Genomic DNA, 57,671 nt, shown 5'->3' with positions numbered 1-57,671 from the left:
CTTACCGTCGATGTTTCTTATTCTTCGCTGAACTACAAAGACGCCATGGCAATTGCCGGCGATCGTGGCGTCATGCGCACCAGCCCACTGGTTCCGGGCATCGACGTGGTCGGCACCGTTGCCGAGTCCAACGTGGAACGACTCCCGGTTGGCACCCTGGTAGCGTCTTTCGGCGATGGCCTCGGTGAATTCCGCCACGGCGGCTACACCCCGAAGCAGCGGGTGAATTCCCAGGCAACCGTTGCGTTGCCAGCAGACTTCACAGCAGAGCAGGCGGCCGCCGTGGGAACCGCAGGTTACACTGCCGCCCTGTGCGTTAATTCGTTGCGCGGGCTTCCCGATGGCCCCGTCTTGGTCACCGGCGCCACCGGTGGCGTAGGCTCCATCGCCGTGAATCTACTGTCCAATGCCGGTTACGAGGTCCACGCCATGACCGGCCGCCCAGATGACTATTCCCAGTACCTCCACGAGCTCGGTGCCCATACCATTGTGGACCGCGCCGAATTTGCTGAGGCCGGAAAGCCCCTGCAGAAGGCAACGTATGCCGGTGCGATTGATACCTCCGGCTCCAATATCTTGGCTAACGTATTGGCCCGCACTGTGTGGGGCGGCACCGTCGCCTCCACCGGCATGGCCGCCGGCCCAGACCTGCCCACCACCGTCTTGCCGTTCATTCTGCGCAATGTGCACCTCGCCGGCGTTAACTCTGTCGACGCCCCGCTGCACTACCGCCAGAACGCATGGCAACTGCTCGCGCGCAAGCTGGACCGGTCCATCCTTGAGTCCCTGACCAATACGATTCCGCTGTCGGATGTTGTCGAGGAATCCAAGTCCCTCCTCGAGGGAACCCACCACGGACGCACCGTCCTCAAAATTTCCTAGGCTACTCCTAGACACTCTTTCGCGGCACCCGCCTTCTTGGCGGGTGCTTTTTGTATACCCGTTTGTAGGAAAGGTCACCCCGCGACGCGCTAGCTTTCCGACGTCCCCTCTTTAACTACCCCGCGTAGCAACGTGCGGGAAATCCTGCCCAAGGTTTGTAGGTCTTCATCACTAAGGGTACCCACCACGATTTCCTCGACTGCGGCGGTATGTCGCGCGATCGCCGCGTTGAAAGCACTACTTCCCTGTTCCGTCACAGTGACTTCAACCGCGCGGGTTCCTAACTCCGGCGCCTCGCGCCTGGAAACCAATTTTCGGCGTTCCATGCGCACCAGCTGACGGTGCAATCGCGATTTCTCCCACCGGAGCTCGGCCGCTAATTCATGCGGGCGTGTAGGAATCTGGCGGCGACGATACAGAACGGCCAAAACCGCGTAGTCTGCCTCACTCAAACTAGAGCCACTCTGCAGCTCTCCAGAAAGCCGCGCGTGGAGCGCCTCTTGCATGGCAACAAAGTCAGCCCACGCCGCACTCTGCTCCACACGCATCGCATTCCTCCTTTGGTTCTCCTTCTTTCACCAGTCTATACTGCGCAGTTGATCTAGCAACTCATCGGCTTGTCGAGAGTTGATACACCAACTCCCACTACTGAATAAGGATGTAGGTCTAAGAGAGCCACAATTTCACAAACCCATACCTTTGCTAGCGAAAACACCTTAATTTTCCTTTTGAATACCTATCTGCTGGTACTCACTATTGTTTGAGTAGGTATGTTCTTGACCTGACAATTAAATAATGAAGCAAATACCCGCGACAAAAATGCGGCTGTGAAGGCAATGACTGCTCCGGCAGAGGAGACCGCAGCGTTTAGAATGGCAAGCATGGATAAGCTATTTAGCACGTGCGGTTTCGACTTCGTGGATATGGAAGAACTCATTGGGGAGCTGCCCACCGACCACGACATGTGGGATGCGCCCGGATTTGATCGAGTACTATTCCACGCCGACCCGTCCGACATGGCGGTCACCGCTATGGAGTACGAAGGGGAGTGGGCCGCAGTTCCTTCCTACCGGGGCGGGGAAGAGGCACCGGGCACGATATATCGCGCAACGCCTTATATCGGCATTGTGGAAACGGGGGATTTACAGTTCGCAGCGTTGGCGGATGCGCCCTTTGCCCTGCCGGCAGGCAACCCAGTCGGAGGAGAAAAGCTCCAGGGACAGGTGCGGCCAGCGGTTGTGGCATTGAAGTACGAGGTAGGGGAGCCGGAAGAGTTTTCCTTGACTTCGCCTGCTACCGAGCGCTTCTACCGAAACTTCAAGCCCAGCATGCTCAACCCGCAGGTGGAAGTGGCGGGGACTATCGGGGGCGTCGCCAAGCACAGCAATGAGCTGGGCATGGGGGAGTTTTGGGTATGCGACCTCGACGGCCTCCCGCTCATTGTGAACGAGAAGCTGGAGGTCGGCCAGGGGATCCGGGCGCACGGCATTGCGCTGTGCGCCACGGAATTTTGGGACGAGTAACTACTTGACCACGAGGTTGACCATGCGGCCCGGAACGTAGATCTTTTTCACCACGTTCTTGCCGTTGGTCAGATCGGCAATCTTTGCGTCGGCGAGGGCAACGTCAAAGACCGCGTCCTGGTCCGCATCAGCGGCCACGTTAATCCGGGCCTTGACCTTGCCGTTGATCTGAACCGGCACCTCAATCTCGTCGTCTACCAGGTATTTTTCCTCAAAGGTGGGGAAGGGCTGGTAGGTGATGGTCTCGTCATGGCCGAAGCGCTGCCACAGTTCCTCCGCGATATGCGGGGCAATGGGGGAGACCAACTGTGCGATCGGCTCCACGGCGGCGCGCGGGGCCTCGGTGCGGTAGGTCTTAGTCAGGTAGTTGACGTACTCGATGAGCTTGGCCACCACGGTATTAAGCCGCAAGTTCTCGTAATCATCGCGCACGCCTGCGATGGTGCGGTGGAGCTGCTTGAGGTCATCCTCGCTCAAGGCGGCGTCGGTAGTGGCCAGCTCGCCGGTGTCCTCATTGATGGCTAGGCGCCACAGGCGCTGCAAGAAGCGCTGGGAGCCTACGACGTCCTTGGTAGCCCACGGGCGAGACGTATCCAGCGGACCCATGGACATCTCATAAACACGCAGGGTATCGGCACCGAAGTCGCGGCAAATATCGTCCGGAGCCACGGCATTCTTGAGGGACTTGCCCATCTTGCCGTACTCCTGATTGACCTCTTCGCCGTTGTAGTAGAACTTGCCGTCCTTTTCCTCTACTTCCGCGGCCGGAACGTACACGCCGCGGGAATCCGTGTAGGCATAGGCCTGGATATAACCCTGGTTGTACAGGCGGCGGTAGGGTTCTTGGGAGCTAACAAAGCCCAGGTCAAAGAGCACCTTATGCCAGAAGCGGGAGTAGAGCAGATGCAGCACGGCGTGCTCGACGCCGCCGACGTAGAGGTCCACGCCGCCCGGGTCCTGCGGGCCATGCTGCTCCGGACGCGGGCCGGTCCAGTAGCGCTCGTTTTCGATATCGCAGAATGCCTCATCATTGCGGGGATCGATATAGCGCAGCTGGTACCAGGAAGAACCCGCCCACTGCGGCATAACGTTGGTATCGCGGAAATAGGTCTGTGGACCGTCGCCCAGATCCAGCTCTACCTCGACCCAATCGCGCACCTTTGCCAGCGGTGGTTGTGGCTCGGAATCCTTGTCCTCGGGATCAAAGGAAACGGGTTTATAATCTTCTACCTCTGGCAGCTCTACCGGCAGCATGGATTCCGGCAGGGCGTGGGCAAAGCCGTCCTTGTCGTAGACGATGGGGAAGGGCTCGCCCCAGTAACGCTGGCGGGCGAAGAGCCAATCGCGCAGCTTGTACTGCACCTTTTCGCGGCCAGAGCCGTCCTTTTCCAGCCATTCAATGGCCGCGGCAATGGCCTCGGCCTTATTCAGGCCGTTAAGATCCAGGCCTTTGTCGTTGGAGGAATTAACCAGCGCGCCGTCCTCGGTCCAGGCTTCTTCCTCCACGTTTCCGCCAGAGACAACCTCCGTAATAGGTAGGCCGAAGGCCTGGGCAAACTCGTAGTCACGGGTGTCATGCGCCGGAACTGCCATGATGGCGCCGGTGCCGTAGCCGGTCAGGACATAGTCCGCGATGAAGATCGGGACCTTCTTGCCAGAAACCGGGTTGGTGGCATAAGTACCCAGGAAGACGCCAGTCTTTTCCTTGTTCTCCTGGCGCTCCAGGTCGGACTTGGCGGCAATATCGGTGCGGTAGGACTCCACGGCCTCCTTCGGATCATCGTGGCCATAGGTCCAACGCTCATCCACGTCATCGTCATAAGGGATGGGGGAGAGGAGGGCGTCGACAAGCTCGTGCTCTGGGGCCAGCACCACGTACTCGGCACCGAAGAGGGTATCCGGGCGGGTGGTAAAGACCTCAATCTCGTAGCCCTCGGCAGGGAAGGAGACCTCTGCGCCGCGGGAACGGCCGATCCAATTGCGCTGCATGGACTTGACCTTGTCCGGCCAATCCAAAAGCTCCAGATCATCCAGCAAGCGATCGGAGTAGGCGGTAATGCGCATCATCCACTGCGAAAGGTTCTTGCGGAAGACCGGGAAATTGCCGCGCTCGGACTTGCCCTCAGCGGTGACCTCCTCATTTGCCAGCACGGTACCCAAGCCCGGGCACCAATTCACCGTGGAATTAGACAGGTAGACCAGGCGGAATTCATCGATGGCCGCGGCCTTTTCCTCTTCGGTGAGGTCCTCGTAGTAGCGGCCATCCTTAGTGGTGCGCTTATTGGCCTCCAGCTCCTTGATGAGCTCTGCAATCGGGCGCGCCTTCTGCTGCTCCTCATCGAACCAAGAGTTATAAATTTGCAGGAAGATCCACTGCGTCCACTTGAAGAACTCCGGATCGGTTGATTCCACGGAGCGGCGCGGATCGTGGCCCAGGCCCAACATGCCCAGCTGGCGGCGCATGTTTTCAATATTCGCCTCGGTGGTGGTGCGCGGGTGGGTACCGGTCTGGATGGCGTACTGCTCGGCCGGCAGGCCGAAGGCATCGTAGCCCAAGGTGTGCAACACGTTCTTGCCCAGCATGCGGTTATAGCGGGCGTACGTATCGGTGGCGATATATCCCAGTGGGTGTCCCACGTGCAGGCCCGCACCGGAAGGGTAGGGGAACATATCCTGCACATTGAGCTTTTCCTTAGGCAACTCGCCCGCATCGGTGGCGAGCTCGCCTACCGGGTTCGGGGCATTAAAGGTGCCATTGTCTTTCCAGTACTGCTGCCAGGTCTTCTCGATCTGGTTCGCCAGCTCCGGGGTATAGCGGTACGAAGTGGAATCGCTCTGGGTAGTCATAATCACACAGTGTAATAGCCGCATCCCGGCGCGGGGTAGTTCGCTATGCTTTCCGCGTTCTGCTTGGCACGCACATCCAAAATCCCCGCCGTAATCGCCCCCGGTTTTCGCGCCATTTCCGCCGCTCGCAGCCAAAATGCAGATCTGCATGAAAATGATCTAGGCTGGGGTAAATGAGCCAGGAGAAGTTTCGCAGCCAGCTATCATCTTTTGCAGACGCAGCGGTATTTCAGGGGATCCCGCACCTGCGCCTCTCCCCAGCTACCAACACATTGGAGCTGTACCTACCGGCCGTAACCGCAGGTTATGAGCCAGAAGATCCCCAGTGGACCGTGACCGCACAGCTGCTCGACGGCAGCGAGGACACCCGCAAGTTCTACTACGTGGAGGGCGAGGAGCCCGGCTTGTGGATCAGCATGCCGCGTGCCTTTAGCCACCTCAGCGTTTCCTTTGAGGAGCACACCTTGGAGTTTGCCGGCGTGGCCAATGGCGGATTGCTGCTCGATTCCACCCATCGCCCAATCGATACCACCACAGCGGTAGCCAAGGGTTCTTATACCTTCATCGCCCCCACCGGCACGGAGCTTGCTAAGGCCAAGGTCGGCGAGGCCCGTCCCCACGGTGCATGGGAGGGCTGGACCATCGCCCCGGTCGAGGTCAGCCAGTCTTTCACCGTGGAGGTTCCGCGCCAAGAATCCGCGACCATCAAGGTGTCCGGCAGCCCTGATTTTGCCTGGGACATGGCCGTGAAGACGCTACCTAATGCCCATGGCCTAGATGGTGAACTGGTCTATACCCAGTCCCCGCGGGTCATCGCCAATACGGAACTCAGCATGGAGCTGGCCTATGTCCCCATTGGTGGGGAAGAGGAGGCCGTGCTGGAGGATGAACTACCGGAGGGCATTCACGAGGTACTTCCCGCAGACGCCTTCGAGGATCCCTGGGTGGGCCGCTACCGCTTCACCCTGTACAAGGACGAGGAACTGGTGGATATCCAGTACCTCAATTTTGCGGAGTCGCTGCACATGCGTGCCAAGAACGAGGGCCCGCGCGGCACCAACTTTCGCTTTATCGATGCCCTGGGCAACCTTTCGCCGTTTAGCTATGCCTTGGCTTCTGCGCCGGGCAAGGCTATCCAAATGGAAAAGGGCCAGCGCGTCTTTGGCGAGGACGAAAGCGTGCGCGAGGAGACCGTCGGCAGTGAGGCCGGCTATGAGCTGACCTTCCAGGTGGAGCCGGCGACGATTCGTACTCGAGTCAAACGCACCGCGGCCGAGCCCGTGGATTACCTGGATAAGCAGGTCATCCTGGCGGACCAGCTCGATGCGGATGCACTTTTTACCATTCATTCTCCGGAGCCACTGCCGCTGGCAAAGTTCGTGGTTATTGATAAGAACCAGAAGATTAGGGACCTGGTCACCGCCAATGGCTCAACGGAAGCGGCCACCAGCCTATCCGTACCCAACCGCGCGCTGAAGTCGGCACTGACGAAGAAGACCTCGCTGGAGCTTTACCTCCTGTGGTCCACGTTGTCCTATGAGGAGTACCTCGAAGGACTGCCGGAAAAGGAGCGCGCAGCGCACCAAAAGCGCAGCTTTGAGCGGCGCGTCATGGAATATGAGGCCACCGCGGCCAGCGACCTCATTTATGCCGCCATCGCCACCGTGCGCAAGGCACCGTTGGTCGCCCGCGCAACCATTGAGGACGGCATCCTCGTCCCCGAGCAGGCGCACGAGGAGGAGGTAGAGCTATTGGCTTGGGCGTGGCCGCTGGGCAATCCCGCGGGCGAGCCGCTACCGCTGGAGCCCACTGAGGAAGGCTTTGAGCTGCCCGAGGAGCTGCTGGACGCCGGCCACCTCATCGTGGACTTCCGCGAGGATGAGCCGGCCAGCGACTTGGCCGCGCCGCAGTACCCGCCGGCTAGCGCTCTTATCATCTTCCACGACGGTGAAACCGAAAACACCGAGGGTATGTGGCCTGCCTACGCGGCCATGCGCCGCCTCGCACCCAAGGCCAAGGAAACCTTCGAGGGAATCATCAAGGAGATTGAGGCCGATCCGCGCGCCAGCATGGATGCACTTATGGCCGCGGAATTTGAGCCGGGGCAGCGCATGCGCGCCTTTGTCCGCACCGGCTTGGTCTCCCGCACCTTCCGCCGCGAGGAGCCGGCCACCGAGCCTTCCTCACTCTTGGCCGCGCTTGCCGACGCCGCCCATGACTACGTCGAAGCCCACGGCTCCGCCTCCCTCGCGCGCGTGCCGTCCACCGGCGTCGACGATGTCACCCGCCCCATGCTGCTGATGAGTGCAACGGGCGAGGCACCTACGCCAGCAACGGACAGCGACCAGCTCTGCGATGATGCCCACCGCATCGCCGCACTGCGCGAGTGCTTTGCCAATGACCTTGCGCTCACCCGCTTGGGCACCATTTCTAACCTGCGTAACACCGCAATGCAGCTGCGGGTGACGCTGCAACAGCTGGGCGTCGATAAGTCCGTCCTGCATACCCTGCTCGCGCTGGACGCCTTTGGCGATGGCAATTCGGAGCTCGGCGATTCCGCCTGGATGCCGTTTATTTCCTATGTCTTTGCCATCACGGCGCGCGGCGTGGCCAATGGCCAGCTGGCGGACCCTGCTTTCGCCGCCACGCTTGACGACGCCCTCCCACAGCTCGCCGAGGCCGTCTCCCTCGCCCCGCAGCTGTTCTACCGCGATATTCTCACCGCGGAGGCCCTCACGCTGAGCTAGGGTGGCAGGCATGCAGGTCATCTCTACCAATGTCGCCGTCCGCCGGCCGGACCCGAGCGGGCGGCATGAGTTCTCGGGCATCGATAAGCAACCGCAGGACTTTATCGATCTGGCAGCGCCCGGACCCCATTACGGCGATGGGTCCGGCGTGCGCGGCGATATAATTGGTGACACCCAACATCACGGCGGCAACGATAAGGCCGTCTACGCTTACTCCCGCGAGGAACTGGATTACTGGCAATCTGAACTTTCCCGCCCGCTGGCCTCCGGCGGCTTTGGCGAAAATCTCACCACGCAGGGCATCGATCTGTCTGCTCTGCTCATCAATCAGCGCGTGTGCATCGGCACCGCCGTGCTTGAGGTATCCGTGCCCCGACAACCATGTGCCACCTTCGCCGGCTGGCTAGGGGAGCGCGGCTGGCTCAAGCGCTGGACCGCGCGTGGTGACTGCGGCACCTACCTGCGCATCATTTCCCCCGGCCGCATTCGCCCCGGCGACGCCATCGAGCTGGATACCCCACCCAGCCACGGCATCACCATGCGCATGGCCTTTGCCGCCAAGATGGGCGACCGCGCCCTGGCCCGGCGCGTTATCGATGCTGGCTGCCTGCCCACTCACCAACAGAACTCGCTTCGCACCTAGTTACACAAGCACTTATAGTCCGCCATCAAGGTGCGCATAAGCGTCGATGTCCGCCGGCCCAATCCACCTAGAGCGTTGCCCATCAATATCGGTACTGCTCGAAAGATATCCGCCCGTCCCGCGTCCTCATATCGGGCTCGTCATTGCCCCGCCCTAGGCCTGCAGGCCAGGCACCCGTGGCTTGTACTCGGCGCTATGGGAAGCCGCAGAGGCCCACAGTAGGGACCGGGACCGTTAGTCGGCACATCCCTGCACAGCGAGTCTAGACGCATACTCTACTTCCGGAACCGCAGGCCACGTCACGACGTTTAGCTTGCCAAGAGTCCAGCACAGTCTTCTCGCCCGGAGTGCGCGCATAACAAAAACACGCCAGCACTAAGTGCTGGCGTGTTTTACATGCTAAGTGCGAAGTAGGGGAGTGTAACTGTGTTACTCGCCCTTTTCAAAGCTCAGATGGTGCCCCTTCGCCTTAGGGAAGCGGCCGTGCACAAAGAAGTAGTAGATAGCGGCGATGACCACGAGGCCCGCGAGAATGAGATACATCGTGTCGAAGCCCGTTGCCGCAACGATGGGGCCCAGGCCGAATGGAGCCAGGCCAATGCCGAGGTCCATGAGCAGGAACATGGTGGAGATGCCCGCGCCCATTTGCGCGGCAGGCACCGAGCGCACGGAGATGGCTTGGCAGGCGGGGCTGAGGGTGCCGAAGCCCAAACCGGTGCAGGCGCCCGCGACCACCAGCATGACGTCATTGGTGGGGAAGCCCATGAGCAGCAGCGCCACGACAAAGGCGGCCAAGCCGAGGTACATCACGGCATTATCACCCTTATGGTCCTGGATGCGCCCCAAGACGAAGCGCATGATGAGCATCGTGACCGCATAGCCAATGAAGAACAGCCCTGCGCCGGTGGCCAGGTCTTCCTTGCGTGCGTAGGCGTTGAGATAGGTAACCACGCCGGAGTAGGCGATGCCGACTAGGAGCATGAATAGACCGATGGGAACCACGTTGGGGTGTACGGCATTGCGCAGCCTAAAGGCCGGCTTTTCGGAGGAAACCTCGGCCGGATAGCGCAGCACCAAGGCCAGGATCAGGGAAACGATATTTGCGCCAAGGGCGACTGCAAATAGCGTAGTGTAGCCGATGTTATTGGCCAAGAACAGGCCGATAGCTGGACCGAACGCGGTTGCCAGGGTAGTGCCCAAGGCGAAGTATCCGGTGCCTTCCGCACGGCGCTCGTGCGGGATAACGGACTGCGCTACCGCCATGAGTGCGGTAGAGGTCAAGGCATAGCCCGCGCCGTGCACCATTCGCACGATAATCAAGACCGCAACATTATGCGCAAAAAAGTACGCCACAGCTACAACTGTGACGAAGACCAGTGAAGTCAAGGCCGCCTTCTTGTGGCCCACGCGGTCTACGATCCAGCCGGAGAACACGCGCATGCACGTCGCGCCCAGAACAAAGGCACTGGAGGCGAAACCACCCACGGTATCCGATGCCCCGAAACTCTCTACCGCGTAGAGGGCCATGGTGGTTACGGACAGGTAGAAGACCAAGAACTGACAAAAATTAGCCACCCACGCGAGGACAAACGTAGGCGTAATCAGCGGCGGCTTAGCCGCTGCAGATTCTGTAGACGTCATATACTCACTCCAAATAACAAAAAGAAAATTCCCTCTCCACGCGCTGGCCATAAGGCCACGCATCGCAGATGAAGGAAATAGAAATTAAATTTTACGGAGAGGAACTATACGCCCCGCAGGCTGCAAAGGTTAATTGAAAAGCTTTCCAGGCCCTTACCGACGCCGCCCGTACACGGGCGGCTACCGACAATCGCTCCACTTTGAACTGGAAAATGCTACGCACTGGGTAGGTAGCGTTGACTTATTCGCGCTTAAGAAAAGTTCTTGAATCCTAGGCGCCGGCATAAGGATCACGGATACCCAAGTACTGCACCGAGGTATATTCTTCAATACCTTCGGCGCCGCCTTCGCGTCCTAAACCAGAGTGCTTGACGCCGCCGAATGGGGCAGCGGCATTGGAGATGACACCGGCATTGAATCCCATCAGCCCAAACTCGAGGCCGTCGGCAACGCGCCAGAGGCGATCGGAATCCTCCGTATATACATAGGAGGCAAGTCCGTACTCCGTATCGTTCGCAATCTCTAGCGCTTCCGATTCATCCTTGAAGGTGAGGATGGGCGCGACCGGGCCAAAAATTTCTTCCTGAGCGACGCGAGTTTCACGTGAAACATTGCTCAGGATAGTGGGCGCATAGAAGTGACCCGCGCCCTCGCCGCGGGTGCCGCCGGTGACAACGGTCGCACCCTTGTCCACCGCATCCTCAACCAAGGATGCAACATTGTCGAGTGCCTTAGCCTCAATCAGCGGACCACACGTCACACCTTCGTCCATGCCATTACCGACGACGAGTTTCTCAAACTCTGCTGCCAGCTTTTGCGTAAACTCCTCCGCCACGGACTCGTGCACCAAGAAGCGGTTGGCCGCAGTGCAGGCCTCGCCAATATTGCGCATCTTCGCGCCCATGGCTCCCGCAACCGCCTGGTCAATATCCGCATCCTCGAAAACAATGAACGGTGCATTACCGCCAAGCTCCATAGAGGTGCGCAAGACATTATCCGCGGCACCCTTAAGGAGGGTTTTGCCCACTGGGGTAGAACCGGTGAAGGAGAGCTTGCGCAAGCGGGCGTCGGCAAGCAAGGGCTCCGAAATGGCCGAAGCGGAGCTGCCGGAGACCACATTGAGCACGCCCTGTGGCAGGCCGGCATCGAGCATGGTTTGCGCGAAGTACTGCGTGGTGAGCGGCGTCAGCTTGGCCGGCTTCAGGACCATGGTGCAGCCCGCTGCAACGGCCGGAGCAACCTTTCGGGTGGCCATGGCGAGGGGGAAGTTCCACGGAGTAATCAATAGACACGGACCCACAGGCTTGCGGCGGGTAACCATGCGCAAGGTACCTTCCGGGACGGGGGAGTAGCGGCCATAATCGCGCGTGGCTTCCTCACTAAACCACCGCAAGTATTCCGCACCATAGGTAACCTCACCTTGCGACTCGGCAAAGGGCTTTCCCATCTCAAGAGTCATCAGGGTGGCGAACTCATCGGCGCGCTCGTGTACCAATTCAAAGGCGCGGCGTAAAATATCAGCGCGCTCGCGCGGGGTGGTGCGCACCCACTCATCTTGGGCCACACAGGCAGCGTCGAGGGCAGCCACCGCATCATCAGAATTCGCCGACGACAGCGTGGCGATGGTCGCGCCCGTCGCCGGATTTTCTACGTCAAAGGTCTCGCCGGAAGACGCGTCGCGCCACTGTCCGCCTATCAAAAGCTGAGTGGGGACCTTCGCTAGTAGTTCCTTCTGGTCGATGCTCATATTCATCACCTTTCTCCATTGCGTGAATGCACTCCACAGTACCGCGATTCGTTAGCTGGCTTTCTTGGTCCGGCGCCAAGCACAAGCGCATAGTGGGAGAGGATGAATATTTTTATCGATTACCTGACAGGCTATAGAAATCTAGGTTAGTATGACCGTTATGAAGAAGATGACTACTGCTTGGTGGTGGCGCGCGTAACCCGCGGGCCTTATTCCACATCCCATTTTTAGGCTCGCATTCTGCGGGCCTTTTGGCGTTTTAGTGCCTCTGCTCGCGGAAGCTTCCTATCCGTTTCCCCGTTCCCCACACCCATCGAAAGGGCACTGCAATGCCATACACCGCCACTCGCGACATCTCCTACGGCAGCGATGCGGCCGCAATCTTTGACGCCCTCGCACAACCGCACGACTCCCTACTTCTCGAAAGCGCGGACATTGAGACAAAGAAGAATCTCAATTGCCTCGCGGTCCTCAGGGCCGCCCTGAAAGTAACATGCCACGGCCAGAGGGTAGAGGTACGCGCCCTCACGGAGGCAGGGGAGACGCTCCTTCCTTCCCTCGAGGACCGGTTCCACCATCGCCTAGTTTCACGTGAAACTACCGCGGCAGTTTTCGAGTTCTCGCAGTCCACCCATCCAGACGAGCGGGAGCGGCTCCTTGCCGAATCTACCGCTGATATTTTGCGGTTCTTGCAATTAGAAGCCAACTATTCCTCTCCTTTATTGCCGTTCCTTGGGGGCGGATTCGCTTATGACTACCTCGCTACTTTTGAGGAACTGCCTGAGGTTGAGCCCGGGGCCAACACCTACCCGGACTTTGAATTCTTGGTAGCCCAAACGGTCCTCGCAGTGGACCACCTACAAGGAACTGCACACCTAGAAGGCTGGGACATCGACGACAAACGCCTGCGGGAAGAGTTGGATTCTCTTGCCTCACTGCCGGTGGCTGCTCGTCCCACGGCGCCGCAAAAGGAAAGGATCCGGGCGGTGGCCGATGTGGATGATGCAGGGTTTAGGGCGGACGTCGACAAGCTTAAAGGCAATATTCACGCCGGTGATATCTACCAAGTAGTGCCCGCGCGCGCCTTCACCGTGGAATGCCCCAACGCCCTGGCTGCCTACCGGGCACTGCGCGAGACCAACCCCTCGCCCTATATGTTCTACGTCCGTGGTGCCTCCTATGAGCTCTTCGGCGCCTCGCCGGAATCAAACCTCAAATTCACGCCAGAAGATAGGCAGGTCCAGCTCTATCCCATCGCGGGAACCCGGCCGCGCGGGCTCAACCCGGATGGCAGCATCAACCATGAACTGGATATCCGCAACGAGCTGGACATGCGTACAGACCAAAAAGAGGTTGCGGAACACACGATGCTGGTCGATCTTGCACGCAATGACCTCGCTCGCGTGGCCGTGCCCCGCGGCCGGCAGGTAGAAGAACTCCTGCACGTTGACCGCTACTCACGGGTCATGCACTTGGTCTCCCGTGTCACGGCGACGCTCCACCCGGACTTCGATGCGCTCGATGCCTACCGTGCGTGCATGAATATGGGGACGCTTACGGGAGCACCCAAACTTCGCGCCACCGAACTGGTGCGCCGCACGGAGGGGAAGCGCCGCGGATCCTATGGCGGGGCGGTGGGGTACCTGCGCGGCGATGGAGCCATGGATAACTGCATCGTCATCCGCTCGGCCTACGTCCAGGACGGAACCGCAGTGGTGCAAGCCGGCGCCGGAGTGGTCAAGGATTCCGTGCCGCAAGCCGAGGCCGATGAAACGGTGCATAAGGCCTACGCCGTACTCCATGCCATCGCCATTGCACACGGAGCCGAGTTGGAGGTACAGCGATGAGCTCGCCGCATATTGTCCTGCTAGATAACCACGATTCTTTTGTCTACAACCTCGTCGATGCCCTTGCTGGGTTCGATACCACCGTGTTTCGCAATACCGTAGCGGTGCACGACGTGCTGCGCGCACAACCCGACATTATTGTGCTTTCCCCGGGCCCCGGTCATCCACGGGACGCCGGCTGCATGATGGAACTTATCGACGCCACCCTAGGCACCACCCCGATCCTTGGCGTATGCCTCGGCTTCCAAGCACTACTCGAGCACCACGGCGGTTCGGTCGAACCGTGCGGCCCCGTGCACGGGAAGTCCATCCCGATGACCCTGACCGAGGCCGGCGTTATGCACCCCGTCTTTCAGGGCCTTGCCACCGATACTGAGCCGGACCAACCGGGTCACCTTGGTACGCAAGTTCCGGTGGCGCGCTATCACTCGCTTGGATGTACGGACCTACCTCGGGGGATGCGTTGTCTCGCGCGTACGTCCACGGACATCGGAGAGGTAGCCATGGCGGCCGAAACGGACGACGGTAGGGCCTTCGGCGTGCAGTTCCACCCTGAGTCCATCCTCACTCCCCGCGGCCCCCTCATGCTTGAGCGTTGCGTTAATCAACTATTTATGCACACCACTATGGATATGGAGCACTAAAAATGAATCACGCACCCCTGCGTACCTTGCAAGCCTTCCTGAATAACTCTCAGCCCACCATGGAAGAAGCCATGGAGGTATTTACCCCCTTGGCTGTGGGCGACTACGACGATATTCATATCGCGGCGCTGCTTACCCATATTCGCACCCGCGGCGAGACCTTCGCAGACATTGCCGGCGCGGCCAAAGCTTTCTTGAAAGTGGGCTATCCATTCCCCATCACTGGAAAAGGACTCATGGATTCGGCCGGCACTGGTGGCGATGGCGCGAATACCATCAATATCACTACGGGCGCCTCCCTCGTTGCCGCCGCCGGGGGAGTGAGGATGATCAAACATGGCAACCGCTCGGTCTCTTCCAAATCCGGATCGGCCGATGTCCTCGAAGCCCTGAATATCCCACTGGACCTAGACGCCGCCCGAGCAGTACGCCAATTTGAAGCTTCCAACTTCACGTTCCTATTCGCTCCGGCGTACAACCCAGCGGTCGCCCACGTACAACCGGTCCGCAAGGCGCTAGGTATCCCCACCATCTTCAATACGCTGGGACCGCTCCTGTCCCCAGGACGCCCGTCACTGCAAATCATGGGCATCGCCAACCCAGCCCAAGGCCAACTCATCGCGGAAGTCTTTCGAGAGCTCGGCCGAGAGCGCGCCTTAGTCGTCCATGGTGCTGGCACGGATGAGATCGCTACCCACGGCACGACACAGGTCTGGGAGCTCAAGGACGGCGAGATTGCCACTTATGAGCTCACTCCGGAAGACCTCGGCATCAAGCGCCACGAGCTGACGGACCTTGCAGGCGGCGACGGCGCCGCGAATGCCCAAGCCCTCCGTGCGGTTTTTGCCGGCCGTGGCGAGCCCGCCCATTGTGACACCATTGCCGCCACCGCCGGCGCGATGTTTTACCTCAACGGGACCACGGAGACTATCGCAGCGGGAGTCACTCACGCCAAGGAACTGATCAGCAGCGGCACTGTTGAAGAATGGCTCATGCTCCACGAGAGCGCCAACTATGCAATAGGGGAGGAGAGCTAATGTCGGTGAATACTTTGCCTACGGTGCTCGAGGAGATCGTCACCCAGCGTCGCACTCACCTGCCTGCACTCCGGGAGCGCCTGTCCCACGTGGACCTGGCTAGCGTGCCACGCTCGGAGCGTTCGCTTGCCGACGCCCTCCGTGGCACCAACCGCTTCATCATGGAGTGCAAGTCTGCCTCGCCGTCCCTTGGCAAAATTCGCGAGGACTATCGCCCGGGCGATATTGCCCGGATCTACTCTCGCTATGCCTCCGCCATCTCGGTGTTGTGCGAGCCCGATCGTTTTGGCGGCGACTACGACCACTTGCAGACCGTCGCGCTATCCACCCATGTGCCGGTGCTGTGCAAGGACTTTATTGTCGATCCCATCCAGGTATATGCCGCGCGCTATTACGGCGCCGATGCCATCTTGCTCATGATGTCTATCGTGGACGATGACACCTACGGTGAGCTCAAAGCACTGGCGGACGAACTCTGCCTAGACGTCTTGACTGAAGCCATCACCGAGGACGAAGTGGTTCGCGCAGTGAAATTTGGCGTCGATATCATCGGCATTAACAACCGCAACCTCCACGATCTCAGCATCGACCTGGGCCGCACCGAACGCCTAGCCCGCCATGTTCCAGACGGAAAGGTGATCGTTTCCGAATCTGGAATCCGCGATAATGCCACCGTCCGCCGCTTAGGAGCCCACGCACATGCTTTCCTTGTGGGCTCCCAGCTGACCTCCCGGGAGGACATCGATCGGGCGGCGCGCGACCTCGTCTTTGGCGCCAATAAAGTATGCGGCCTTACCACCGCCTCCTCCGCACAAGCAGCCCGCGCTGCTGGAGCTCGTTACGGGGGACTCATCTTCGCACCGGATTCGCCCCGCAGTGTTTCACGTGAAACCGCACAAAGCATCATTTCCGCGGAACCAGAGTTGGAGTACGTAGCCGTGACGCGGTCTACGGAGTTGGAGACGCTAGGAAGCCTTGCCAAGATCCCCGGCCTCAAGGTTCTTCAGCTTCACGCCCCATTCCAAGGGAGTAGGGAAGCAGAGCTGGAATTCCTTCGAGATGTACGCGGCGTCGCTGACGGTCTTCACCTTTGGCGAGGCATCGACATGAATAACTCTGACTTCGCTGCCTTGACGCCGGACCTAGTACCAGAAGTAGAGGCCCTCGTCCTCGACTCCGGCAATGGTGGGACGGGAACCACTTTTGAATGGCGGACGATTCCCCCTGAAGTGAAGGAGAAATCCCTGCTCGCCGGCGGGCTCCGGCTAGACAACCTCGAAGAGGCACTGTCGATCGGCACGGCGGGACTCGACCTCAATTCCGGTCTGGAATATGCGCCTGGGCACAAGGACGCTTCGTTAATCGCCCAAGCCTTTAGCACCATCCGAAACTACACACACCCATAGAAAGAAGAGAACGATGACAGTTTCACGTGAAACGCTCCTTCCGGCATACTTTGGCGAATTCGGCGGACAGTTCGTCCCCGAATCCCTCATCCCGGCGCTCGACCAACTTGAGAAGGCCTTTGTCGACGCACGAAACGACCCCGCATTTCGCAAAGAGCTAAGCACACTTTTGCGTGACTATCTCGGCCGGCCCACGCCAATTACAGAGGCGAGGAACCTCGGGGGCAAGGCGCGCATCTTCCTCAAGCGGGAAGATCTCGTACACGGTGGAGCACATAAGACGAACCAGGTCCTCGGCCAAGCACTGCTAGCAAAGCGGATGGGGAAGACACGCATTATTGCGGAGACCGGAGCGGGCCAGCACGGCACCGCTACTGCACTTGCTTGCGCATTGCTGGATCTCGAGTGTGTGATCTATATGGGCGCGAAAGATGTGGCCCGACAGCAGCCAAACGTATTCCGTATGGAGCTGATGGGTGCGAAGGTCGTCGCCGTCGACACCGGATCCGGAACTCTTAAAGACGCGGTGAACGAAGCCCTCCGTGATTGGACCGCCACTTTCCATGAATCCCACTATCTCCTCGGTACCGCGGCCGGACCTCATCCATTCCCAACCATCGTCCGAGAGTTCCACAAGGTCATCTCTGAAGAGGCTAAGACCCAGATGCTTGAGCGCACCGGTGGGCTACCGGATGTAGTCGTGGCTTGCGTCGGCGGCGGTTCTAATGCAATCGGTATGTTCGCAGATTTTATTGAAGAAGAGGAAGTGGAACTCGTCGGCGCCGAACCTGGCGGCGAAGGCCTAGACTCCGGCAAGCACGGTGCCACCATCAACAACGGTACGGTCGGCATCCTCCACGGCGCGCGCAGCTACCTCATGCGCAACGCGGACGGCCAAGTGGAGGAATCCTATTCTATTTCCGCCGGGCTCGACTACCCGGGTGTAGGACCGCAGCACGCGCACCTTCACGCCAGCGGCCGCGCACAATATGTCGGCATTACTGACGCCGAAGCACTCGAAGCATTCCAGCTTCTTTCCACTAAGGAAGGCATCATTCCCGCTCTCGAATCCTCTCACGCGTTGGCCTACGCCCTGAAACGCAAGGACGAGGACATCACCATCTTGGTCTCCCTGTCCGGCCGCGGAGACAAGGATATCGACCACGTTCGCCACACCCTTGAGGCCCACCCAGAATTCAAACTGCAGGAGAAGAACTAATGAGCACCCGATACGAAGACCTATTCCGCTCACTGCGCAACAGGGGAGAGGGCGCTTTCGTCCCATTCCTTATGTTGGGCGATCCCACGCCGGAGCACACGCTGGCCATCGTGCGAACGGTCGTCGCGGCCGGAGCCGATGCATTGGAGCTAGGTGTTCCATTTTCTGACCCAGTGGCCGACGGCCCCACCATTCAGGCCTCCCACCTTCGCGCGCTCGACGGCGGCGCCACCGTAGAGTCCGCCTTGGAACAGGTGCGAACAATCCGCGTGGAATTTCCCGAGCTTCCCATCGGCATGCTCATCTACGGCAATGTGGCGTTCACTCGGGGTTTCGACCGCTTCTACGCCGAGTTTGCGGAAGCAGGCGCGGATAGCATTTTGCTTCCCGACGTCCCCGTGCGCGAAGGCGCTCCATTCATCACCGCAGCAGAGAAAGCCGGCATTGATCCAATCTTTATCGCCCCGGCCCGCGCGACTGCGCACACCCTCGAGGGCGTCGCTCAAAGCTCACGCGGCTATATCTACGCAGTATCGAGAGATGGAGTTACCGGCGCCGAAAAGGAATCCGAGACTATTGGGCTCGAAGAAGTCGTCGCCAACATCAAAAGATTCGACGGACCTCCGGTGCTGCTAGGATTCGGCATTTCCGAGCCGCAACACGTGCGCGATGCCGTGACCGCTGGGGCAGCGGGGGCCATTACTGGCTCCGCAATCACCAAGATTATCGATCGCCACGTTTCACGTGAAACAGACGCGGAAGGCAGGCTAGTGGAAGGAACCCCAGGACGCATTTCCGATGCGAAAGCCTTGCATAAAGAACTCGCCGAATACGTAACTCGCATGAAGGCGGCAACTAGGAAGTAGTCCTGAAGACGCGAAGAACCCTCCTCAGCTCTCGGCAGCTGAGGAGGGTTCGCTATAAAAAGCCTCTACGCGGTTGCTTCTGCAGATTCCTCTTCAGTGTGGTCCTTTTTGGAGCCCGCGAACTTGTCCACGATCATCGCAATGGCGCCGTCGCCAGTAACGTTGGCAGCAGTGCCGACCGAGTCAATGGCGATGTAGGCCGCGATCATTAGCGCCACCATGCCATCGTCAAAGCCCATCATGTCCGCCAGTAGTCCAGCTGCGACCATGACTGCGCCGCCAGGCACGCCTGGTGCCGCGATCATCATAATTCCCAATAGGAAGATGAAACCAAGGCCGGTGCTCGTACTAATATCCAGGTTCGCCATGTACACAATCGCAAAGGCATAGAGCGTCAGCTTAATCATGGAACCAGAGAGGTGAATGGTCGCACACAGCGGGATAACGAAGCTTGCCACCGGCTTCGAAATGCCGTTCTTCAAGGTGGACTCCATAGACACCGGGATGGTGGCGGCAGAAGAAGAGGTTCCCAGTGCGGTGAAATATGCCGGAAACATATTGCGCAGTGCTTTGAAAGGATTCTTGCCAGTAATTGCACCCGCGATAATGTACTGGAGCACCAGATAGACCAGAGTCATAACAACCGCCAGGATCAGCACTTTGGCGAAGGCCGAGAGCACTGAGCCCAAATTGCCATTCATGCCCAAGCCCAAGAACATGCCGAAGATATAGAAGGGCAGAATTGGCACTACAAAGCCCCAAATGACCTTGACTACTACGCTCTCCAATTCCTTTGTCACCGCATACAAGGTATCGGACTTCACTGTAGTCATCGCTACACCGATGCAGAATGACAACAAGAGAGCCGTCATAACCTCAAAAGGCGGCGCCATTTCCACCTCGAAGTACGGAGTAAGTGCGCCCTCATCAATATCGGAGACATTTGTAATCAGATCCTGACCGCTGAGCATGGTGGGGTAGAGCCAGTGCGCAAGTACGTAGGCAAGAAGACCCGCAACAATCGTTGAGCCGTAGGCAATGCCTGCAGTAACACCCAGCCATTTTCCGGCTCCCCGCCCCAGAGCAGCAATCGACGGGGCGATAAGCGCGAAGATGAGGACCGGAATAAAGAAATTGAGGAAGTTACTAAAGAGTCCATTGAAGGTGGCGAATACGCGGCCAAACCATTCGGGCGCGAATTGGCTCACCACCACGCCAAGGATGATGGCGACGATGATGCGGAATAATAGGGATTCCGAGAGTTTCTTGAGATTCATGTACTTACATTCAAATTGGGTGTTTCGCCCCTTGGTAAAGGTTCCAGGGTGAAACAGCGCGGTATAGAGGCAATAGTCGATTCAATATCTATCGATCGACCTTAAAGGCATACTACCCGACAGAAGACTTAGCCAGAACACTCACCCCAGCCACGATTTTTATCCTGGCGCTACAAGGTTAAACTGAATACATGATCGCTGTGGGAATCATCTTTTTAATCCTCGCCGTCTTCCTCATCATCGTGGGAGCCTTGGCCTCGACCAAGCGCCTGCCTGGAAATAGTTATATCGGTTTACGCCTGCAGGAAATCCGCAAATCCCGCGAAGCATGGGACAATGCCCATCGCGTCGCCGGGCCATTCTGGATCCTTAGCGGTGTCTGTCTAGTTTTTGGCGGCATCGTCGCGCTCCGCTCTCAAGGCTGGATGTGGCTCATCCCGGTTCTTACCTTTGTGGCCGCTGTTCTAGCCCTCTCCATCGGTTCTAATCTCGGCTCACGTGCCGCGTTCCTCTACGAACAAGCACACGCGGATGAGGAGGGTTGTGGAGAATCCTGTAATTGTGGTTCCGACGGTTGCGGTGGGGAAGAGGCCTCCGCAGCATCCGCCCCCCAGGTTGATGTCGACGCACTCCGTCACGCCGCTCGCGAATCCGACAAGTAACCACGCACCGCTGCGCAATCTACCCCTTCTGGAGAAAGATTCATCTTCCGTCCAGAAGGGGAATTTTTGTAGCTATACCTTTCGTAGTGAGTTATCGCTACACACTTCCGGTTAGTCACAGTGACTTTATTAATTAGGACAGCTGTTTGCCCGTTTTTAGTAACTGTCAATATTTTAATCCAAACCACGGTCTGGAATTAACCCATACTTGAATAACTCTATAGTTGATTCACTGCACCATTGCGATTCCTGCGAGAGAGGGTAGAGGTTACGTAAAGCTGCCATGAAACCCTGACAGGCAAGAGCACAACCAGCCCCCTGAAGGGCAGAATATAGTGCATGAAGAAAAGTACCGCCCTGGCTGCCATCGCCGCTTCAACTTTTGTCATCGGCACGTACGCCGAGCAAGACCACAAGGCGACGACGTCTGTAGCAGAAGCACACGAACAACAGTCTGCGCAGAGCATCGTAAATGATTTAGGCATCGAGTCTGGCACCTATGAACTTGTCGCTACTTCTGAAGGCTCTCCGGAAACTTGGGAAGGACTCCTAGCTAACTAACTACAGTGTTTCACGTGAAACTTTAATTCCAACCGGACAAACGGGAACGGCACAATACGCAAGACCAACGGGCTAGAGTAGAAGCATGATCAAGTGCTCCCGTCGAATGTTCTTACTTGGAACCGCCACCACATTTGCAGGCGCCTACGCCGCGGCCTGTGGCTCCTCTCCGTCCGCAGAAATTGCGGCAACCGAGATTCCGATTGGCTCCGCGAAGATTGTCGATGGCGTAATCTTCACCCAGCCCAAGGAAGGGGAGTTTAAGGCCTACTCCCAAACTTGCCCCCACCAACACAATCCAATCACCGAGATTGATGGCATGACGGCCACTTGCACGGCACACAACACTTCCTACAATCTCAGCGATGGAAGCGTAATCTCCGGCCCGGGGCGCGATCCATTGGAAGAATACGAAGTTAAACAAGACGGCTCTAACGTCACCACGGCCTAAAGTGCATTTCCCGTGTGGTTTCACGTGAAACTACACGGGTTGTGTTTTCTTGGCCCGAGCATCTGCAGCATGTGATGACGAATAGGGTTTAAACTCTTAGCATGCTGCAGCGTTTGAAAAAGCCCGACCCGCTTATCGTCCTCATTATCCTGGCGGTCATCATTGCGATCATTGCACCAGCCCGCGGGAGCTTTGCCGACATATTCGGCCAATTAACAAACGTGGCCATCGCGCTACTCTTCTTCTTGTATGGCGCGAGGCTTTCCACTCAAGAAGCCCTCAACGGACTCAAGCATTGGCGGCTACACCTCACAATTCTCGCTTTCACCTTTGTGGTTTACCCGCTTATAGGCATAGCTCTGCGCCCACTCACCGCTGTCATATCGCACGACATGTACCTGGGCATCTTATTCCTCACGCTGGTTCCATCCACGGTGCAATCTTCGGTTGCCTTCACCTCAATCGCGAAAGGAAACGTGGCGGGCGCAATCGTATCGGCTTCTGCCTCAAACTTGGTGGGAGTAATCATCACTCCATTGCTCGTCATGTTCCTCATGGGAACTGGGGGAGGAGTTCACATCGATACGTCAGTATTCGGCGAAATCGCCCTTCTATTGTTGGCGCCATTTGTTTTAGGTCAGCTTACTCGGCGCTGGGTGGGGAAGGTTGCGCAAAGCAAGGCCACTAAGGTCGTGGACCGCGGCTCAATTGCGATGGTGGTGTATTCCGCTTTTTCCAAGGGCGTTGTGGACGGAATTTGGTCCTCTATTTCTCTGTGGGACCTGGCGTTCCTAGTTGTCTTCGCCGCGATCTTCGTCGCTTTCATGCTGTGGCTCACCAGAAAGGCAAGCCAAAAGATGGGATTCAACCGCGCCGATACCATCGCAATCGAGTTCTGCGGATCGAAAAAGTCATTAGCCACGGGGCTACCCATGGCCTCGGTCATCTTTGCTTCTGGCGGCGCATCCCTTGGGCTACTAATCCTCCCGTTGATGATTTACCACCAGGTTCAGCTGATGATGTGCTCATGGCTAGCGGCCCGCTACGCGCAGCACCCCGACACGTAACTACACTTAAGTGCCATGACGAATTACCTTTACGTACGAACCGAACTGAATGTGCCCGGAGTGGGCTCAGCAATTCACATGGCGGAAATGGAAGAGCGCGATGCCCGCAGCTGCCGCATGGTGCGCATGATTGCGCTGGATCCCTCGGATGCCATCGTCGGGGTAGCAACACCAACTAGTTCCACGGGAAACGTAGATCAACCGCAAGAGGTTGTCCCTCACCCGGATACCTATGATGATTTTCCGGACATTAGCGCGCAGTACGTGGACCAGTCTCGGTTCGACGCCCTGTGGTCCGAAGCCACCGCCAAGTTCGGCCTATAAGAGTCGCAAGGGCTAAAACACTACGTTGACGAGGAGCATATAGAAGGCGGTTCCTCCGAAGATGGACAGCGCTGACTCGCGCTTCCACAGGTGGAGTAAAAAGGTAACGAGCACGCCGAGTAAAGCCGCCCAAATACCACCGGGGGCGCCAGCCTGCCCGTGGACGGTATAGACCACCAAGATGGTCATCACGCCCACAGGCATCATCATGCCGAGCAAGGAAAAGAACTGACTATCCTTCATCCATTTCACAAAGGAGAAAGGAAGTTGGCGAAGTACAACGGTAATGAGTCCGACGGGAACTAGGACGGCCGCGATGGAAGCAAGGGTGACTCCAGCAGGCATTAGCACTCCTCCCGGAATCCCTTAAGGTCGCCTCGCCTACGCAAGCTGAAAGCGGCATCGACGCGTGGGGATAGATACCGAATAATGAGCAGGATGAAGTAGACGCTGAGAGCCACCATGAGGAGTTGTCCAGGGGCGAAGGCGGCCGCGAGGATTCCCACCAGAGCCGCGCTTAGGGGTAAAGAGAAGTCCTGATTATTGCGGAAGGAATCCATCGCCAGCACGACGAAGAGCGCCACTAGGGCGAATTCCATGCCCTGCACGGTAGAGGGAATCACCTGGCCGGCGAGAGCACCGACAATGCCACCACCTACCCACAGAGCCTGACAAAAAATTTGGATGGTGAGGATCCGGCGTCCGGTCGGGCGGTCATGGGTGGGGAGGGAGGAGACGATGGCATAGGTTTCGTCGGTAAGCGCATAGGTGGAATAAGCCCTGCCCAGGCGCGAGTTAATGCGGTGGCGAGGAAAAGTAAGACCATAGAAAATATGGCGGAAGTTCACCATGAAACCGGTGACCAGGGAGGCCACGGCTGTGGCGCCGCCGGTGACCATGGAAATGGCCAGGAACTCCATAGAGCCGGCGTAGATGACGATGGAGAAAATAGGCGTCCACCACCAACTGAAGCCGGATTGGACCATGAGCAGGCCGAAGGCTAGGCCAAGGGGAATAAGGCCGATGGCGGCGGCCCAGGTATCCTGCACACCTTGTGCAATATCCTCACGCATGCGGGCTAGTGTAGCCCACTGCCTGCAGAGCGATAGGAATTAATTGTCTTCCAAGTTGACAGGGTAGGTGGAGTACAGCGGCAACGGCATAGGTTGGCGCTTCATAACATCGGACCAGAGGTCGGCCGGACCCGGCGTAATAACGTCTTGGGCCAGGGCAGGGGAGACGAACCATTCGCCGGCCTCAATCTCCTCCGCGAGCTGGCCTGGGCCCCACTCGGCGTAGCCGGCAAACATGCGCATGCCCGAGACCAAGGGCTCTATCTCTTCTGGGTCGGCACGCAGATCCACATGCGCGAGGCGCGGGGCGAGGCGGGTAAGTCGGTCATGCTTGTCCGGATCGACGCCCTGGTTGGTCTGCGCGAGTCCTACGACGGATTGCTGATTGAGCGGGCCGCCGATGTACAGCGCCTGCGGCTTGGCCACAACGGGAAGCCATTCCGGCAGCACATTGAAAATCGCCACCTCGGAGCGCTTGGTCAGATCCACGCCGAAGGTCATCATGTCATTGTGCTCAATAACGAGAATGACGGAACGGGCGAATTCCGGCGAAAGCATCCCCGGAGCGGCGATGAGCAGCTGGCCGGGGGCGGGGTCATTGCGCTCGAGGGCGTTGAATAATCTATCGGCAAACATCACTGTTTAGAATCCCACCACTCGCGCAACTTCGCAATCGCTTCCTCGCGCTCGAGGGGACCATGCTCGAGGCGCAGCTCCTTGAGATAGGACCATGCCTGGCCCACCTCAGGGCCGGGCTGGAGGCCTAGGATCTCCATGATCTCGTTGCCGTCGAGGTCTGGACGCACGCGGGCCAAGTCCTCCTTGCGGCCGATCTCTTCGATACGCTCCTCGAGCTGATCGTAGGTGCGCTGGAGGCGGCGGGCCTTCTTGGCATTGCGGGTGGTGCAATCGGCGCGCACCAGCTTGTGCAGGCGGGGAAGAAGCTTGCCGGCGTCGGTGACATAGCGGCGCACGGCGGAATCGGTCCATTGATTTTCCCCAAACCCGTGGAAGCGCATGTGCAGGTACACCAGCTGGCCGATGGACTCCGTGGTGGCCTTGGGGTACTTCAACTTGCGCAGGCGCTTGCGGGCGAGCTTCGCGCCCACCACCTCGTGGTGGTGGAAGGAGACCTTGCCATCGGTGTTATCAAAGGTATCCGGCTTGCCAATATCGTGCAGCAGCGCCGCCCAGCGCAGGACGAGGTCTGGACCATCTTCTTCCTGGTCCATGGCCTGGCTCAGCACCTTGAGCGAGTGGGCATAGACGTCCTTGTGCTGCGCGTGTTCGTCCGCGGTCATGCGTAACGCGGGGATCTCTGGGAAGATATAGTCCGCGATTCCCGTAGATACCAGTAGATCGATGCCATCCCACGGGGCCGTGCCGCAGATGAGCTTATCCAGCTCCACCTGCACGCGCTCCACGGTGATGCGCTGGATCTCGCCAGCCATATCCCGCATGGCCTCCACAACGCGATCCGCCACGCGGAATTCCAACTGGGAGGCGAAACGCGCCGCACGCAGCATGCGGAGCGGATCATCGTGGAAGGAGATCTCCGGCTTATCCGGGGTATCGAGCACCCGGTCAGCTATGTCTTGGAGGCCGTGGAGGGGATCGTGGAACTTAAAGGAGGCGTCGGCAAGCAGCTCAATGGCCATCGCATTGGCCTTGAAGTCGCGCCGTACTAGGTCGCCCTCCAAGGTGTCACCGTAAACCACCTCTGGATTGCGGGACTGGCCGTCATAAGAATCAGAGCGGAAGGTGGTGATCTCAATCTGCTGGCCCTTGTAGGCCGCGGAGACGGTACCGAAGTCTATGCCGGTATCCCACACGGTTTCGGCCCACTCATCGAGGATCTCCTTGACCACCTCGGGGCGGGCCGGGGTAGTAAAGTCCAGGTCATTTCCCAAGCGACCCAAAAGCGCATCGCGCACAGAGCCGCCCACGAGGTAGAGCGAGTAGCCGCGCGCGGCAAATTTCTCCACCAGCCCACCCAGCAGGTTGCTGAGGGAGGAGACGGTGGATTCCGCGCGGGCAAGAACGCCGATTAGCTGAGTGTCCTGAAAATTCACGGGTGAGAGTCTACTACGATTGGCAGGGATGACTAACCAAGAACAGGGCCCCTCCAAGGGAGGCGGCCGCAACCGCAACCGGTCTCGGCGCAGGCGGCGCCGCCGGCCGGATAATCGCGCGCGCCGCACCACCCAGCAGCGCAAGCCCTACCGCGGTGGCAATGGCCAATCCACGGCCATGGAAACCCGCGATGAAACCTCCGCGGGCGGCCTCGTTGTCTCCGGCTTGGCGGAGTGCGTCGATGCCAATGGCAACGTCGACCTTTCCCGGCTCTATGTGGCGCTCATCGGCCGCCTCGACCGCCGCGGGCGCCTGCTGTGGTCCATGCCCAAGGGCCATGTGGAAAATGGCGAGGCCAAGGAGGTCACCGCTGAACGCGAGGTATGGGAAGAAACCGGCATTTCTGGTGAGGTTTTTGCGGACCTCGGCATGATTGATTACTGGTTCGTCTCTGATGGCGTGCGCATCCATAAGACCGTGCACCACCACTTGCTGCGTTTTGTAGACGGCATTATGAACGATGAGGATCCAGAGGTCACCGAGGTCTCGTGGATCCCCGTCTCTGAACTCATCGAGCACTTGGCTTACGCCGATGAGCGCAAGCTGGCGCGCATCGCGCATGATCTCCTTCCCGATCTCGCACGAAAGGAAGCCGCGGCGGGGAAAGTGACGCCACGGTAATGCGCCAACGCCTGAAGTCTTGGGCCGCCGTGGGCGGCTGCATGGCGGTAGCGGGGTGGGGCTTGTGCCTGCCGCTACCAGAAGCCGCCGCGCAGATGGACTCGGCCGCCGAAAATCAGCAGGATATCCAGGCATGGTTGGGCGCGCGCGGGCCGGAGCGGGCCACTCTTGATCTCCTTACGGCCGAGCCCTTTTCCGTGGGCAAGGCCCTGAAACTGACCTTCCGCCTGCACAATCCAACCGATGAAGCCATGGAGAATCTTCAGCTCACGAGCCGCCGCGGCGATGCCGTGGAGGATACCGCGCAGGCCCGCACGCAGTTGGCCACCGGCGAATTCCCGTATTACGGTCCGAGCACTACCACCGCGCCCCTGCAGCCGGGCGAATCCCGGGAGGTTACCTTCCAGGTTCCCACCTCCCTGCACGAGGAGCAGACCCTGGCCATCGAAGAGCCTGGCTCCTATCCGCTGCTGTTTACCCTCACCGGCACCGTAGGCGGCGAGGCGGTCAGCTTTGCGGAGGAGCGCCTCGTAGGCCAGGTAAAGGGGAAGGAGCAGGCGCTTGGCGATGCCCCCTCGGATCCCAAACCCCACGATCTCACCGTGGTCTATCCCATCAGTGCCGATATTGACTCGGTACCAGGCGGCGTTGGGGGAGAGGACCTTATCCTCTCCTCTGATGAGCTGGCCGGTGAGCTGGCGGAGGGCGGCCGGCTCGATCGCTTGGTCAGCACGTATGCCGACCACGACCTGCGTGGGGCAGGCTGCGTAGCCATCGATCCCGCCCTCTTGGATACGGTCAACCGCATGGCGGAGGGCTATAAGGTGGGGCCGGCCCGCCTACCTCAAGCCGAGCGACCTAAGCGCCTGCGCGATTCGTGGTTCACTAACGATGACGATGTGCACCTCGAACCCGGCACTGGAAAAGAGGACGCTGCCCGCTGGCTCAAGCGCCTGCGCGAGCTCGATTGCTTTATGTCTATGCCGTGGGCGAACGCCAATGCTTCCTCCGTGGCCAAAGCGAATAATCCCTTCCTTACCTACGAAGGACTGCAACGCGGCAATCACACCATCGAGCGAATTCTCGGTGCCAAGCCGGCCACCACCGTGCTCGCGGTCGGCTCCGGCTATGTGGATCAGCAGCTGCCCCTGCCCGCATTGGTGGCGGATAATACTTCGTGGCCCGGCCGCGCCGTGACTTTCGACGCCTCCCTGGGCGCCCTCCTCGCCCAAACCGGCTCCAAACCACAGACGGTGGGCTATTCCAACCCAGAGCTGCGCTACGATTACTCGCTCGACTCCGATCTTTCTCGTGCCATCACCGGCGGCGCCGCACTGAGCTTGGCCGCAAGCGATGACACCGTGGCGCGCTTGCCCAATTACTTGGATCCCAGCGCGGCCGAGTACGCACTCGACTCTGCCGAGGCACTCATCGCTTCCGGTAAGTCCCATCCGCGCACCGTCGGCAGCCTGAAGCAGGAGACCGCAGAGCCCGGTTCACTGCCCGGCAGCCCCTTTAGCGATCCCGCCGCCTTTGCCGAATCCGATATCGTCCGCGTGGAGCAGCAGGCTCGCTATACCGACGAGCTGATGAATATCATGGTCGATGATCCCGATATCGCGCTCACTCGCTATGAATTCGTCCTGCCTTTGCGCCGAGATCTGCTCGCCGCCCTCTCGCTGACCAACCGCGATAGCTTGGGAAGCAATGCAGAGGCGCAGCGCCGGTTCACTCATACGATGGATGTACATTCCGATACGCTGCGGGACCTGCGTTCTTCTGTGGCGCTTATCCCACCGGGCAATGTCTATACCCGCGTATCCGAGTCATCGCCGCTGCTCATCGTGGCAGAAAATGGCCTGCCACTCCCGGTGGAGGCCAAGCTGCAATACGACGCCCCCGATGGCGCGCGCCTCAACACACCCAAGAGTGTCCGTATTCCGGCCAAGGGCTCTATTACTGTATCCATGACCGCCGATATGCCTAAGGACGCCGATCGCACGGACATTGGCCTGTGGCTTGCTACCCCAGAAAAGCAAACCATCTCCGAGCCCATCAATATCGCTGTGCAAACGCGTGCCGGTATCGTAAGCGTGTATGGCGTCGGCATAGCCGGCGCCCTTGCGCTGGTCTTAGCCACGCTCTTCCGGCTAGGCCGCCATCGGCGCAAAAAATCACAAAGGCTTAAAAAGTAAGTTGAAGTTGTATCCTCTATGACTGATAAGACTGGCCGCGAGGCCGAACACGTGGAGAAGTCACCTGCGGGTGTAGTTGAGCCGAAGGATGCCGCCGTGCCGGCAGAGCACCCCGCCCCGGCGGGTGCCCGCGGCCGCATCGTCCAGGCCTCTCCTCCCGCTCCGGTACCCGAAAAGCGCCCCACCCCAGCGGTGAAGGACACCACCGTTCCTCCCGAGGAGGATAAGTCCGCGCTCACTGGACGCAACGCGGACAATGAATCATCCAATCAGGATGTCATCCGCGCAACAGGCACGATGGCCATCGCGACGCTGCTATCCCGCATCACCGGCTTCTTGCGCCAGATGCTCATCGGCGCCACGCTCGGCGCAACGGTGGGAACTGCGTTTAGTAGCGCCAACCAGATCCCCAACCTCGTCACCGAGATCGTTTTGGGTGCGGTGCTGACCTCTCTGGTCGTGCCCGTCCTCGTGCGGGCCGAAAAGGAAGACACGGACCGCGGTGAAACCTTTGTCCGGCGGCTATTTACCCTGGCCTTTTCCATCCTGGGCATAGTTACCATCGCCTCCGTAGTACTCGCTCCCTTCTTAACCAGGATGATGCTGCCGGAAGATTCCAAGGCCAATGCCGTGCAGGCAACGTCCTTGGCCTTTTTACTGCTGCCACAGATCCTTTTCTACGGCCTCTTCGCCCTCTTCCAGGCCGTCCTCAATACCAAGAATGTCTTTGGTCCGGGCGCCTGGGCGCCGGTAATCAATAACGTCATCTCCATTAGCGTGCTGCTGGCTTATCGCATCCTGCCAGGCGAGCTCGACCCGCATGATCCCACGCCGGTGGCCGATCCACACGTCATGCTACTGGGCTTGGGCACCACCACGGCGGTGATGGTGCAGTGCCTCATCCTATTGCCGTATCTGAAAAAGGCCGGCATTAACCTGCGCCCCAAATGGGGCTTGGATGCGCGCATCAAGCAATTCGGTGGCATGGCACTGGCCATTATTACCTACGTAGCCATCTCCCAGTTGGGCTACGTAATCACCTCTCGCGTGGCCGCATACGCGGATGCGGGCGCTCCGCTGGTCTATCAGAATGCCTGGCTCATGCTGCAGGTGCCTTATGGCGTTATCGGCGTGACGCTCCTGACGGCGATTATGCCTCGCCTGTCCCGCAACGCCGCCGACGGCGATGTAGATGCCGTGGTCCGCGATCTCACCCTGGGCTCCAAGCTGACTTTCATCGCACTTATCCCCATCGTCATCTTCATGACCGGCTTCGGCGTTCCTATCGCCCGTGCCCTCTTCCAATACGGTGCCTACGGCGCCGAGAGCGCCGAGCAGCTCGGCCTGACCATCAGCTTCTCCGCCTTCACACTCATCCCGTATGCCTTGGTGCTGCTGCACCTGCGCGTGTTCTATGCCCGCGAGGAAGCCTGGACGCCTACCTTCATCATCGCCGGCATCACGCTGACCAAGATCGTCCTCACGCTCTTGGCACCATTGATGACGTCCAACCCAGACCGCGTGGTGATCCTGCTCGGTACGGCCAATGGCTTTGGCTTCGTCTCCGGTGCGGTCATTGGCGGCTTCCTGCTCAAACGCAAGCTCGGCAGCCTCGGCGGCAAGGCCGTCACGCAAACCGTGTTGTGGGCTTCCGGTGCCGGCCTAGTGGGCTTGGTCGTCTCCTGGGTGCTGTACTGGGTCGTGAATCTCCTCCTCCCGGAGAATTTGCCGTCCATCGTCTCGCTGATCAAGGTCGCGGTGCTCGGTGTCATATTCCTCATCGCCACCGGCTTGGTGCTGTCCAAGTCCTCCTTGCCGGAGGTCCAGAACCTGGCCCGCGCCCTACAGCGCATTCCGGGCATGTCCCGCTTCATCAAGGTCGATTCCTCCAAGGCCATCGAGCTGGAGGAGCCCGACGTACCGGAAATCCGGCCGGTATTTACCCAGGATGCTTTCAATGCCACCCTGGTGCCGCCGCCGATGTCCGCGGGCATCGTCCGCGGACCACGCCTGGTCCCAGGCGCCCCGGTATCGGACGGTCGCTTCCGCCTGCTCCAAGATCACGGTGCGGTCACTGGTGCGCAGTTCTGGCAGGCACGCGAACAGTCCACCGGCCGACTGGTCGCCTTGACGTTCGTCGATACCAATAGCCTGGCGCCAATTGCGCCGGCGACGCCGGGAGTTGCAGCCCGTCGCTCCGCAGAGATTTCGCGCAATACCCGCCGCCTTGCCGAGCTGGAGCTCGATACCGTGGCGGATAATATCCAAGTTCTGTCTTATCGCACTGGCTGCCTGGTAGTGGCGGATTGGTTTGAGGGCACCTCCCTTAAGCAGGTGGCTGAGGCCGATAACCTCGATCCCCATTCCGTGGCTCGTGCTACTGCACCGCTATTTGCTGACGCCGCCGCTGCCCACGATGCCGGCCTCATCCTCGGCGTGGAGCACCGCGATCGTTTCCGCGTTTCTACCGATGGCGTGGTCAAGGTTGCCTTCCCCGCCGTGCTGGATGGCACCTCCGCCGCTACCGACCGCGAGGCTTTAAGCTCCGCCCTGGAACTGCTCGTAGAGTCCACGGAGCCTTCGCCGAAGAAGCTGCGCGATATTTCTGAGGACGCCAACCTTCCCGCGGACGAGGCCGCCCAGCGCGTCGAAGATGCGCACTACGCGCTCGATAGTGCCGACGAAGACAGCCGCGAGGAAAAGATGGAGGAGCTACAAGAGGCACAGGCACTCACCTTGGCCGGCATCGCCCAGCGCCTGCGCGACTTCGCACCGGATGAACCAGAAGAAGCACCTGAAGCCCTGCCGGTGAAGGCACAGGTAGAACCGGACCAAGAGGATGACCCGGCGCAAGAACCCGGCTTTGGCGGCCGCGGTTATTCCGGTTCCGGCGTCATCGTCATCGGCATCTTCGCCACCATCTTCGTCGTAGCAATGGCCGCGCTCACCACCTGGATCATGTCCTTGCTCAGCAATGTGGAGGCATCCAACCCGGTCAGCGAGACCATCCACGGCAGCACGGACATTCCGGATACCCCGCCGGTGCGTCTCCAGCCTTCCTCTGCGGTTACCGTCCCTGATAACAAGGACTATGCAGCGCTTATCGACGGCAAAACGGCCACCACTTGGTCCACCGAAAAGGAGGACACCGGCGTCCTCGTCACCTTGGATAACCCGACCCACCTCGCGGTAATGCCAGTAGTCCAGTCCAACTCCACTGGGGCGAAGTACGCCGTCTATGGCGTAAATCAGGACAGCTTCAATCCGGAGAACCCACAAGCTGGCTCCCTGCACCAACTGGCCAGGGGCAAGTTCGAAAGCGGCAAGGAAGATATCGAGCTGGAGGAAACGACCGAGCAATTCGACGGCCTCCTCCTCATGATCACCGAGCTGCCCAAGTCCAATAAGGCAACCATCGCAGACATTGGTCTCGTCGGGCAGCCCTAGGCACAGCCCACACGGCCGAATCGAGGACACGCCCCTCGATTCGGCCTTCTTTCTTAAGATTTTCCGCATTCACACCTCTTTGAACTGCACGTTCAAAAATCATTTACTTCACGTGTTGACTATTTAGAAGTGGTACTTACACTGTGGGGCGTAACGCACACAACAGCCTTAGGAGTATTCATGGTGCTGTTGCAAAGTTGGGGCAGTAGAAAGACCGGCGTGAAATAATCAGAGCCATGGGCATCTTCTCCGGTCGGCATTTCCCCCGTGACATCATCCTGTGGGCGGTGCGGTGGTACTGCCGCTACGGCGTGAGCTACCGCGACCTCGAAGAAATGATGACCGAGCGGGGTGCGCCAGTCGATCACACCACGATCTACCGCTGGGTGCAGAAATACGCCCCTGAGCTGGATAAGCACACTCGCTGGTACCGGCAGGTACCCGACTGGCAGGCCCGGTCCTGGCGGGTGGATGAGACCTATATCCGGGTCGGCGGCACGTGGTGCTATCTCTACCGGGCTATTACCGCCGGTGGGCAGACCTTAGACTTCTACCTCTCACCAAAACGGAATGTGGCTGCGGCCAAGCGTTTCCTGGCCAAGACGCTGCGATCGAATACGACAGCCGGGTCCCCGCGGGTCATCAACACCGACAAGGCACCAGCTCTGGCCAAGGCAATATCCGAGCTGAAGGCGGAGGGAATCTGCCCTCAGACGGTGGAGCACTGGCAGGTGAAATACCTGAACAACGTTCTCGAGGGAGATCATGGCCGACTTAAAAGAATCCTGGGACCGAAGGGGGCGTTCAAAAACCGAATTTCCGCCTACCGGACGTTGAAAGGGATGGAAGCGATGCATTCATTACCGAAAGGTCAGGGCACGATGTTTGCTTATGGGCACCCCAATCCGGACGCGGTGATCGTCAACCGGGTCTTCGAGACGGCCTGAGAACGCCGGCACGCAGCGGCCATCAGGAAATGAGAAACTGGGTCGTCTCGGCTCTCCGCCCAACTTTGCAACAGCACCCAACGTAACGACCCTTGGACAGACGCCTTCAGGTGAGTGGAGTTTCCAAAGCAATCGTTACACTTGTAATTATGGAGTTTGCCTCTATTAAGGTGTGGTGCGTTGGAAGCTGATGTGTGGGCTCGGGGGTTAACCGAGGCCGAGACGGTCGATGACGTCCGCTTGAATCTTGCGAGAATTGGTGTTTTTTCAAAAACAGAACTCGTCAACATACCATTACTCAGTTTGACCACGCTCACTGAGCGCTATATTTCTGTTTCAGCTAAAGAGCAAGAGCAGACTGATGATATTTATCAGAATTTGCTCGTGAAGCAGACCGACGAGTTTGGCGAAGCGATAAAAAGATTGAGCGCGGATCCTTATTCTTTCGTGTTTTCAGTGCTCAACCAGCCCGACAGAGTTACGGGTGAGTTTGCGGCGGCGCTGCAGTTGAGGTCAACGAAACGTATTGGAAAGATGACTGCGCAGATTTGGGCCGGTATGTTTTGCCAAGCCGGGATAGAACACCTTCTCCATACTGGGAAAAACTGGAAAGCGCATCCTCTCGCCGCAGTCTTTGGGAGTTCCCCTAGGACTACTTACTTGCCTGTCCATAAGCACCGATGACCGTCTGGCTGTTCATCAACTACGTAGGTTGATTCTGAAATCTGAAGTGTCCCGGGTTTTGTTCTGTTTGAGTACACCCAAGCGCCACAATCTGCACCGTTCGCCATGGATTGCCCCAGCCTTTTGCTGTAGTTTCTACTGCTTCTACAGAAAGCAAACACGCTTTGAGCTCGTTCGAGTTACTGGAGCTTGAACCCTACGACGTCTACTTCGTCATCGGCAGCTAATCCGGGATAGTGAGTATCTAGCGCTTCCTGAAGCTCGGAAAGAGAGCCAAAACCGTCATTTCTAGCTTGCTTTTCCGACAATTCACTTCGCTGGGTAGAGACAACGGACGTAACCTGTGCCGGAATAGTGACGACCTCTCCGGATTCTTTCTCGAAGACAATTTGGGCACTTCCTTCATGGAAAGGATCGTCTACCCGGATGGTTTGTTGCTTTTCTCCGCTACGAATTGATTCCTCGTAGCCTTCCCACATGTAGATGCGCTGCTCTTGTTCCATATTTCGCCAGTTGAATGCGAATGGCAAGAGTTCTTCTACGGTAGGTGCTTCAAGTCCATTGCTTCCGCGCACGATGCACCGAATGGACGGATCAACATCAAAAAGCACCTGGCGGCATTTACCGCAGGGAGGAATAACTTGACCAGTAGGTCCGTATACGGCGGCTACTGCTTGGATTGGGTCCTCTGGATAACTAGCAGCATGGTTGGCTAAAGCCGAGATCTCCCCGCAAGGACCACCGAGGAAATGGTGCGCGTTCAAACCGAGTACGTGTTTTCCTGATTTGGTAAGGAGCGCTGCGGCTACAGTGTGGTCTTCTCCGTCTTGAAAACGCTGTGCATGGGTGGTTGCTTTGTCCAGTAGATTTCGAAGTTCGTTGGTAATCACTCTTTAAGGGTAATAACTGCCAACGCGCTTCATCTAGGTGACGACGGAGATCAGGAACACTGGGGGTTTCCACGACCACTAGAAATCAAGCGCGCCGGGGAGACGATGAAACCCCGGGGATCCTGCACCGGGTGGGGCGCTGCGAAGGCTGGCGCGGTAGCCAGGGTTGCGGCGGTGTCCACCGCCAGGGCGACTGCGCAGGTGGTGGTGAGGCGGCGGGTAGTAGAAGCCTGAGAGGAGGATGAGTTCATGATGTTAATCAACGCACCAGGCAAAAGCCCGTTAACTCTCCGTGGTGTCCCCAGCGCCGGAGGTTGCGGGGCCCTCCTCGCCTTCCTGCTTGCGGAAGTTCTTCCACCACCAGCGGATTAGCAGCAGCACGATGATTGCCGCGGCAGCGAGGATGGCCCACATCCACCACTGCCAGGTTGTGCCCTGCCCGTCGAAGACGGACTCTTCCTGCGGGTCCATCGGCACGCGCTCGGCGGTGATGATCAGCCGGTGGGTGTTGATGCCATAGGGGGTGCAGGTGATGAGCGTGACCAAGTCCTTATTCGGCGTGCGGCGCAGCAGACTGGTCTTATCCGGGGTGACGACCTCGATGTCCCGGACCTCGTACTTCAGCTTCTCGCCCGCCGCGGCGACGTAGACTGGGTCGCCCTTCTCAATCTGGTCGAGGTTGTCCCACAGGGTGGCGTTCTGCAGTCCGGTATGAGCAGAAAGCGCGGAGAGTCGGCCCTCTGGTGGGGCGGGCGGGATAGCGCCATCCTCGCCGAGCTCGCCGGGTGCGCCAACAGGCAAGTCCGTGCCGTAAAGGTGGCCGACCCCGCGGGCCAGCACGCGGTCGGAGGTGCCATGGAAGATTGGCAGATCGGAATTTATGGAGGGCAGCACAATGCGGCCCATGGCCTCGGTCTCATTCAAGACGGAGAGGTAATTCAGGTAGCGCTGATACGCCGGGGAGCTCTCGTCGTCGGAGCTGGTCCACGCATCGCTGGGATCGATATCCCCGAGGTTGGCGTTGTATTGTTGCGCCTCCTCCCAGGCCTTATTGAGGACCTCTGGGGGCACGCCCTTTTCCAGCTGCGAGTAGGCTTCGGCGGCGCGGGACTGCTGGTAGTTATTCCACTGGGTGGAAAGCACCGGGTATAACAGTACGCCCAGGCCGGCGAGAATGAGGACGACGGCAATGATCGCGTTGGTGTTCAGTTTCTTGTCTTGGCGGGGCGGGGTCGCGTCCGTCGTGTTCGGCGTTGGGGGTTGGTCTGTCATAGGCCTTAACTTCTACTGAGGGGTTGGGGCTCGCTCCGGTGGAACGTGGAGAGTTGGAGTCTATTCTTCGCTGCGAGGTTACAAAAAGCGTAATTTTTGCTGTGAGATGTTTATCACTTTTTACCCTAATGTGGGGGAGTATATTACTGGTGCGCTTAGAGCGAAAAACTGTTCAACAGTCTAGGTCAGGAGCGATTTTGAGTCGCGCCAGCCAGATTTGTGTTGGGAGGATCAATAAGGTATGCCTTAATTATTTTAGCTGTTGAGGGGCGTCGAAGTGATAAGTTAATGATGTGCGATTCACTAGGTGGGAATTGCGGGTCTGAAACCCGAGAATTGGTGACATCACAACAAAAGTGATCTGTCAACAATAGGGTTTGGGGCGCGTGTGACCACCAGCGAATTTTAAGGTGTCGTGGTTGAAAAGGCGGCAAGCTTAAAAGTAGCTAACCGGAGTGGGTCGCTGAACGTCGAGGGGTGCTACGCGCTCCAGTCACTACTGATGTAAAGGAATTCACTCCAGTGAAGAAGAACACTCTGACCATTCGTTCGGTCACTTTCGCCGCCGTCGCTGGCCTCTCCTTGGGTATCGCTGCCCCGGGCGCGATCGCTGGCGCTCAGGAGTCGACCGTCAACCAGACCGCAGGCGACTCCCCGCTGGTGAATAAGGACGCCAGGGGTGCGCTGACCATCCACAAGTTCGGTAACCCGATCAATGAAGGCACCCCGTCGGGCACTCTTGAAGATGCGAAGGACGTCGAGCGCAACGGTGGCAAGGCTCTGGAAGGGGTCGGTTTCACCGTGTACAAGATCAACAAGACTGCGGATGGCGCTACCGACATCGATGTCACCACGAATAAGGGGCTCGTCGCTGCCTCCAAGCTCAAGGCTGCAGACTTCTCCCAGGGAGCGCAGCTCAAGGGTGGTCTGCCGGCTGGAGTCCTCACCGAGGTCGCTTCCGGTACGACCGGTCCAAACGGCACCTGGGAGGTAAGTAAGAATCTGGAGCTCGGTGCCTACCTCGTCGTGGAGACCACCCCGAAGGAGGGCTACGACCCGGCTGTTCCGTTCATCGCATTCGTCCCAATGACCGCGGATAACGGTGGGGATAACCAGGGCACTAGCTGGAACTACGATGTCCACGCCTTCCCGAAGAACTACAAGGACGAAGAACCGACCAAGACCGTCAAGGACAAGGACCAGAATGCTGGCGACGAAAATCTGGTCTACACCGTCACTGGTACCGCTCGTCAGCTGAAGCCGAACACTGAGCGCACCCAGTTCCAGATCACGGACCAGATTGATCCGAAGCTCGAGATCACCGATGTGACGGTGAAGGTCGCTGGACAGGAGATTCAGCCGACGCAGGACGTTGATGGGAAGTTCTACGAGGGCAACAACGTCGACGTCTCCCTGAATGAGGAAACTGCTAAGTCCCTTAAGGCCGGCGACAAGGTTGAGGTAATCATCACGACTACGCTCAAGCCTGAGTTCAAGAACGCTACCGATATCGCGCCGAATAAGGCCCTGGTCTTCCAGAACAACCCGGATGGTTCCGAGAGCCAGACCCCGAAGGAGACCCCGGAGGTCAAGACCTACTGGGGCGGCCTTCAGTTCAAGAAGGTCGATGGCGACCGCAACGGTCTGGAAGGCGCCGAGTTCCAGATTGCTCGCCAGGCTGCTGGCCAGCAGTGCTCCGACATCGACACCACCAAGAAGGATTCCTGGGCTCCGGTCAACGGTGAGCAGGATGGCCAGGTTAAGACCACCTTCGTCTCTGGCCAGGACGGTACTGTCAAGATCACTGGTCTCCACGTCAATGACTTCGAAGACAATGCTGAGGTCGCCGCTGGCGAGCAGTCTCACTACTGCCTGATCGAGGTCAAGGCGCCGAAGGGCAAGGAGCTGCTCCCGGAGGCTCTCGAGTTCAAGCTGGTTGCTTCGGAGACCACCCCGGAGCGTGTCTACGAGCTGGCTTCTGTCCAGGTTGGTGCTAACGAGGGTGAGGTCGTTAACTCTGACGACACCACCCCGAACCTGCCGATGACCGGTGGCATGGGTGTTGGCATCCTGGCCGCAATCGGTGCCGCCATCGTGGCAGCCGGTGCATGGTTCGCACGCCGCGGCGCTAAGAACTAATAGCCCGCTGAATCGGTAAAACCTTCGCCCAGCGGACAACCCCGCGGGCGGAGGTTTCAGCCAAAGCACAGCCAAGCAGAACCAACCCAGGAGTGCCCCGTGGATCACACCCTCAGCACAGACGTGGAACCGAAGAAGGAACCCCGCCGTGCCAACAGCACCAAGACCAGTCCCGTGCTGGCCGCGGTGCTCGTGATCCTCGGGGTGCTCGTGATGCTGTACCCGGTGACGTCCACCCTGTGGAATAACCACCTCGCCACGAAGGCCGCGCAGGAATACGCGAAACTCGAAAAGAGCACCCCACAAGAGGTGAAGAACACCCAGTGGGAGCGTGCCCACGAGTACAACGAGAACCGAACAACCGGCCCCATCCTCGACCCCTGGCTCGCCCGCTTCGACGAGAACAACCCGGACTACCAGGAATACCTGGACCAACTCGACGCGAACGACGCGATGGCGCGCCTCATCTTCCCCAAGATCAAGGCAGACCTGCCGATCTCCCACGGGACAGACAACGACACTTTGCAAAAAGGCTTGGGGCACCTCTTCGGCTCCGACCTGCCAGTCGGCGGCAAGGGCACGCACTCGGTGATCACCGGCCACACGGGCCTGGCGAACTCCACCATGTTCGACCACCTCAATAAGGCGGAGAAGGGTGACACCTTCTACGTCCAGGTCTCCGGCGAGAAGCTGAAGTACGTGGTCGACCAGATCAAGGTTGTGCTCCCCACCGAAACCGAGGACCTCCGCCCGGAGCAGGACAAGGACTACATCACCCTGATTACCTGCACCCCCTACGGGATCAACACGCACCGCCTGCTGGTGCGCGGCCACCAGGTCCCGCTGGACCCAGAGGATCACGAGGTTTTCGACAAGAACCACGGCCCCGGGTGGCAGTGGTGGATGTACGCGCTCCTCGCGGCAGCGGTCGTCGTGTTGCTCCTGCTGCTGCGGTGGCTGCTGAAGAACAAGCGGGATGGCGAATCCCAAGAAACGACAGAGACGATGAATAACGAAGGGGCTGGATCAGATGACTAGCCACGCACGCGCGGTGCGGATCAGCCGCAGCCTTGTGGTGGCCATCGCCCTCAGCGCTGGCCTGCTCGGCGGCGCATATGGTGGCGTCGGGGTTGCCGACGCAGCCAAGGTAGCCGGGCTGAGTGATCAGCCCGGGGTATCCCGCGACTACGGAACCGACACGCTGAGTATCACGCTTTCCCCGGGCAATGGGGACCCAGTCAATCCTGCCACGGGCAAGGTCGCGGGCGTGACCATCAAACTGGAGCGGCTGCAGGGCATCGACCCGGAGAACGCCGCCGATAAGGCGAAAGTCCGCAACACCAGCGCAGACAAGATCGCTGACTGGCCGACCGACCGCACGATCACAGCCGTGACCAACGAGGCCGGCCAGGTCCGATTCCAGGGGCTCGAGAAGGGCATATACCTGGTCACCTCCCAGGCGCCGGCTGGTGCCGCGGCGGGGGAGTACCGGGAAATCGAGCCCTTCCTCGTGGCGGTGCCGTTCCACACCGTCGCTGATAACCCTCGCCCGGTGGAGGGCGTGATCGTGGCGAAGACGAATACGACGGTTCCGCCGACCACTCCGCCGACCGAACCTCCGACGACGCCGCCCACCACCCCGCCCCCAGGGGACACCCCGCCGGGCGAGACACCGCCACCAGGGGACACCCCGCCGGGCGAGACACCGCCACCAGGGGAAACCCCGCCGGGCGAGACACCGCCACCAGGGGAAACCCCCGGGCCGGGTGAAGAGAAAGAACGCGAACAGGGCGACCTGGCGATGACTGGTGTGCAGATCATCGGGCTCGTCCTCGCCGCGGTGGCGCTGATGGGCGCTGGGTTGTTGATGCTGTTGATCACGAAGAAGCGAAAGCAAGAAGGGTAGCGACAATGAAAACAAAGTTCATGGGTGTAGCGGCCGCGCTAACCGCAGCGCTTGCGCTGGTTTTCGGCGTCGCTATCCCGGGCGCGCTACCGAGCCTGCCGGCCCCTGTTGCGCAGGCGCAGACCACGGCGATCCCGGTGAGCCCGCAGAAGCGAGACTTCAAAGACCTGGATACCAGAAAGTACAACCCGCCGTTCGAGTTCACGGTTGAGGAAGACGCCACGATCACGAGCCTTGATTTTCAAATTGGTGGTTCTGGCTGGCTGAAGGCATACGAGCTGAAAGTCGGGAACACTACACTTTCCCCGAAAATTTCACCATCGGGCAGTGCACAGCAAGCTCCGTTGACGGTTACCCATGATGGTCTGAATATTGCAGTGAAAAAGGGCGAAATCATTAGAATTTCGCCGTACTTTACTGCGCCTAAAGTATCGGGAACGGTGTCCGTTAGCCCGAAGGGGACTTTGAGCGGCAGTACCCCTCCGCCAACCGAGCCGAACCCGGAGCCGCAGCCTGACCCAGAGCCAACTCCGGAACCGAACCCGGGGGCGTCCGTGACTCCTGCGGCGCCAACCGCAGTTGATCCAGCCACCGCGCCATCGTGTGTTGAGAAGGGCTACATCAACATTCCAGACACGAAGGGTGTCGACTACTTCATTGGTGGCGAGCGCAAGCAAGCCGGTCAGCATTTCTACGAGGGCAAAAAGGCCACCGTTAAGGTCACGGCGAAGCCGCAGAACGGATACCAGTTCGCTGCCGGTGCAAAGACCGAGTGGTCCTTCGACTTCAGCGGCGAGGTGAAAGACTGTTCAGATTCTTCTGAAGACCCCAAGCCACCGGCGGTCGAAGGGCGTCACTTTGATGCCATCGGCCACGAGTTTGCAGTTAAAGCTGACCCAGTAGATCCGACCAAGCCCAATGCCTTTACGGCTAAGGTGACTGCGGAATCTCACATGAAGTACGCAACCGTGCGTATCGAGACTGACGCGACTTTCTTGGATCCGCAGAAGTACAACCTCACCCTGGATCAGATTGAGCCAGGTGTGACCTTGCAGAAACGCAACGTCAATATTGGCAACGGCTTCATCACCATGGACGTTGTTCCGGTAAAGGATGGTAAACCGGTTGACTCTGCCGTTGTACCGAAGGATGCGGTATTCACCTTCACTAATAATCTCTCGGAGAACAAGAATTTGAAGGTCGTTCTTGATGTGTATGGCGCGAATGAGAGCACACCAAAACCACCAGAGATTATCTCTCCGCCGGATGGAGCTCAGTGGGTTAACGGACGTGTCCCTAACCCGGAGCTTCCCCTGCGCTGTGGGCTCCGAATTGCGGTTGTAGCAGACCTTTCGACATCGCTCCGCTACGCAGATACTGATGGTTTCGAGGCATCCAAAAAGGCCGCGAATGCATTCATCGATTCCCTGCAGGGCACCCCAGCTGAGCTCGGAATCTATAACTTCGCAAGTAGCGGTCCGGCTAACCAGGCGGGAACGACACACGGTCAGAACCCACCCTATATTTCAATGCAGTCGGAGCAGGGCGTCCAGCGAGCAAAGGACGTAGTCAATAACTGGAGCTATAACGGAAATAACAGTGCTACGAACTGGGAAGCGGGTCTGAAGCAGGTCAAGGAACAGGACTACGACGTGGTCTACTTCATCACTGATGGTATGCCCACGACCTCTTCGACAATCAAGAATAAGGGCATCGGTGGCGAGTTCGTTCAGGCTAGTGCTCTCAACGACGCGATCAAGGCCGCCAACGAACTCAAAGCTGCCGGTACGCGTGTTGTTCCGATCATGGTTGATCTGACACTTGGCGGACGAAGCGGTCAACGCCCTGTTGTGCAGAATGATCTGGTGCTCAAAGACGCCAAGCGGATTGGCTGGACAGCAGATCCGGGACAAGCCCCAGGCCTCTACTACAAAATTCGAAGTGATCACCCGAAGGCTTTGCACGCCAATTACATCAACACCGACACCTTGGCGAATCTGAAAATGGCGTACGACGCGGCAGGCAGCCAGGCCCTGCAGGTGTTTGAACGGATGCCTAATGGGAGGTCAAACACAGTTACTTCGGACATGTCTAGGTGGACCTACGGTGCACGTGGTGTCAAGACCATGGGCGAGGATATCTCGGGCACTGGTGACACGGTGAGGGTGTCTAACTACAGCAATCTTGCGGAACAGATGAAAACAATCGCCCAAGACGTAACCACACGATGCAACGGTGTGGTGACCGTCAAGAAGCGCATTGTCGATGAAAACGGCAAGGTTCTTGAAGACGGTGCCCCAGGTTGGGAGTTCACCCTCTCTACCGGTGGCCAGGACATCATCGACCCAGGTAATGGCGAGCTCGTTCGGAGGTCGCTGAAGGCAACGTCCTCGGCCGACAGGGACCTTGGCACTGCCTCCTGGAACATCATGAGCGAACAAGAGCAGCAACTGACTCTGGTAGAGACACAGCAACCGGGTTTCAACCTCTATAAGAGGAATGACAAGAATGCCGTGTGTACCGAAACCCGTGACGGGGTAACGAAACCGGTTGAGGTCACAAATGACGGTGAGTTCGGTTTCAAGGTCAAGATGAGCGAGAAAGATAAGAAGCTGTCTTCGGTTTCCTGCGTAGTTGATAACTACAAGCAGCCGGAAACTCCGCCGGGCAAGCTGACCTTCAAGAAGGCTCAGTACGACGGCGATAAGATCGTGGAGATGTCTGGGCTGGGTGGCGCGACCTTCAAGATCTACCCGTCCAAGGGAGGCCAGCCGGACTACAGCGCTGGAGAGCTCTACACCATCAAGCCCGGGCAGGAGTCTATCGAAGTGAAGACGACCGGTACGTTCTTCCTCGTTGAAACGAAGGCTCCTAAGGGGCTCAACCTGCTGGCCCAGCCGGTCGAGTTTCAGATTTCAGTGGATGAGCAGACTAAGCAATATAAGATTTCTGCGGTCAGCACTAGCAGCGGACAAATCCAAGTGAGTGGCCAAGGCGATAAGATGATCCTGCAGGTGGCGGACACCACTGCCGGTAAGCTCCCGAAGACCGGCGGGTACGGCGTGGCCCTCGTGGGGCTCATTGGTGCCGTGCTCGCAGGCGCGGGCCTCCTGCTCGGCCGCCGTAAGACCACCTAAGCGGTAAAACCAGGCAGGGGAGTGGCGCGTGCATCGCGCCACCTGACCTAGGTAGTAGGCACATAACGGAGGGGCGGGCTCAGCACACAACGCTGAGCCCGCCCCTTTTTCCTTGGGCTGCGTGCCACGGGCATGATCTCGATGCCAAGAACCGCTACCCCCAGTGGGCACTAATCGCTGCGTCACGCCAGAAGCAGAGGCAAGCGTTCAGAGGAGATGGACACCGGTTGAGGGCAAGCAAGAATGAGGTTACCCTCGTTTAGTGGACACCCTATTAGTACGGATCTTGTGTCTGTAGGAGTGGGTGTTCATTGTGAGTTCGTCAGGGAAGAAGTACACCCCGGAGTACCGGCAGGAGGCTGCCAGACTGGTCATTGAGTCCGGGCACCCAATCGCTCATGTGGCTAAGGAAATTAGCGTATCAGCCACAATTTTAGGCAGGTGGGTCACACTCGAGCGGGAACGCCAAGGCTCGGTAGATGGCCGCAGTGATGCCGATATACGAGCCGAAAACGCTCGCCTGCGTCGTGAGTTAGCTGAGGCCAAGATGGATAGTGAGTTCTTGTCAAAAGGCACCGCCTTCGTCGCTTTGAGGCAACGCGATCGGAAAAATTTGAGCTACTACACCAGGAGAAGGCGAACTACAGCATAAAACGGATGAGCAGGTTATTAGAGGTTTCCCATTCTGGCTACTATAAATGGCAAAAGGCTCAAGCAGTACGGCTTCGTGGTGAAATCAGCGTCAGAGATTCCTCGACAAGTTAGACAGGAAAATTCATGACATCTGGGAAGATTCTGACGAAGTCTACGGTGCCCCACGGATTAGTGCAGAACTCTCTGAGGATGGGGTCTATGTCAATCGCTAAACCGTGGCCAAACGCCTGCGGATGATGAGTATTGAGGGCATCTCACCCAGGGCGTTTGTTCCCGTAACGACAATTCAATCCAAGCAGAAGTTCACGCCTGTAGACCTGGTAAAACGCCTATTTGATCAAGGCCAGCTTAATCGAGTGTTGATGTCGGATATTACCCATCTGCGCACGAATGAGGGCTAGCTGTACCTATGCGTTATCCGCGATGGACACTCCCGCCGAGTCCTAGGCTGGTCCATGGATAGTGTGCAGGATTCTTACCTGGTCGAACGTGCACTGCGCATGGCTTACATCCCGCGTGGTACCCAGTTCACCAGCGAACAGCTGTGGCAGGTCTGACAAGAACTAGGGATTGCACAATCGGTCGGCCGTACTGGTGTCTGCTTTGACAATGCGATGGCCGAGTCGTTCTGGTCGATAGTAAAGACCGAATTTTACGATCGGAAGAAATGACAAACCCGCAACGAAGCCCGGAAGACGGTGGGTCGCTGGATTGAGATCGTCTACAACCGGCGCCGTCGCCACTCGTCCATCGGGATGGTAAGCCCCGTTGATTTCGAAGCCCAGCTCGCTAATCAAAACGGTAATAAGAAGGCCGCTGCTTAACCCCTAAGCAGCTTCACAACGTGTCCACGACTTGCGGGTAACCCCACTACCGCTGACGATGGTCAGCGGCGAGGGCCGAGTCTGCGGGATATTTCCCAGCAGAAGTTAAACGCTGCGACCGATTACATGATTGATGAGTTAATGAGCCAGGGCATGAGCGAGAAGGAAGCCATCGAGTATTTAGACCGTGAGTTGGAAGAGGCTATCCCGGATGATTTCTGGGAAAGCACCGACTAAGGACTAATCCTGTTCCGGCTCCGGTGTGATTAGAGTTCGGCGTCCTAATCGTCTTCATGCTGTGCTTCCAGCTCTGGTGCCTTGTTCTCACTCTGGGTGTCGTGTGCGTTATCCACGGTCTGGTAGCCGGTAGGAGCCTCCTCGCCTAGTTCGAGGCTGGTGAGAAAGTCGAGGTTGTTGTGTTCCTACGGGCCGTGTGCAGTGGTGGTCTGGGGCACTTCAATAGGCCATTTGGAACCAGATAAACCAGCCGGTGAAACCCGCGTGAGGCGCCCTAGGCTTGGACCTATTGGTCTTGAACAGATTCTGATCCTTGGCGAGGATAATAGGTCTTGGTCGATTTATCGGGGCGTTGGGTTAGGGTGAGGTCATGCTTTTTGATTCGCTGCCGCGGCCGAGCGTGCGTGTAGCTCCGGGGGTGGGGCATGTGCCGGGATGGGCGGGCGTCGATAAGCAGAAGGCCTTGGTAGAAGAGATGCGCGGCATTGCGCGCGAGTATGCGGCTACGCCGATGGCGATGGTGCGGCCTCGGCTGAAATCCGGCGGGCAAATGAGCGTGTTTCAGCTGCATTTGGGCAGGTATTGGCATTATCCCAGCCATCGGTATGTAGACATTATGGACGGCACGCGGGTTCCGCCGGTGCCGGAGAGCCTGCAGCGGATTGCTCCGGGAGCGCTGCGCGCCGCGGCCGAAGTGGCTCCTGAACTTGAGTCCTGGGTGGAGACTTTTGTACCGGAGATGGCGCTAGTTAATTACTATCCGCCGGGCTCAGCCATGGGTATGCACGTGGATGCCTTTGAGGAATCACCTGCGCCGGTGATTTCGCTTTCCATTGGGGATGAGGCACTTTTCCGTATGGGGCATACCGAGTCGCGCACCCGGCCGTGGGATGATATCACGCTGTGCTCTGGGGATTTGGTGGTCTTTGGTGGGTCAAAGCGCTTTGCCTACCACGGGGTGGTGCGCGTTAATGACGGCACGTTGCCGGAGGGGTGCGGATTGAGTGAAGGACGTATCAACATCACTATCAGACAAGTTTCGGCACGGGCGGTAAGCTAGGGACGTTACATAAAGCTTGAAGGAAAGAAGGTTCTCTTATGTCTCGTATCGGCATCATCATCGGCACTACCCGTGATAGCTCGGCCGGCAAGGTAGTGGGTGAGTGGCTTTATGATCTTGCCCAGGGGCGCCAGGATGGGGTGGAGTACACCCTGCTGGATCTCAAGGAGTTTGATGTTCCGCTGCTGACCACTGACGTCATTCCTGCCACCGCTAATAAGCAGTATGCAGATGAAAAGGTGCAAGCTTGGTCTGATGCAGTGGATGCCTGCGATGGTTTCGTATTTGTTACCCCGGAGTACAACCGCTCCGTGCCGGGTCCATTCAAGAATGCCTTCGACTGCTTGGCCGGGGAGTGGACCGGTAAGCCGGTTGCGTTCGCCGGTTACGGTCCAGCGGGCGCAATCCGCGGCGTGGAAGCATGGCGCACTATCGTGGTCAACTTCTCCATGCCGCAGCTTCGCAATCAGCTGGACTTTGGCTTCTTCACCGACTGGACCGACGGCGAATTCCGCCCTGTAGATGCCAAGGTAGAACGCACCAATTCCTTGCTGGCCGAGCTGGAAGATGCTGTTACTGCATAATCAGTTCGCGTTGGCCGCATACAAAAAGCCAGCCCCCGCTGCTCGGAAAGAGCGCGGGGGCTGACTGTTATGTGGCTGGCTTAGTTACTGCAGGCCGAACTGATCCCAAGCGGCAGGGGAGAGGTTCTGGTACACGTGCTTGTGCTCTTGGTACTCAGCCAAGCCGGTGGGGCCAAGCTCGCGGCCGTTGCCGGACTGCTTGAAGCCGCCCCACTCTGCCTGCGGCAGGTACGGGTGGAAGTCGTTGATCCAGATGGTGCCATGGCGCAGGGCGCGGGCGACGCGCTCGGCGCGGCCGGCGTCGGAAGTGTAGACGGCGCCTGCCAAGCCGTACTCGGTGTCGTTCGCGATGGCGATGGCCTCCTCCTCGGTGGTGAAGGTCTCGATGGTCACGGTCGGGCCGAAGGCCTCGTCGTGGACGCAATCCATCTCGCGGGTAGCGCCATCAATGATGGTCGGCAGGTAGTAGACGCCGGCGCCCAGGTCGGTGGTGCCGGTGCCGTGCTGGCCGTTGGTGTCCTCGCTGGTGGCAGCGCGACCGCCGGTAAGGATCTTGGCGCCCTGCTCGCGTGCCTTGTCTACGTAAGCGGCGACCTTCTCGCGGTGCTCGGCGGAGATGAGCGGGCCGGTCTCGGCCTTCTCGTCGGTCGGGCCGCCGATCTTGATCTTATTGGCGCGCTCTACCAAGGCGTCGACGAACTTATCGTGCAGGGACTCTTCCACGACGATGCGGGAGCCTGCGGAGCAGACCTGGCCGGAGTGGAAGAAGGCGCCATTGAGGGCGTTGTCCACGGCGACGTCGAAGTCGGCATCGGCGAAGATGACGTTCGGGTTCTTGCCACCCAGCTCGAGCGCGGTGCGCTTGACGGTCTCGGCTGCATTCTTAGCGATGATCTTGCCGGTGACCAAGCCGCCGGTGAAGGAGACCATGTCCACGTCCGGGTGCTGGGACAGCGGGTTGCCGCAGTTAGCGCCAGCGCCGGTGATGAGGTTGCCTACGCCGTCCGGCAGGCCGCATTCCTTGAGGGCGGCCATGAGCAGCATGGCGGTGTGCGGGGTGAGCTCCGCTTGCTTGAGGACGAAGGTATTGCCGGCGGCCAGGGCAGGGCCCACCTTCCAGGAGACCTGCAGCAGCGGGTAGTTCCACGGGGTAATCAGGCCGCAGACGCCAACGGGCTCGGCGTCGATGCGCGAGCGCAGGTTGGGATCCTGCGGGTCGACTACGCGGCCGGCCTGGTGCTGGGCCAGGGTGCCGAAGAACTCGAAGGCGTTGGCGATGTCATCCATATCGCCCAGGGATTCCTCGTAGCGCTTGCCGGTATCGGCGGACTCGGCCTGAGCGAAAAGCTCCTTGTGCTCGCGGATGAAATCGGCCACGCGGATGACCAGCTTGCCGCGCTCGGCGGCTGGGGTATTGGCCCACTCGCCGTTGTCAAAGGTTTCACGGGCAACCTTGATGGCGCGCTCGGTGTCCTCGTCGGAGGCCTCGGAAACGAGGCCGACGGTGGAGCCATCGGCCGGGCAGATGATGGTACGGGTTTCGCCGCTCTGGGCGGCTTCCCACTTACCGTTGATGAACAGGGACTTCGGGGCGCCGTCGGCATGCACGCCCTTCAGCAGCTCGGTCTGGGTGGGGTCGAACAAAGTGTTCTGGGTGCTCAAGTGAAAAGCAACCTTTCTCTCATAGAGGTAGTTGTACTGGCCAGCTTAGCTATCTTCGCGCCAGGTGCGCTCGGGCTCGGCGCCATCGGAGACATCGGAGTCGCCCGGCTGGGTCTGCTGCATGTAAAGGAAGGCCAGGTGACGCTCGTAAAGGTCCAGCACGTTATTGATGATCTGGTTCTCGGAATAGCCGTAGACGTCGTAGCCCAGCGAACCGGTCATATCGTAGACCTCGAGGCGGTAGTACTCATCGCCTTCGCCTGTGCTGAAGTCGGGGCGCTCGGCCGCGACTGGGAAGAGCTGGTAGCGGAACATGCGCTCATTGTGCAGCTTAACTTCGAGGTCGAGCTGGGGAAGTTCGACGTCGGGAAGCTCGCTGGTGAGCAAGAGGGCATCGTAGCCGCGAGTGCGCATGTGCGTTGCCACCTGCTCGAGGGCGTAGGTAGCGGTTTCGCGCAGGTAGGTATCCATCTCCTGCTTGGAGGGGTAGGTATTGGCTCGGTCGAGGCGATTCTTCCATAGGTTGGAATCCGAAGGCTCGCGCTCGGTGCGGGAGGAAATCACGCCGTGCATAGCGGTGGTGCGGGCCTCGCGCTGGACGTTTTCCAGGCGCAGGGACTTCCACAGGGAGAACATGATGAGGTAGACCACGAACGCGAAGGGCAGGCCCATCACGACGGTCGCGGACTGCACGGTGGCGATGCCGTCGATCTGCAGCAGCGCCAGGGTCAGCGCGCCCACGGTGACGGACCAGAAGATTCGCAGCCAGCGCGCGCCATCCTGGCGGTTATCGGTAATGCGGGAGGTGAAGTTGGACATCACCAGCGCGCCGGAGTCGGCCGAGGTGATGTAGAGCAGCAGGCCGATGAAGGTGGTCAAGAAGATGACGATGCCGGAGCCTGGGAACTCGTGCAGCATGTCGTAGAAGCCCTGCTCAGGGACGTTGATCGCATTTTCGGCGAACTCGGGGTAGTCGCCGGAGCGGACCATGTCCAAGGCGGTATTACCGAAGAAGGACATCCACATCAGGATGAACAGGAACGGGAAGGTGAGGGTGCCGAAGATGAACTGGCGCAGGGTGCGGCCGCGGGAGATACGGGCCAGGAAGAGGCCGACGAAGGTTGCCCAGGCAATCCACCATGCCCAGAAGAAGAGGGTCCAGGACTGCATCCAGGTATCCACGGTGGCCTGGTCTTCGGCAAAGGCGAAGGTTTCCATGGTCCAAGACGGGAACTTCGAGACGTAGTCACCGATATTGGTCACGATGGCATCGAAGAGGTAGGCGGTCTTGCCAAAGACCACGACGTAGACCATCAGCGCGATGGCCAGGTAGACGTTGAGCTCGGAGAGGAAGCGAATGCCCTTATCGACGCCGGATACGGCCGATAGCGTGGCAATGGCCACCGCAATGATGATGAGGGCGGACTGCAGGCCAAGGCCTTGCTCGATGCCGAAGATGAGGTGGAAGCCGTAGGACAGCTGTACTACGCCGATGCCCAGGGAGGCGGTCACGCCGAAGACGGTGCCCAGCATGGCGGCGATGTCCACCGCGGAGCCGATGGGGCCGTGGACGCGCTTGCCAATGAGCGGGTAGAGCGCGGAGCGAATAGCCAGCGGCATATTCAGGCGGTAGGCAAAGTAACCGAAGGCCATGCCCATGAGGGCATAGAGCGCCCAGCCGGTCAGGCCATAGTGGAACATCGCGTAAACCACGGCTTCCTTGGCGGCTTCCATGGTCTCGCCGTCACCCACCGGTGGCTGCATGTACATGGTCACCGGCTCGGCCACGGCGAAGAACATGAGGTCCACGCCGATGCCGGCGGCAAAGAGCATGGACGCCCAGGAGAAGGTATTGAATTTCGGCCGCGAGTGGTCTGGGCCTAAGCGGATATTGCCGGCATTGGAGAAGGCAATATAGAGCACGAAGACCACGGCGATGGTGGCGGTGAGAACATAGAACCAGCCGAGGTTGTGGCCGATCCAGCCGGTGACGCTGGCGAGGGTCTCTGCCGCGGAATCGCGGCCGAGCCCGGCATAGAGCGCCATGGCAATAATGAGGACCCCGGAGATGATAAATACCGGCCAGTTTGTCTTGGGGGCGGGAACTTGGTCTGCGCCTACATCGTCGCCGGTTTCGGCCTTATAGCTGCCGACGAGGGCACGAACTTGGTAGCGCGGGCTGCGCTTCTTGGTCTCCCCGGACGGGGTTGCGAGAGAGGTGTTTTTACCCCCTTGTTGGGGGTCTTTATTTGAAGTGTGAGACTCCTCAGGATCGTGAGGGTCAAAGTTAGCCATCTACTTCTCCTATTGTTGGTTGGTTTGGGCCGAATCTTTCGCACGAGTGCCCCAAAAGCCTCACAAGATCGCAGGGAGAGATAGGTGAGTGAAATGAATCATATTAGGGCGAACTATGCGCAAAGACTTCGGATTTCATCTCCAGAGACATCCATCCGGACAAGGTAAATATACATTAAGATGGGCAAACTTCTAGAGGGATGTGTACTCTGGAGATAGTGCCCGCACATAAGGCGATGTGAATAAATACAGACTTTTGTATAAATTACAATATTTTCACTTCCGGTGGGGCAATCTTGACGTGTGAAATATTTCACAGAAAGAAGGGGATTTATGGGTTTTATGGACAAGCTGACCAAGAAGCGTTCCGCTAAAAAGGTCACCGATGAAGTAAGCGACGTAGTCGTCGTTGGCGGTGGCTCCGCAGGCTCCGTCATCGCCGCACGCCTGACCGAAGACAAGAACACCCGCGTGCTGGTCCTTGAGGCTGGCCGCCCAGATTCCCTGTGGGATCTGTTCATTCACATGCCATCCGGTTTCTCTTTCCCGATTGGTGCAAAGAACTATGACTGGATGTACGAGTCCGATCCGGAGCCGGAGATGAACGGCCGCCGCGTTTACCATGCCCGCGGCAAGGTTCTCGGCGGATCTTCTTCCATCAACGGCATGATCTACCAGCGCGGTAACCCGATGGACTATGAGAAGTGGGGCCAGAACCCGGGCATGGAGAACTGGGACTTCGCCCACTGCCTGCCGTACTTCAACCGCATGGAAACCGCCGCTGCGGCTGAGCCGAACGATCCGCGCCGTGGCCACGATGGCCCGCTGTACCTCTCCCGTGGCCCGGCTACCTCCGAGCTCTTCCAGGCCCTGTTCAAGTCCGTACAGGAGGCCGGCTACAACCTGACCAATGACGTCAACGGTTACCGCCAGGAGGGCTTCGCACCGTTCGACCGCAATATTAAGAACGGCAAGCGTTGGTCCGCTGCCCGCGCTTACCTGTACCCCAACATGGATCGCGAGAACCTCGAGATCCGTACCCGCGCGTTCACCACCAAGATCCTCTTCGAGGGCCAGAAGGCCGTCGGCGTTGAGTATGAGTGGCAGGGTGGCGTTCACCGCGTTTACGCCGAGAAGATCGTCCTGTCCGCCGGCGCCATCAATACCCCGCAGCTGCTGGAAATCTCCGGCATTGGTGACCGTGAGATTCTGGAGAAGCACGGCATTGACGTCGTCAAGCACCTGCCAGGTGTGGGCGAGAACCTGCAGGACCACCTCGAGGTCTACATCCAGTATGAGACCACCAAGTCCACCGCTTCCTCCCAGCCTTACCTGGATAAGTGGCGCTGGCCGTTCATGGGTCTGCAATGGCTGCTGACCCACAAGGGCCCGGTTGCTACCTCTCATTTCGAGGGCGGCGGCTTCGTGCGCTCCAATGAGAACGAGGATTACCCGAACCTCATGTTCCACTTCCTGCCGATGGCCGTGCGTTACGACGGCCAGAAGGCGGACGTCAAGCACGGCTTCCAGTGGCACGTTGGCCCGATGTTCTCCGATACCAAGGGCCACGTTCACATCAAGAGCGCCGATATCCACGACAAGCCGTCCATCCTCTTCAACTACCTGAAGACCGACCAGGACCGCCGCGAGTGGGTAGAGGCCGTACGCGTTGCCCGCTCCCTGCTGGATACCAAGGCTATGGAAGAGGTAGGCGCCCGCGAGTTCAGCCCGGGCGTGGATGTCCAGACCGATGAGGAGATCCTGGAGTGGGTCCGCAACGATGGCGAGACCGCGCTGCACCCATCCTGCACCGCCAAGATGGGCGCGGAGTCTGACCCAATGGCCGTGGTTAACCCAGACACCATGGGCGTGTGGGGCGTTGAAGGCCTCTACATTGCGGATGCCTCCGTCTTCCCGTCCGTGACCAACGGCAATATCTACGCCCCAACCATGATGGTGGGCGAGAAGGCCGCTGACCTCATCGCCGGCCGCACCCCGCTCGAGCCAAACCACGCCGAGTGGTATAAGGCCAAGCAGGATATGCCGCTCTACGCTGAGGGCGAAGCAGTCCGCGATCACAAGCACTCCATCCAGGGCGCTGACCACTAAGCAGCCTCCCGCCGGATTGCTCTAGCGCCGCGTTTCCCATCCTTGGGGCGCGGCGCTTTTGCTTGCCGACGTCCCCCTTTCTCACCGCACACCCCTATCCGCTGGGCCAGAACCATGGTTTAATCGTCGGGCAAGGAATCAGATCCGATGGAGTGAACTGCCAGAGAAAGGGGGACATTGATGCTCAGCATTATCGCTTTAGTCATTAGTATCGTTTTCGCCGTCAACGTTATTAAGAAGCTCGATGACATCGATACGCACCTGAAGGAGCTGCTCGCCTCGCGCGAGGATGACCAAACACCGCGTTAATCGTGCGGGTGGCTAAGGAGATGGTGAACGAATTTCGAATTAACCAACTGCAAAAGGCCCATACCGACAGTGAAATGGAATTTTCCGGCGATGTAGATTGAAGGGCTATGGCTTCGTAGACCAAAGTGGTTTCCAAGCAGTAGTTCCAGTACTTCGTACGCGGGGTAGCCAACACCGCCGACTTCAAGGAAGTATCATTCCCGGATACCAGCGAAAAGAGATAGTCATTTGGCTATTAGAAAGCTTCGCTACGTGTGGTTCGCCCCGTACGCAATGTCCGTGAGTGTCTAGCCCTTGATGGAGAACCTGGTGTCAGTGTCGCTGGCCGCACCTACGCCGCCGTCATGTCCGCCGACACCCTGTTCATCACCATCCCCACAGGGGTGGGTGTGGACATCCACGTGAAGATTCTGGAGAATTTCGCCGCCCACGTCGCCCCTCGTTGGGTTGGCAGCCGAACCGTGAAGGACTAGTCATCGGCTATCCCATCGACTAATTCTTGCAGGTTGCAGGACTTTCGCGTGACTGTTAGTTCAGCCCATTTTAAATAGTTCATCGCATACTGTATAGTTCAGCACATGCTGACTATTGCTTCGCGCCTCGACGTCATGAACCGGCTCGGCCGGGCCATGGCTGATCCGACGCGCTCCCGAATCCTGCTAACCCTACTAGACGGTCCGAGCTACCCGGCTGTGCTCTCGCAAAGCTTGGATCTGACCCGCTCGAACGTTTCGAACCACCTGTCTTGCCTGCGCGATTGTGGCATTGTCGTCGCTGAGCCGGAGGGCCGTAAAACCCGCTACGAAATCGCCGATCCGCACCTCGCGGCAGCGCTCGAAGCGCTAGTCAACGCGACACTGGCCGTCGACGAGAACGCCCCCTGCATCGACACTGAGTGCTCGGTGCCCGGCTGCGGCGAGAAAGGAGCGGACGTATGAGTTCAGCATGTGGATGCGAACACGAACCCGCCACGGAGATCGACGAGCTCGATCGGCCATGGTGGAAGGACCCTGAGCTACTGCTGCCGATCTTCTCCGGCGTAGCCCTCATAACAGGACTGGCGCTGGACTGGTCCGACTTGGAGACGCCCGCGACGGTACTGTATTGGGTTGGGCTGCTGTTGGGCGCTTACACGTTCGCGCCTGGAGCGATCCGGAACCTTGTCACGAAGCGCAAGCTCGGCATTGGCTTGCTAATGACGATCAGCGCGGTCGGTGCGGTGATCCTCGGATTCGTCGGAGAGGCCGCGGCGCTAGCGTTCCTGTATTCGATCGCCGAGGCACTGGAAGACAAGGCGATGGACCGGGCCCAAGGCGGACTGCGGGCGCTGTTGAAGCTGGTACCGCAGACCGCGACGGTGCTGCGCGACGGCACAGCGGCCGAGGTCGAAGCGAAGGACCTCGAGGTTGGCGAGCTAATGCTCGTGCGCCCCGGGGAGCGGATCGCCACGGACGGCATCATTCGATCCGGGCGCTCCAGCCTTGACACCTCAGCGATCACCGGAGAATCCATTCCGGAGGAGGTTGCGCCCGGCGACGAAGTGCCTGCGGGAGCGATCAACTCCGCCGGGGTGCTGGAGGTCGAGACGACCGCAGCTGGAACGGACAACTCGCTGACCACACTCGTGGACCTAGTCGAGAAAGCGCAGGCGGAAAAGGGCGATCGCGCCCGGATCGCCGACCGGATTGCCCAACCCCTAGTGCCCGGGGTGATGATCCTGGCGGTGCTGGTCGGCGTTATCGGCTCGCTGCTGGGCGACCCTGAGACGTGGATCACCCGTGCGCTGGTAGTCCTGGTCGCAGCGTCGCCGTGCGCGCTGGCAATCTCCGTGCCGCTGACGGTCGTGGCCGCGATCGGCGCGGCCAGCCAGTTCGGAGTGGTCATCAAGTCCGGGGCGGCGTTCGAGCGACTCGGCGGCATCCGTCACCTGGCAGTGGACAAAACCGGAACCCTTACCCGCAACCAGCCTGAGGTTACCGGAGTGGTCCCGGCAGACGGATTCGATCGGGCGCAGGTGCTTTCCTTCGCGGCGGCAGTTGAGCAGCAATCGACACACCCCCTCGCCGCGGCGATCGCGGCAGCGGGGCCCGAAGCACCCACCGCCTCGGACATCAGCGAGGAAGCTGGGCATGGCATTGGCGGCACCGTCGAAGGCCGACGGGTGCTGGTGGGTAGCCCCCGATGGATCGACGCCGGGCCACTGAAAGCGGACGTTGAGCGCATGGAGTCCGAGGGCCAGACCTGCGTCCTGGTCACCGTCGATGACGCTCTCGCCGGGGCGATCGGGGTCCGTGACGAGTTGCGGCCCGAGGTGCCCGAAGCCGTGCAGGCCCTGCACGCCAACGATGTGGAAGTAAGCATGCTCACCGGCGACAACACTCGCACCGCCCGGGCGCTGGCTGGAATCGCCGGAATCGACGACGTGCGCGCCGAGCTGCGCCCTGAGGACAAGGCAAGCATCGTCGCTGAATTCTCCTCCAAGACGCCGACGGCGATGATCGGCGACGGCATCAACGACGCGCCAGCACTGGCGGGTGCGACGGTGGGCATAGCGATGGGAGCGACCGGCTCTGACGCCGCGATCGAGTCCGCTGACGTCGCCTTCACCGGCCACGACCTCCGGCTAATCCCGAAGGCGCTGCAGCACGCCCGCCGAGGAAGCCGGATCATCAACCAGAACATCGTGCTGTCTCTGGCCATCATCATCGTGTTGATGCCACTGGCGATCAGCGGCGTGCTGGGTCTGGCCGCCGTCGTGTTGGTTCACGAGGTCGCCGAAGTGATCGTGATCTTGAACGGCCTGCGGGCTGCGCAAGCGAAGCGCTGAGGCTGTGACCGGCAAGTCTCATAAGGGTTAAACCACACGCCGAGCGTCCACACCTTGGGCCAGGCACGTCATTCGAGTTCATGGTCCGTCGCCGTGGAATCGGGATCGTACTCGGTGACCTGTCCCTTCTCGGTGCGTGTGGGCACGGGGGTTGTGGGCGAGCCACCACCCGGCACGTGGCCCAGCCGGTCAAGGGCCCCCGAGCGCTCCGCGTCTCCAGCGCAGATCGTGGAAGGATCGAACTTGCTCAGGGACCAAGCGTCACTGCGAGACTCTTTTTGCCCCGCAACTTGAATAGTTCAGCGGCCTTGATACCGCGGACATCCATTCGGAGTGCTGCCGAGTCTCATCGACACAGCCCGCGACTACCTGGGCAGTGTGTTTGACAAAGGACCCCACCCTCATCAGCGTTGCCGAGCCCTCGCCGTTCCAGTTGCCGTAACCGACTAGATGTAGATTCTTCACCGCGGTTTCGCGGCCGCGCATGAGGTGGCGGAATAGACCGAGAGCCGAACGAAAACCAGCGCACCAGATCAGATGGTCGTGCTCACTCAAGCTATCGAAGATGGGGGATGTCCCCGAGGTTCGGGCCGGAATCGCCGCCGAGAATCCGGCGGCGGCCGCGTCGGCGAACGAACAGACCGCGCTTCAACCTACCCCCAATAACGCGAAGCGTCATCAACGCCCCGCGTTACACGTTTAATTTGAACTCGACCACGTTTCAGTACAGGGTAACCTCCTAATCGATAGGTAGCGCTTCCGCCGCAGTCGCCCCGGCAGCTGCGGGGGCAGGAGCGTAAACCGTCTTCAAGCTCTACCCGTGACTGCCAGCTCGTGGGCCCATTTGAGACTCGCGTGTAATGGACGTTCCTGAAGTATCTATGTAAACCTTTGTACTCTAGAGCTATGTTTCGAATGCCGTTTCGGCGCGGTGGACGACGGACCACCGAGGGCCATCCGCACGACGCGACCACGCTCGCCAGCTCACCCGAACCTAACCCAGATCACGCATGGAAGACACTCGCATTGGTGAACGAGTGGATTCGCCACTCAGATGCGAAGGCCAGCGTGACACTTGCCTTCACCGGGGTGATGGCAACAATGACATACAACCTCGCAAAGGACGTTACTTCCCGGACTGTATTGTTCGACACTCTCGTTGGGTTGACCTGCTTGTTGCTTTTTATTACCGGCGCTTTGAAGCGTCCTGGGTTTAGTTCCGCTTCTTTTACGGCCCTGTGTTGATGGGCTGGGTGAGATAGTACTCGGTTTCTA

General features: G+C 59.1%; 44 protein-coding genes and 3 pseudogenes (1 of these 47 running past the window's edge). 32 read left to right on the top strand and 15 right to left on the bottom strand.

All coding sequences use genetic code 11. The annotated features are described in order from the left end of the window. Positions 1 to 882: the 3' portion of an MDR family oxidoreductase gene (locus QP324_RS06110; protein ID WP_239279005.1), read on the top strand. The gene continues 93 nt to the left of window position 1, outside the view; only the last 882 of its 975 coding nucleotides appear in the window; its start codon lies off the left edge, out of view; it ends in the stop codon at positions 880 to 882. 89 nt (positions 883 to 971) lie between these two features. Here QP324_RS06110 and QP324_RS06105 read toward each other — a convergent pair whose 3' ends face one another. Then, a complete protein-coding gene (locus tag QP324_RS06105; protein WP_284815077.1) occupies positions 972 to 1,430 on the bottom strand; it encodes a MarR family winged helix-turn-helix transcriptional regulator in 459 nt (152 codons plus the stop codon). A gap of 333 nt (positions 1,431 to 1,763) precedes the next feature. Between QP324_RS06105 and QP324_RS06100 the strand changes: the two genes are divergently transcribed. Further along, on the top strand, positions 1,764 to 2,405 hold the full coding sequence (locus tag QP324_RS06100) for a hypothetical protein (RefSeq protein ID WP_284815075.1): 642 nt from the start codon (positions 1,764 to 1,766) through the stop codon (positions 2,403 to 2,405). Here QP324_RS06100 and leuS read toward each other — a convergent pair whose 3' ends face one another. Continuing rightward, complete coding sequence (gene leuS / locus QP324_RS06095) at positions 2,406 to 5,252, bottom strand: leucine--tRNA ligase (RefSeq protein ID WP_284815073.1); 2,847 nt, start codon at positions 5,250 to 5,252, stop codon at positions 2,406 to 2,408. Positions 5,253 to 5,425: 173 nt separating this feature from the next. On the opposite strand from leuS, the gene QP324_RS06090 reads away from it, so the two are divergent. Then, a complete protein-coding gene (locus tag QP324_RS06090; protein ID WP_239279001.1) occupies positions 5,426 to 7,999 on the top strand; it encodes a hypothetical protein in 2,574 nt (857 codons plus the stop codon). Between the two features lie 10 nt (positions 8,000 to 8,009). Then, complete coding sequence (locus QP324_RS06085; protein ID WP_005326944.1) at positions 8,010 to 8,642, top strand: MOSC domain-containing protein; 633 nt, start codon at positions 8,010 to 8,012, stop codon at positions 8,640 to 8,642. A 429-nt stretch (positions 8,643 to 9,071) separates the two neighbouring features. Here the strand turns inward: QP324_RS06085 and QP324_RS06080 are convergent, their stop codons facing one another. Further along, the gene (locus QP324_RS06080) at positions 9,072 to 10,283 is read right to left on the bottom strand and encodes an MFS transporter (protein WP_284769066.1); all 1,212 of its coding nucleotides are present in this window, start codon (positions 10,281 to 10,283) and stop codon (positions 9,072 to 9,074) included. Between the two features lie 271 nt (positions 10,284 to 10,554). Further along, positions 10,555 to 12,030, bottom strand: a complete 1,476-nt coding sequence (locus tag QP324_RS06075) for an NAD-dependent succinate-semialdehyde dehydrogenase (RefSeq protein WP_284815070.1) — start codon at positions 12,028 to 12,030, stop codon at positions 10,555 to 10,557. Between the two features lie 329 nt (positions 12,031 to 12,359). On the opposite strand from QP324_RS06075, the gene QP324_RS06070 reads away from it, so the two are divergent. From QP324_RS06070 to trpA, 6 genes are read left to right on the top strand one after another with little or no spacing between them, the layout of a single operon-like run. Continuing rightward, entirely contained in the window at positions 12,360 to 13,877 is a 1,518-nt protein-coding gene (locus tag QP324_RS06070; RefSeq protein WP_284815069.1) for an anthranilate synthase component 1, read from the top strand. Further along, positions 13,874 to 14,521, top strand: coding sequence for an anthranilate synthase component II (locus tag QP324_RS06065; protein WP_239278996.1), 648 nt, complete (start codon positions 13,874 to 13,876; stop codon positions 14,519 to 14,521). The genes QP324_RS06070 and QP324_RS06065 overlap by 4 nt, the downstream gene beginning before the upstream one ends. A gap of 2 nt (positions 14,522 to 14,523) precedes the next feature. Further along, complete coding sequence (trpD, locus tag QP324_RS06060) at positions 14,524 to 15,558, top strand: anthranilate phosphoribosyltransferase (RefSeq protein WP_284815066.1); 1,035 nt, start codon at positions 14,524 to 14,526, stop codon at positions 15,556 to 15,558. Then, entirely contained in the window at positions 15,558 to 16,964 is a 1,407-nt protein-coding gene (trpCF, locus tag QP324_RS06055; protein WP_284815064.1) for a bifunctional indole-3-glycerol-phosphate synthase TrpC/phosphoribosylanthranilate isomerase TrpF, read from the top strand. Before trpD ends, trpCF begins: the two co-directional genes overlap by 1 nt. A 13-nt stretch (positions 16,965 to 16,977) precedes the next feature. After that, on the top strand, positions 16,978 to 18,183 hold the full coding sequence (gene trpB / locus QP324_RS06050) for a tryptophan synthase subunit beta (RefSeq protein WP_284815062.1): 1,206 nt from the start codon (positions 16,978 to 16,980) through the stop codon (positions 18,181 to 18,183). Beyond that, positions 18,183 to 19,049, top strand: coding sequence for a tryptophan synthase subunit alpha (trpA, locus tag QP324_RS06045; protein WP_284815060.1), 867 nt, complete (start codon positions 18,183 to 18,185; stop codon positions 19,047 to 19,049). The genes trpB and trpA overlap by 1 nt, the downstream gene beginning before the upstream one ends. 65 nt (positions 19,050 to 19,114) lie before the next feature. Here the strand turns inward: trpA and QP324_RS06040 are convergent, their stop codons facing one another. After that, positions 19,115 to 20,326, bottom strand: a complete 1,212-nt coding sequence (locus tag QP324_RS06040; RefSeq protein ID WP_225746234.1) for a dicarboxylate/amino acid:cation symporter — start codon at positions 20,324 to 20,326, stop codon at positions 19,115 to 19,117. A gap of 191 nt (positions 20,327 to 20,517) precedes the next feature. Here QP324_RS06040 and QP324_RS06035 point away from each other — a divergent pair, with 191 nt between their 5' ends. From QP324_RS06035 to QP324_RS06015, 5 genes are all read left to right on the top strand, one after another. Then, positions 20,518 to 20,988 carry an SdpI family protein gene (locus tag QP324_RS06035; RefSeq protein WP_225746233.1) on the top strand — a complete coding sequence of 157 codons (471 nt, stop codon included), beginning with the start codon at positions 20,518 to 20,520 and terminating at the stop codon, positions 20,986 to 20,988. A gap of 339 nt (positions 20,989 to 21,327) precedes the next feature. Beyond that, positions 21,328 to 21,549: a hypothetical protein gene (locus QP324_RS06030; protein WP_225746232.1), complete on the top strand. Its 222-nt coding sequence runs from the start codon at positions 21,328 to 21,330 to the stop codon at positions 21,547 to 21,549. An 85-nt stretch (positions 21,550 to 21,634) separates the two neighbouring features. After that, positions 21,635 to 22,000 carry a Rieske 2Fe-2S domain-containing protein gene (locus QP324_RS06025; RefSeq protein WP_005326925.1) on the top strand — a complete coding sequence of 122 codons (366 nt, stop codon included), beginning with the start codon at positions 21,635 to 21,637 and terminating at the stop codon, positions 21,998 to 22,000. 101 nt (positions 22,001 to 22,101) lie between these two features. Further along, positions 22,102 to 23,067 (top strand): bile acid:sodium symporter family protein, encoded by a 966-nt coding sequence (locus tag QP324_RS06020; protein ID WP_239278991.1) that lies wholly within the window; start codon positions 22,102 to 22,104, stop codon positions 23,065 to 23,067. A 15-nt stretch (positions 23,068 to 23,082) separates the two neighbouring features. Continuing rightward, complete coding sequence (locus QP324_RS06015; RefSeq protein WP_239278990.1) at positions 23,083 to 23,391, top strand: hypothetical protein; 309 nt, start codon at positions 23,083 to 23,085, stop codon at positions 23,389 to 23,391. Between the two features lie 12 nt (positions 23,392 to 23,403). On the opposite strand, the gene QP324_RS06010 is transcribed toward QP324_RS06015, so the two are convergent. Genes QP324_RS06010 through QP324_RS05995 form a run of 4 tightly spaced genes read right to left on the bottom strand, consistent with a single transcriptional unit; the run spans position 23,404 to position 26,536 of the window. Then, positions 23,404 to 23,736: a branched-chain amino acid transporter permease gene (locus tag QP324_RS06010; protein WP_284815056.1), complete on the bottom strand. Its 333-nt coding sequence runs from the start codon at positions 23,734 to 23,736 to the stop codon at positions 23,404 to 23,406. Continuing rightward, positions 23,736 to 24,464, bottom strand: a complete 729-nt coding sequence (locus QP324_RS06005; RefSeq protein ID WP_284815054.1) for an AzlC family ABC transporter permease — start codon at positions 24,462 to 24,464, stop codon at positions 23,736 to 23,738. Before QP324_RS06005 ends, QP324_RS06010 begins: the two co-directional genes overlap by 1 nt. Positions 24,465 to 24,503: 39 nt before the next feature. Continuing rightward, positions 24,504 to 25,100, bottom strand: a complete 597-nt coding sequence (locus QP324_RS06000) for a YqgE/AlgH family protein (protein WP_284815053.1) — start codon at positions 25,098 to 25,100, stop codon at positions 24,504 to 24,506. Then, positions 25,100 to 26,536 (bottom strand): CCA tRNA nucleotidyltransferase, encoded by a 1,437-nt coding sequence (locus tag QP324_RS05995; RefSeq protein WP_239278986.1) that lies wholly within the window; start codon positions 26,534 to 26,536, stop codon positions 25,100 to 25,102. Before QP324_RS05995 ends, QP324_RS06000 begins: the two co-directional genes overlap by 1 nt. 166 nt (positions 26,537 to 26,702) lie before the next feature. On the opposite strand from QP324_RS05995, the pseudogene QP324_RS05990 reads away from it, so the two are divergent. From QP324_RS05990 to QP324_RS05970, 5 genes and pseudogenes are all read left to right on the top strand, one after another. Continuing rightward, positions 26,703 to 27,218, top strand: a pseudogene (locus tag QP324_RS05990) (NUDIX hydrolase); the annotation flags it as partial. Continuing rightward, positions 27,218 to 29,413: a DUF6049 family protein gene (locus tag QP324_RS05985; protein WP_239278985.1), complete on the top strand. Its 2,196-nt coding sequence runs from the start codon at positions 27,218 to 27,220 to the stop codon at positions 29,411 to 29,413. The pseudogene QP324_RS05990 and the gene QP324_RS05985, both read left to right, overlap by 1 nt. An 18-nt stretch (positions 29,414 to 29,431) precedes the next feature. Next, positions 29,432 to 32,860, top strand: coding sequence for a murein biosynthesis integral membrane protein MurJ (murJ, locus tag QP324_RS05980; protein ID WP_284815050.1), 3,429 nt, complete (start codon positions 29,432 to 29,434; stop codon positions 32,858 to 32,860). Between the two features lie 236 nt (positions 32,861 to 33,096). Beyond that, positions 33,097 to 33,807 carry an IS6 family transposase gene (locus tag QP324_RS05975; protein WP_284815048.1) on the top strand — a complete coding sequence of 237 codons (711 nt, stop codon included), beginning with the start codon at positions 33,097 to 33,099 and terminating at the stop codon, positions 33,805 to 33,807. Between the two features lie 180 nt (positions 33,808 to 33,987). Beyond that, positions 33,988 to 34,491 (top strand): hypothetical protein, encoded by a 504-nt coding sequence (locus tag QP324_RS05970; RefSeq protein WP_198492261.1) that lies wholly within the window; start codon positions 33,988 to 33,990, stop codon positions 34,489 to 34,491. 179 nt (positions 34,492 to 34,670) lie between these two features. Here QP324_RS05970 and QP324_RS05965 read toward each other — a convergent pair whose 3' ends face one another. Genes QP324_RS05965 through srtB form a run of 3 tightly spaced genes read right to left on the bottom strand, consistent with a single transcriptional unit; the run spans position 34,671 to position 36,653 of the window. Next, positions 34,671 to 35,381, bottom strand: a complete 711-nt coding sequence (locus QP324_RS05965) for an ASCH domain-containing protein (RefSeq protein WP_284815046.1) — start codon at positions 35,379 to 35,381, stop codon at positions 34,671 to 34,673. Positions 35,382 to 35,431: 50 nt separating this feature from the next. Further along, positions 35,432 to 35,632 carry a hypothetical protein gene (locus tag QP324_RS05960; RefSeq protein ID WP_284815044.1) on the bottom strand — a complete coding sequence of 67 codons (201 nt, stop codon included), beginning with the start codon at positions 35,630 to 35,632 and terminating at the stop codon, positions 35,432 to 35,434. Positions 35,633 to 35,663: 31 nt separating this feature from the next. Further along, positions 35,664 to 36,653 carry a class B sortase SrtB gene (gene srtB, locus QP324_RS05955; protein ID WP_284815043.1) on the bottom strand — a complete coding sequence of 330 codons (990 nt, stop codon included), beginning with the start codon at positions 36,651 to 36,653 and terminating at the stop codon, positions 35,664 to 35,666. A gap of 522 nt (positions 36,654 to 37,175) precedes the next feature. Between srtB and QP324_RS05950 the strand changes: the two genes are divergently transcribed. The 7 genes and pseudogenes from QP324_RS05950 to QP324_RS05920 all read left to right on the top strand — a co-directional run bounded on the left by QP324_RS05950 (position 37,176) and on the right by QP324_RS05920 (position 47,194). Then, positions 37,176 to 38,792 carry a SpaH/EbpB family LPXTG-anchored major pilin gene (locus QP324_RS05950; protein WP_239279326.1) on the top strand — a complete coding sequence of 539 codons (1,617 nt, stop codon included), beginning with the start codon at positions 37,176 to 37,178 and terminating at the stop codon, positions 38,790 to 38,792. A gap of 99 nt (positions 38,793 to 38,891) precedes the next feature. Continuing rightward, on the top strand, positions 38,892 to 39,830 hold the full coding sequence (srtC, locus tag QP324_RS05945) for a class C sortase SrtC (protein ID WP_239279325.1): 939 nt from the start codon (positions 38,892 to 38,894) through the stop codon (positions 39,828 to 39,830). Beyond that, positions 39,823 to 40,698: an adhesin gene (locus QP324_RS05940; RefSeq protein ID WP_284815042.1), complete on the top strand. Its 876-nt coding sequence runs from the start codon at positions 39,823 to 39,825 to the stop codon at positions 40,696 to 40,698. The genes srtC and QP324_RS05940 overlap by 8 nt, the downstream gene beginning before the upstream one ends. Before the next feature lie 5 nt (positions 40,699 to 40,703). After that, entirely contained in the window at positions 40,704 to 43,835 is a 3,132-nt protein-coding gene (locus QP324_RS05935) for a SpaA isopeptide-forming pilin-related protein (protein WP_284815040.1), read from the top strand. Between the two features lie 304 nt (positions 43,836 to 44,139). After that, positions 44,140 to 45,313: pseudogene (locus QP324_RS05930) on the top strand (IS3 family transposase). 607 nt (positions 45,314 to 45,920) lie between these two features. Continuing rightward, a complete protein-coding gene (locus tag QP324_RS05925; protein ID WP_239279322.1) occupies positions 45,921 to 46,610 on the top strand; it encodes an alpha-ketoglutarate-dependent dioxygenase AlkB in 690 nt (229 codons plus the stop codon). Positions 46,611 to 46,648: 38 nt separating this feature from the next. Continuing rightward, entirely contained in the window at positions 46,649 to 47,194 is a 546-nt protein-coding gene (locus QP324_RS05920) for an NADPH-dependent FMN reductase (RefSeq protein WP_239279321.1), read from the top strand. An 84-nt stretch (positions 47,195 to 47,278) separates the two neighbouring features. Here the strand turns inward: QP324_RS05920 and QP324_RS05915 are convergent, their stop codons facing one another. Together QP324_RS05915 and betT are read right to left on the bottom strand one after the other, a co-directional pair. Beyond that, the gene (locus QP324_RS05915) at positions 47,279 to 48,856 is read right to left on the bottom strand and encodes an aldehyde dehydrogenase family protein (RefSeq protein ID WP_284815038.1); all 1,578 of its coding nucleotides are present in this window, start codon (positions 48,854 to 48,856) and stop codon (positions 47,279 to 47,281) included. A 45-nt stretch (positions 48,857 to 48,901) separates the two neighbouring features. Continuing rightward, positions 48,902 to 51,151, bottom strand: a complete 2,250-nt coding sequence (gene betT, locus QP324_RS05910) for a choline BCCT transporter BetT (protein ID WP_284815036.1) — start codon at positions 51,149 to 51,151, stop codon at positions 48,902 to 48,904. A 333-nt stretch (positions 51,152 to 51,484) separates the two neighbouring features. On the opposite strand from betT, the gene betA reads away from it, so the two are divergent. From betA to QP324_RS05885, 5 genes and pseudogenes are all read left to right on the top strand, one after another. Continuing rightward, positions 51,485 to 53,260, top strand: coding sequence for a choline dehydrogenase (gene betA / locus QP324_RS05905; protein WP_239230915.1), 1,776 nt, complete (start codon positions 51,485 to 51,487; stop codon positions 53,258 to 53,260). A gap of 180 nt (positions 53,261 to 53,440) precedes the next feature. Then, positions 53,441 to 53,569: a chemotaxis protein gene (locus QP324_RS05900; RefSeq protein WP_250411538.1), complete on the top strand. Its 129-nt coding sequence runs from the start codon at positions 53,441 to 53,443 to the stop codon at positions 53,567 to 53,569. Positions 53,570 to 53,907: 338 nt separating this feature from the next. Then, positions 53,908 to 54,065: pseudogene (locus QP324_RS05895) on the top strand (alkane 1-monooxygenase); the annotation flags it as partial. An 82-nt stretch (positions 54,066 to 54,147) separates the two neighbouring features. Further along, positions 54,148 to 54,507, top strand: a complete 360-nt coding sequence (locus QP324_RS05890) for a helix-turn-helix transcriptional regulator (protein ID WP_005329783.1) — start codon at positions 54,148 to 54,150, stop codon at positions 54,505 to 54,507. Beyond that, on the top strand, positions 54,504 to 56,396 hold the full coding sequence (locus QP324_RS05885) for a cation-translocating P-type ATPase (protein WP_284815032.1): 1,893 nt from the start codon (positions 54,504 to 54,506) through the stop codon (positions 56,394 to 56,396). The genes QP324_RS05890 and QP324_RS05885 overlap by 4 nt, the downstream gene beginning before the upstream one ends. A 1,004-nt stretch (positions 56,397 to 57,400) precedes the next feature. Here QP324_RS05885 and QP324_RS05880 read toward each other — a convergent pair. Continuing rightward, positions 57,401 to 57,671, bottom strand: a 271-nt coding sequence (locus tag QP324_RS05880) for a hypothetical protein (protein WP_284815030.1), incomplete at its 5' end; no start/stop codon positions are given.

Source organism: Corynebacterium sp. UMB0012, from assembly GCF_030216265.1.
Lineage (GTDB): Bacteria > Actinomycetota > Actinomycetes > Mycobacteriales > Mycobacteriaceae > Corynebacterium.
Note: the sequence above shows the minus strand (reverse complement) of the source record. Positions and strands in the feature narration are given on the sequence as shown.

Excerpts from the sequence above, each read along its gene's own strand:
- QP324_RS06105 (WP_284815077.1), bottom strand. The coding sequence starts at position 1,430 with ATGCGTGTGGAGCAGAGTGCGGCGTGGGCTGACTTTGTTGCCATGCAA.
- QP324_RS06100 (WP_284815075.1), top strand. The coding sequence starts at position 1,764 with ATGGATAAGCTATTTAGCACGTGCGGTTTCGACTTCGTGGATATGGAA.
- leuS (WP_284815073.1), bottom strand. The coding sequence starts at position 5,252 with ATGACTACCCAGAGCGATTCCACTTCGTACCGCTATACCCCGGAGCTG.
- QP324_RS06090 (WP_239279001.1), top strand. The coding sequence starts at position 5,426 with ATGAGCCAGGAGAAGTTTCGCAGCCAGCTATCATCTTTTGCAGACGCA.
- QP324_RS06085 (WP_005326944.1), top strand. The coding sequence starts at position 8,010 with ATGCAGGTCATCTCTACCAATGTCGCCGTCCGCCGGCCGGACCCGAGC.
- QP324_RS06080 (WP_284769066.1), bottom strand. The coding sequence starts at position 10,283 with ATGACGTCTACAGAATCTGCAGCGGCTAAGCCGCCGCTGATTACGCCT.
- QP324_RS06075 (WP_284815070.1), bottom strand. The coding sequence starts at position 12,030 with ATGAGCATCGACCAGAAGGAACTACTAGCGAAGGTCCCCACTCAGCTT.
- QP324_RS06070 (WP_284815069.1), top strand. The coding sequence starts at position 12,360 with ATGCCATACACCGCCACTCGCGACATCTCCTACGGCAGCGATGCGGCC.
- QP324_RS06065 (WP_239278996.1), top strand. The coding sequence starts at position 13,874 with ATGAGCTCGCCGCATATTGTCCTGCTAGATAACCACGATTCTTTTGTC.
- trpD (WP_284815066.1), top strand. The coding sequence starts at position 14,524 with ATGAATCACGCACCCCTGCGTACCTTGCAAGCCTTCCTGAATAACTCT.
- trpCF (WP_284815064.1), top strand. The coding sequence starts at position 15,558 with ATGTCGGTGAATACTTTGCCTACGGTGCTCGAGGAGATCGTCACCCAG.
- trpB (WP_284815062.1), top strand. The coding sequence starts at position 16,978 with ATGACAGTTTCACGTGAAACGCTCCTTCCGGCATACTTTGGCGAATTC.
- trpA (WP_284815060.1), top strand. The coding sequence starts at position 18,183 with ATGAGCACCCGATACGAAGACCTATTCCGCTCACTGCGCAACAGGGGA.
- QP324_RS06040 (WP_225746234.1), bottom strand. The coding sequence starts at position 20,326 with ATGAATCTCAAGAAACTCTCGGAATCCCTATTATTCCGCATCATCGTC.
- QP324_RS06035 (WP_225746233.1), top strand. The coding sequence starts at position 20,518 with ATGATCGCTGTGGGAATCATCTTTTTAATCCTCGCCGTCTTCCTCATC.
- QP324_RS06030 (WP_225746232.1), top strand. The coding sequence starts at position 21,328 with ATGAAGAAAAGTACCGCCCTGGCTGCCATCGCCGCTTCAACTTTTGTC.
- QP324_RS06025 (WP_005326925.1), top strand. The coding sequence starts at position 21,635 with ATGATCAAGTGCTCCCGTCGAATGTTCTTACTTGGAACCGCCACCACA.
- QP324_RS06020 (WP_239278991.1), top strand. The coding sequence starts at position 22,102 with ATGCTGCAGCGTTTGAAAAAGCCCGACCCGCTTATCGTCCTCATTATC.
- QP324_RS06015 (WP_239278990.1), top strand. The coding sequence starts at position 23,083 with ATGACGAATTACCTTTACGTACGAACCGAACTGAATGTGCCCGGAGTG.
- QP324_RS06010 (WP_284815056.1), bottom strand. The coding sequence starts at position 23,736 with ATGCCTGCTGGAGTCACCCTTGCTTCCATCGCGGCCGTCCTAGTTCCC.
- QP324_RS06005 (WP_284815054.1), bottom strand. The coding sequence starts at position 24,464 with ATGCGTGAGGATATTGCACAAGGTGTGCAGGATACCTGGGCCGCCGCC.
- QP324_RS06000 (WP_284815053.1), bottom strand. The coding sequence starts at position 25,100 with ATGTTTGCCGATAGATTATTCAACGCCCTCGAGCGCAATGACCCCGCC.
- QP324_RS05985 (WP_239278985.1), top strand. The coding sequence starts at position 27,218 with ATGCGCCAACGCCTGAAGTCTTGGGCCGCCGTGGGCGGCTGCATGGCG.
- murJ (WP_284815050.1), top strand. The coding sequence starts at position 29,432 with ATGACTGATAAGACTGGCCGCGAGGCCGAACACGTGGAGAAGTCACCT.
- QP324_RS05975 (WP_284815048.1), top strand. The coding sequence starts at position 33,097 with ATGGGCATCTTCTCCGGTCGGCATTTCCCCCGTGACATCATCCTGTGG.
- QP324_RS05960 (WP_284815044.1), bottom strand. The coding sequence starts at position 35,632 with ATGAACTCATCCTCCTCTCAGGCTTCTACTACCCGCCGCCTCACCACC.
- srtB (WP_284815043.1), bottom strand. The coding sequence starts at position 36,653 with ATGACAGACCAACCCCCAACGCCGAACACGACGGACGCGACCCCGCCC.
- QP324_RS05940 (WP_284815042.1), top strand. The coding sequence starts at position 39,823 with ATGACTAGCCACGCACGCGCGGTGCGGATCAGCCGCAGCCTTGTGGTG.
- QP324_RS05935 (WP_284815040.1), top strand. The coding sequence starts at position 40,704 with ATGAAAACAAAGTTCATGGGTGTAGCGGCCGCGCTAACCGCAGCGCTT.
- QP324_RS05925 (WP_239279322.1), top strand. The coding sequence starts at position 45,921 with ATGCTTTTTGATTCGCTGCCGCGGCCGAGCGTGCGTGTAGCTCCGGGG.
- QP324_RS05920 (WP_239279321.1), top strand. The coding sequence starts at position 46,649 with ATGTCTCGTATCGGCATCATCATCGGCACTACCCGTGATAGCTCGGCC.
- betT (WP_284815036.1), bottom strand. The coding sequence starts at position 51,151 with ATGGCTAACTTTGACCCTCACGATCCTGAGGAGTCTCACACTTCAAAT.
- betA (WP_239230915.1), top strand. The coding sequence starts at position 51,485 with ATGGGTTTTATGGACAAGCTGACCAAGAAGCGTTCCGCTAAAAAGGTC.
- QP324_RS05900 (WP_250411538.1), top strand. The coding sequence starts at position 53,441 with ATGCTCAGCATTATCGCTTTAGTCATTAGTATCGTTTTCGCCGTCAAC.
- QP324_RS05890 (WP_005329783.1), top strand. The coding sequence starts at position 54,148 with ATGCTGACTATTGCTTCGCGCCTCGACGTCATGAACCGGCTCGGCCGG.
- QP324_RS05885 (WP_284815032.1), top strand. The coding sequence starts at position 54,504 with ATGAGTTCAGCATGTGGATGCGAACACGAACCCGCCACGGAGATCGAC.